This window comes from Paenibacillus sp. FSL M7-1046 (assembly GCF_038007405.1).
Classification (GTDB): Bacteria; Bacillota; Bacilli; order Paenibacillales; family Paenibacillaceae; genus Paenibacillus_AQ.
On record NZ_JBBOXB010000001.1, the window covers coordinates 2,652,054 to 2,709,724 of the forward strand.

Here is a 57,671-nt window from a genome sequence, read left to right on the forward strand (position 1 = left end):
TAAGCATCGGGATTGCATTTACAGAGCACAGCGATATCACCTTTGAGGATTTATACCGTGAGGCTGACGAGGCGTTGTATTTATCGAAGGCTGCCGGCAAGAATAGAGTGACGCTGGGCCGCAAGCCTATAATCAGAGAGGCAATTAAGGGATAAGGTCTCTTAAGGAATATACAGAAGACCACGCTTTCTGCAAAGGCAGTCAGCGTGGTCTTCTGTATAAATCATCTTTGTGTCGCTCTGCCCAATTATTCCTGGACTGTCTCTACAACGACCTTCAGGGCTGTGCCGATCGGCGGCAGGCTTTTGGTCATTAAGGGGCTATAGAATCCGATAACCTTGGCACCTTGAACCAGTGTGCTTGCCTCTACAGCCTCGCCGCTTTCATTAACAAGCGCGGTATTTTCAGCCAGACGAAGCACAACCTCGCTTGGCGATTGCTCGCTAAGGGGAGTGCCTTTAATCCGGATGCTGAGCGAGCCGTCTTCGGCTTTGATCACTTCTTCCACAGTGCCTTGCGTCGCCAGCGTAGTGCCTTGCTTTTTCGAGTCCTGTACAGTGATCTTGTATGCAGGGGTTTGCGGCGGCAGACTCAGGGTGGCGAACATGGCATGCTCTGCTTCCACAGTCATGCCGAGCTGAAGATCGGTAAATGCAAGCTTTGTGCCGTCAGCCATTTGGATAACGGTATCCTTACCCACATTGAGCACAATACCTGCGGTGCCCGTACCTTTGATTTGTACAGACTGGAACTTACCGTCATTGCGAAGGGCGGTGATGACGCCGCTCTCATTCTGATGTTCTACGGCTGGAGTAATCACGATTTGTTTTCCCTCCACGGAGATGGTTTGGTGCAGCACCTGGCTTACAAAGGAAGCCGGTACATACAGCTGGTTCCCTTTCGTCTGTGGTGCTGTTCCGAGTGTTGTATACATTTTATTGATGGCATAGCGGTCTTCACCGTTCTTCACGGTTGTAAAGATGTTGCCCTTATTCAGATCAACGGCTCTGGTATCTGTATTCCATGTGACGGTAAACCCAAGCGCCGCAGCAACGGTGCGAAGGGGAATCAAGGGTTCTTTGGCACTGGAAGGCTGAAATCCGGTATCAGAAAGGGTTGAACCGTTGATTTTAATAGTGAAATTTTTAGTCGCCGTGCTGGCGGATGCCTGTGGCATTTTGTTGTTTTTGATGGAGGTTGTGGCTGGTGCGGCCGATACGACTCCTGCAGTAAGGGCCAATGACAATGTTAAGAGGGCAACGCTTGTTTTCAGTGACTTGTTCATGTGTGTAGTCTCCTTTAGTTGAGTAATGTGTCAGGTGTGCGTCATCTTCTTAACGGTGATCATTTTGCTTTTGTTGCAATTTTTATGAATTGAATCTAAAAGTACTCTATATAGATTGAATTCTCTGTAGACACGACCAATCCCAAATAGAAGAATAGAAGAATTCTTGGTTCAATTTGTATAGTTATAGTAAACTGAAAATATGAATTCTATCCGGCATTCTAACTGCGGTGGGCCGGACACAAACGAAATAAGGGGGCATTTTTATGTATCAAACCTATATTTTTGATCTGTACGGTACGCTGATTGATATTGAAACCGATGAAGAATGTCCCGAGGTATGGGAACGGCTGGCGCTCCACTTTAGTTATCACGGTATGAACATCACGGGAACAGAGCTGCAGGAAAGGTTCCTGACGGAGCGGGACATCCAGCTTGCCGCTGCTGCACAGAGCTGTGAGTTTCCCGATTTCATTATGGAGGAAGTCTTCCGGGTGGTGGCACGGGATTTGGGCGGAAGTCCGAACGAGGATTGGCTGCATGAAACGGTGAGATGGGTGCGGACGTTATCCATGATTCATATCTCCCTGTACGACGGAGTGGCAGAAATTCTCCAGAGCTTAAGAGCCGGCGGCAAAAAAGTGTTCCTGCTGTCCAACGGACAGAAAACCTTCGTCGAGGCTGAACTGACTATGCTTGGCATTCTGCATTTGTTTGATGGGGTGGCTATCTCCTCGGAGGCGGGGGTGAGTAAGCCGGATCCGTTGTTTTACCGCTATTTGACGGACACCTACGGTGCGGACTTAAGCTCAGCAATTATGATTGGCAACGATCCGCGTACAGATATTGCCGGGGCTGCAGAAGTAGGGATTGACTCCTGTTATATTCAGACGGCATCTTCTCCCCGGGATGTTCCGGTGAAGAGCACCGTGCAGATCTGGGATGGAGATTTGCGCAAAATCCCCGGTTGGAGCCTGTAGCCGAAACGAAGCGCCGGCAGGTTGACTTGTGCTACAATAATGGAGCATAAATGCCTGAGGAGCTGACTAACGATTATGAGCGATAAAGTAAATGAGCAGGAATTGTTGGAGGTGCTGTCCGCCCAAACGAAGGTTGATCCGAAGCTGATCAAACTGGTGCTGCAGCATGAGCAGAACTTTATCAACAATGCCAAAGCCAACAGCAAAGGCGAAGTTGATATAGACAACGATGACCTGGTTGATTATGTCACTGCCCAGCGTGATGTGAAGCTGGACGAACTGACAGTCGAGAATATTCTCGATGCAGAAATGGACTATCTGATGGACAAGGGGCTTGCAGGGTATATTGATTAGAAACCTTGCGGCTGGAAGCGGCTCATGGTTCACTCCGGTTGAATCGTGGGCAGCTGCCCCAAAAATAGTTTGCCGTTTTCTTTGCTTTCGATAAATTAATGTGCTACAATGAAGTCAATCATAAATTTAACCCTTAATTCACATATTGTAAAAGGTTATCATTTGTGCGTATGAATCCTTTTCCAATGTGTGAATTTTTATTTGTTCGTACAATACGTAGGAATAAAAGGACATGTGTTAAATAAAATATTGGAGGTAATATTATGCAAACAGGTACAGTGAAATGGTTTAACGCAGACAAAGGTTTCGGTTTTATCGAGGTTGAAGGTGGAAGCGACGTATTCGTACACTTCTCCGCAATCACTGGTGAAGGTTTCAAATCTTTGGATGAAGGCCAACGCGTAGAGTTCAACGTAACTCAAGGCGCTCGTGGACCACAAGCCGAAAACGTTGTAAAACTGTAATTTCTAAATCAAAGCTGTCCTTAACACAAGTTGAGGGCAGCTTTTTTTATTACGCATACCTGTCCTAACGTTCCTGAAAAGGTAATGAATCGTATGGATACGAACTAAGGAGGGGTACTTATGTATTTTCGTAAAAAAGCGCTGGAGGATCTTCCGCAGGAAGACACAGCCATTTGGTCCTGCACCAAAGAAGGCTGCACCGGTTGGATGCGCGATAATTTCGCTTTTCAATATGTGCCTACCTGCTGGCAATGCAATTCACCAATGACCCGAAGCATGAAGATCCTGCCTATGCTTGTCAACACGAATCATGAGATGAAGGAAATAAAGAAGGGAATTACAATTAGGTAGTTTTCTCTTCCTGGTTGATTTGACCGGTTTTCTTCTAACGTCGATACCCTTAAGCTCCCTTGAATCCGGGACTTGCTTAAGGGTTTTTTGTTGTTTTGGAGTGCCCCCAATGACAATAGGTCTTGACCAAGCGGCAGCACTTCTGGAGAATAGATCTGGAAGCGCTGTCAGGAAGGAGGGGCCAAAGTGTACGGAAGATTCAAAGAGCTGAATACGCTGCGCAATCAAATCTTTATCGGATTTCTGCTTGTGATGCTGATCATTATTGTCGTTTCGGGAGCATTTGTGTATGACCGGGTCTCTTCGCTGCTGAAAAATAATTCCGAGCGGCATATCCAGCAGACTGCGGTTCAGGCCAACGGAAGACTGGACGCACTGATCGGCCAGATAGACAGTCTCACAGAGCAGGTGGCCAATCATCCGACGGTCCAGCAGCTGCTGCTTGAAGAGCTGAACGGCCAGAAAGTGTCCTTTAACCAGCGGCAGTCGCTGCTGAAAATTGTATCCAGCTATCAGGCTTACATGCCGAGCGTCGGCTCCCTTGAGCTGTATACGGCCGATTACCGGCTGTTGTTCCCGATTAAAGACGGCAGCTTGAGTACAAGGATTAACGGCAGCTATATTAGCGAAGCCAATGTGCAAAAGGGCAGACTGGTCTGGATCGGCGTCGATCCGAATGATGACCAGAGTCTGCTGGCGATCCGCCAGGTCAGCCTGATGGACCGCTGGTTCTCAAGGGGCGGCTATCTCATGGCGCGGATCCAGCGGAGCTACTTTCAGCTGAATGATCCGCTCTCGGGCAGCGACGGCGGTGAGTCGATTCTGCTTGTCAGTGATGACGGCCAGCTGCTGGGCAGCAGCGAAGCGCCGGTGGGTAATCTGCTGCCGCTGCTCCACAGCAAGGACCAGACCGTCAGTTTCCAGGACAAAGAATATGTGCAGGTCAAGCTACGCTCGGACAAGACCAATTGGACGCTGCTGGTGCTTACGCCTGTGAGTTATGTGACGAAGGGGATCTCTGTGCTGCGGACGGTGCTGCTGGTTTCCGGGGCGCTCGGAACGGTGCTGTTTTTGATTATGTCGTTTGTGCTGTCTACCATGATTACGCGGCCGATCATGCATCTGATCCGGGCGATGCGCAAATCGCGGCTCGGGGTGCTGACCCCTAATTTCCAGTCTGTATCTACGATGGAGCTTCGTGAGCTGAACAACACATACAATGGTATGATCGCCAATATGAACGACTTAATCCGGGTAGTTTATGAAAAAGAAGTGCTGCAAAGCCGCACAGAGCTCAAAGCGCTGCAGGCGCAAATCAATCCCCATTTTCTGTTCAACACCTTGGAGGCGTTCAACTGGTCGCTGGAGGAGAAGGGGGAAGAGGAGCTGGCCGGTCTGGTGGTAGTGATGTCGCGGCTGTTCCGTTATATCATCGGCAATCCGAACATGGATGAATGGGTAACACTTGGAGAAGAGATGGAACAGGTCCGGCGGTATTTGCAGATTATGGAGATGCGGATGGGCGAACGTCTGACCTGGAATGTCGAGCTGGCTCCGCAGGCGGCGGCTGTTCCGGTGCCGAAGCTGCTGATCCAGCCGATTGCCGAAAATGCGATTCTGCACGGAGTCGAGAGCCGTGTCGGCAGCGGGTTGGTCAGCGTTGTTGTCCAGCCTTCACCCCGGCAGGGCTGGACAACAATAACCGTAAGCGATAATGGTCCCGGAATGGATGCAGACACGTTGCAGGCGCTCTACAATTCGCTGGATGGCGGTCCTTCCATCTCTTCCAAGGGAAACGGTGTGGGCCTCGTAAATGTTCAGCGGCGGCTTAAGCTCTACTATGGCCGGGAAAGTGCGGACCTCCAAGGAATGATGATCGACAGCAAACCGTCCCAAGGGACGGCCATTACCTTTGAAATACCGAACAATGGGGGATATACCTATGAGCCTGGGCAACAAAATGATTCTGGTCGTGGACGATGAGCCGCGGACCCGGCAGGGCATTAAGCAGACGCTGGAAGTATGGGCAGCAGGGAGATATACCGTGGAAACCGCAGATAATGGGATTGAAGCCCGTGAACGGCTGCTGCGCGGGCGGGTGCATCTGCTGATAACCGATGTTCGGATGCCGGAGGTCAGCGGGCTGGATCTGATCCGCTCGCTGGAGGGGCAGACGCGTAAGCCGGTGGTGATCGTCATTTCCGGCTATGCTGAATTTGAATATGTGCAGCAGGCGCTGCAGCTGGGGGCAGTCAATTATCTGCTCAAGCCGCTGGACAAGGGTGAACTGCTGCAGGTGGTTGAAGCTGCCCTGAAGCGTGAGGAGGAAGAGCAGCGGCGCGAGAAGCTGGAGAAGCTGGTTGATCACAAACTGCTGGAGATGGATCCGGAGCGCAGCGGCATGGGAGAACCGGTGAAAGAAGCGCTTGTCTACGTGGAGCAGCATCTGCAAGAGCAGCTAGGTATGGCAGAGGTGGCCGGGCTGATCCACCTGAACGCGAGCTACTTCAGTGTGCTGTTCAAGGAACAGACGGGGGTTCCCTTCAGCGAATATGTGTCGCGGCTGAGGGTTCAGCGGGCCAAGGAAATGCTGCTGCAGACGCGAATGTCCATCGGCGAAATCGGCGAGCGTGTAGGCTACCGCACGGACAAATATTTTATCAAGGTATTCAAATCACTTGAAGGCATAAGCCCAAGCCGCTACCGCCAGCAGATGGGGGATAAGCAGACGGAAATCCAATAAAAGTGGAAGTTTTGCCAATGAGTGTGATCTTATAAACCTCCGGTTGCAATGTTAGAATTTGTTTGAGAGCGGTTACAGAATCCGCACAACTGAAAAAATGGAGGTTATAGCAATGCCAAGGAACAAGTTGACTAGAGGCCTGCTTTTGACTTTTACGCTGGCGCTGATTCTCTCAGGCTGCGGCGGGACGAAGAATAATAACGCCGCAAGTGGCAGTGAGGCGGGAGCGGGGAACACAGAAGCGGCTACCGATGCTCCTGCACAGAAAGTCACGATTAATATGATGCATTTATGGCCAGCGGGCAGCTCAGCGCAGCAGAATAAACTGGTCGGACAGATTATAGACGAATACCAGAAGGAGCATCCGAACGTTACTATCAAGCAGGAGGTGCTTGAGAACGAGCAGTATAAGAATAAGCTCAAGGTGCTGTCCGCTTCCAACGAGCTTCCCGATGTCGGAATTACATGGGCGGCAGGCTTCATGGAGCCATATGTAAAAGGCGGCTTGTTCGCTCCGCTGGATGATATCCTGGGCGGGGCACAGCTGAAGGATAAATTCGTCGCAGGGACTACGGAGGCTTATGCAGTGGACGGCAAAACCTACGCGCTGCCGATTGAGCTGAACATTTCACCGATTTACTACAACAAAGACATCTTCGCCAAACATAATCTGCAAGTACCGGCCACCTATGAGGAATTCAAGCAAGTTGTGAAAACGCTATCCGATAATGGAGTGGCACCGATTGCCCTCGGCAACAAAGACCGCTGGACCGGCTCACTGTGGTATATGTATCTGGCCGACCGGATTGCCGGCAGTGACACGCTGAAGAAAGCTACGAACGGTACAGGCTCCTTCGATGATCCGGGCCTCATTCAGGCGGCGGCCGAAGTGCAGACTCTGGTTGACATGAATGCCTTTAACAAGGGCTTCAACGGCTTGTCCAACGATGAAGGCAAGTCCGAATTCATGAATGAAAAAGCGGCTATGTACCTGATGGGCACCTGGGAGCTTCCGAACTTTACGACAAACCCTGATATTCCGCAGGAATTCAAGGACAAGGTAGGCTTCTTCAAATTCCCGACCGTTGATGGCGGCAAGGGCAACATCAACAGCTGGGTGGGCGGTCCCGGTGTCGGCCTGTTCGTAGCCGAGTCCTCCAAGGTGAAGGAAGAGGCCAAAGCGTTTGTGGAGTACTTTGTCTCCAAGTGGGGCGAGGAATCCGTAACCACTGCCGGTGTAATCCCGGCTACCAAGGTTGATACAGCAAACAGCAATTTGCCTCAGCTGTATGTTGACCTGCTGAATGAGCTGAACAATGCCAGCAGCATCACGCTGTTTGCCGATGTGCAAATGAAACCGGGTGCTGCACAAGTCCACCTGGATATGATTCAGGCGCTGTTCGGCAAGGCGGTAACCCCCGAACAATTCGCCGCCAAACATAAAGAGGCTGTAGAGAAAGGCAATTAACAATAGAGCGTGGAGCGGAAGCCTCAGGTTGGCTGCGGGGACTTCCGCCACTTTTAATACGAGTATTTCAGTGAGAAAAGGAGGGATTGTGCCATGGCGAAAGTGATGTCCAACAAGCTGGTGATCGCACTGTATGTGCTGCCTTCCCTGCTGCTCATCATGGGCATTATTTATATTCCGATTGTCCTGACCGGTTATTATGGACTGAACCAGTGGGACGGCATCGGCAAGATGGTATTCATCGGACTGGACAATTATAAGGAGCTGGTGCGGGACAACGCCTTCTGGCAAAGCGCACTGCATTCCCTGCTGCTCGCTTTATTCTCGGGCATCAGCCTCATCGGTTATCTAGGGATTGCTCTGGTCTTATCCGGCAAAATCAAGGGCGCAAACCTGCTGCGCAAAATCTACCTGATCCCCATGCTGCTGTCTTCCGTAGCCATCGCGCAGTTGTGGATGAAGATCTATCATCCCACCAATGGTGTGCTGAACAGCCTGCTGACTTCTCTCGGGGTCGACAATCCGCCGTCCTGGCTGGCTGAGCCCTCCATTGTGCTGATTGCTTTGTTTATCCCGATTATTTGGCAATATGCCGGTTTTTATATTCTGATTTATTATGCTGCCTTAAAGAACATTCCCGAATCGCTGATGGAAGCTGCGCGGATAGACGGGGCTAATCCTTGGCAGATCGCCACCCGGATCAAGCTGCCGCTGATCAGTGAGGTGATTAAGGTGACGGTGGTACTGTCGGTAGTGGGGTCGCTGAAATATTTTGATCTCATTTATGTCATGACTGACGGGGGTCCGAACGGGGCAAGTGAAGTTATGGCATCTTATATGTATCACAAGGCCTTCCGCAGCTTTGACTTCGGATATGGCAGCGCGGTAGGGTTCTTCCTGCTGCTCATCTGTCTGGTGGCCACTTATCTGATCCGTAAGGCGACTGCTTCGAAAGATACGATCCAGTATTCGTGATTAAATATTGCCCGCCTTGAAAGGAGGAGCCTATCATGAGAACTCAAGCTGCTGCGGGCTACCCGCCGATTCGGCAGCGCAGCGGGGTACCGCTCTTGCACAGAACCGGTTATGGCGTCATGTACCTCGCCCTTACCGCCGTAGCTGTGATCCAGGTGCTGCCGCTAGTCTGGCTGCTCATCTTCTCGCTGAAGAACAATCAGGAAGTATTCAACATGGCTCCATTCGCCATTCCGGCGCATCCGCACTGGAGCAATTATGAAAATGTATGGGTCAACGGAAATATAGGACAGTATTTTCTGAACAGCGTCTGGATCACGGCGGTTGCACTGGTGCTTACGGTGTTGCTGGCCAGCTTCGTCACCTTTGCCGTGACCCGCATGATCTGGAAGGGCAGATCACTGGTGCTGGGCCTGTTTATGGTCGGGCTGATGATCCCTGTCCATTCCACATTGATTCCGCTGTTCAGTATGTTTCTGAAGCTGCATTTAACGGATAATCCGCTGTCGATCATTCTGTCGTATGTGGCGTTCAACCTGCCCACAACGATTATGATTCTGCTTGGCTTCTACTATGCACTGCCGAAGGAAGTGGAGGAGGCGGCAATTATTGACGGCTGCTCGGTGAACAGAATGTTCTTCAAGATTGTGCTGCCAATGACTTCGTCCGTGCTGGCGACAACAGCCATTATCAATATGATCTACAACTGGAACGAGTTCATCTTCGTCAACACATTCATCAGCTCCGACAAATACAAGACGCTAACTGTCGGGGTCCAGAATTTTATCGGCCAGTATACTACAGACTGGGGGGCGATCGGTGCTACGCTGATGATCAGCATTCTGCCGATTCTGCTGGTGTTCCTGATTATGAGTGAACGGATTGTCGAGGGCATTGCCGCCGGTTCTGTTAAAGGCTGACGCGTGTGCAGGAGAAGCAGTATAATTCTTCATCCTCAATCGTAATCCTGTCAAAACCATGCTGGACAGCCAGCTCTATCAGAGCCTGATCCGGAGGAATCGGTTCACGCGTGCTGCTGTAGCCAATCCGCGCATGATGCTCTTTAAGTCCCTGCCTGGTCCTGGAATGGGCAATCATAAATGTGCCGCCGGGATTCAGACTGCGCTCCGCATTGACGAACAGCATCTCCAGATTTACGAAATGGGGAATGCTGTTATAGATCAGCACATAATCAAAGCCGGATTCGCAAATGAAGGGATTTTCGAAATCAACACACTGCGTCTCTGCTTCAGGATAGCCTTCCCGCAGCGCTTCCAGCATCGCGCCGGAGATGTCGAGGGCGAGGTAGCGGCCTGGGCGGATGCTGAGCTTGTGCAGCGCAGCGGGTATGACACCGGTGCCGGAAGCTACGTCCAGCAGGCTCTGCCCTGCTTTTATGCCCAGAGCTTGGACAACTTTCTGGGCCAGTGCAACGGATTCCTCGCTGTTGTTCCATCCGGCGGCCAGGGCATTGAAATGTTCAATTTCACTTTCTTTCGGTGAATGTGTGGTCATATGCGGCCTCGTCTCCTGTTATGTATTTTTATGGAATCCATTATAAATGAAAAAAGGCGGTTCGTCAGGTCGAAAAGACCTTGGCGAACCGCCTTCTTCAAGATATAAGCTGTTTCATCTTGCGGAATACTTAATGTGCTGCAGAAGGAGAGGGGCTAACCGGTGTCTCTGCATCATGCTGGATCAGCCCGTGTTTCTCCCAGGCTCTGCTCTTCCAGCGGAAATACATAATCACGGCTCTTACCCATTCGTCAAAAGCGGTGGCCAGCCATACCCCGGCCAGGCCGAGATCAAGCGTGAACACCAGGAAATAGCCAAGCGGCAGACTCATGCAGACCATGGAGATCAGCCCCATATAAACAGGGAACTTAGCGTCGCCCGAGGCCCGCAGAGAGTTAATGATCACCAGGTTGCAGGTGCGTCCCGTCTCCAGGAAGAAGCTGAGCAGGATGACCTGGGCACCCATCCGGACAATGCTCTCATTGTCGGTGAACAGTCCGAACAGCGGCACACGGAAGGCGATAACAATGACATCCATAATTACGGTGACAAGCAGAGCCCACTTCACACTGGAGAATACCCGCGAATAGGCCTCCTCGGGACGTTTTGCACCGACCAAATGTCCAACAATGATCGAGGTACCCATGGATACTGCGACGCTGAACAAGAAAATATAACTCGAGATATTCAGCGCGTATTGGCGCGTGGCCATCGCTTCAGCGCCCAAGTACGTAATATACAGCGTAAATACCAGCTGGCAGGATTGATAGGTAATGGATTCAAAAGCAGACGGAATGCCGATTTTGAGAATCTGCAGCACGTACTTTTTGGAGAGGTGGATGTAGTAGGTCCATTTGACCCGTACCTCCACGATCCGGTACAGCAGCAGGAAGAACAGTACCAGCGTGATCAGCCGGCTCAGCACTGTGGAAATGGCCGCACCCTGCACTCCCATTGCAGGCAAGCCAAAATGTCCGAAGATCAGAATGTAGTTGCCGGCCACATGAATGATATTCATGAGCAGGGAGACCATCATCGTCTGCTTCGTGAAGCCGTGCGTGCGGATCGTAGTCGCCAGGGCGTTAAGCAGTGCCTGCAGAAAAATACCGCCTCCGACAATGTTCATATACATTCTGGCATAGACGAGGATATCGCCCTGCACATTCAACGCAGTCAGCAGGCTTCCGCCGAACAGCAGCAGAACCGCGCTTAGAATGAGGCCTACGGCCAGATTGAGCGTAATTGCATTTCCGGTTACATTAGCCGCTTCCTGCGGTTTCTTCGAACCGAGATATTGGGAGACGACGATGGCTGCGCCGTTTCCGATTACACTGAGTACTAGAATAGCTATAGCTATAATCTGATTCGCTGCACCCACACCGGATACGGCATCGTCCGATACCGAACTGATCATAAACGTATCGACGCTGCCCATAAGCATGAACAGGAACAGCTCCAGGAAAATTGGCCAGGTCAGCTTAATCAGGTTGAACTCTTGATGTTTTGCTTGCTCCATAATACACCTTCTTATTATTATTGCCCGTACTAATGTAAATGCTTTAGTCCCAAACAAAATGTATGTTAGCACAGCTTTTATGAAAATGCAGTATTTTTACGAAAATAATGAAAAATTGGATGATTTTCTTTCAAGATTGGCATCATTTAAGCCTCTGCGCAGCACAATAGTATCCTCCAGGTAACTACATCACAATAAAGTGCCTACTTCCCTTTTGAACTGCATGAACTTACACTTAGTGCAACACTTACAAAAATACACTAAAGAGGAGATTTATCATATGAAGCTGCAATTAGCACTAGATCTTGTGGATATCGCCGGAGCCAAGGAAATCGTCTCGGAGGTGGCCGAATTTATTGATGTTGTGGAAATCGGCACACCGATTGTTATTAATGAAGGACTGCACGCGGTGAAGGCCATTAAAGAAGCTTTCCCGGCGCTGACCGTACTGGCTGATCTGAAAATTATGGATGCAGGCGGTTATGAAGTGATGAAGGCCGTGGAGGCGGGTGCGGATATCGTTACCGTGCTGGGTGTTTCCGATGATTCGACGATTAGAGGCGCCGTTGAGGAAGCCAAGAAGACGAATAAAGAGATTCTGGTCGACCTGATCAACGTCAAGGATATCAAGGCAAGAGCCGCTGAAGTGGACGCACTGGGTGTGGATTATGTGTGTGTACACTCCGGTTATGATCATCAGGCCGAAGGCAAAAATTCTTTCGCCGATCTCCATGCGATCAAGAGCGTAGTAAAGCGGGCCAAAACTGCGATTGCCGGGGGGATTAAGCTGAGCACACTGCCGGAAGTCATTGCAGCCGGACCTGACCTCGTTATCGTTGGCGGCGGCATCACCGGTGAAAGTGACCAGAAGGCAGCGGCGGCAGAAATGAAACGCCTTGTGAGCCAGGCCTAAGGCTCGTATGGATACCGTTAGCTACGCACAGGAAATAGTGAAGGAGCTGCAGCGCTCGGCAGCGCAGCTTGATGCAGCAGAAGCTGAGGAATTTGCAGCGCTGCTGCTGCGCTCCGGCAAGGTGTTCGTCGCCGGGGCGGGCCGGTCGGGGCTGATGGGCCGGGCCTTTGCTATGCGGCTGATGCATGCCGGCAAAGAGGCCTATGTAGTCGGCGAGACTGTGACGCCGGGAATCGAAGCGGGTGATGTTCTGGTGCTTGGTTCGGGATCAGGTGAAACGAAGAGTCTGCTCGTGATGGCGGAGAAAGCCAAGGCGCTTGGCGCAGCGGTTGCCGCTGTGACCATTGCGCCGGAGTCGACGATCGGTAAGCTGGCTGATTATACAGTGAAGCTGCCGGGCTCTCCGAAGGAACAGAACGGCGGAGAGCGTGCCACCATCCAGCCTATGGCCTCCTTGTTTGAACAGACCCTGCTCGTCTTCTATGATGCTGTGATTTTGCGGATGATGGAGCAGACCGGTCAGACCACTACGCAGATGTTCGGCAAGCATGCCAACTTGGAATAAAACAAACCACGCCTGTCCGGTTACCCAGACAGGCGTGGTTTGTTTAGGTGTAATTTGCCGCTGAACCAATGGAAGCAGCCTAGCGCTTAAGCAGATCTTCACGGATAGGAGTGAAGACATCGAGCAGCGCTGAATCTGCCTCCAGTGCAGTCACGCCATGCTTGGCATTTCCCGGTATAGCAATGCTCTGGCCTGCTCCTATGCAGTACTCCTTGCCATCAATGCGGAACACAAAGCTTCCACGCAGACAGTAACTCATCTGCTCATGCGGATGGCTGTGCTCATAGCCCTCGGCTCCCTCTTCGAAATGAACCTCCATCATCATCAGACTGGCTGCCGCATTCAGGATGCAGCGTTTGACGCCCGGCTCCGCCGGTTCCCATACTCCAAGATTGCTCATGTCTATTTCCTCCTTAGGTTAGTTGAATTTGCAATACAATTGCTGCCTGACAAGGGCAGTAATTGAGGCAGCAACGCCGGATGCTTAGGATGATTGTATTTCATGCAACAGCATAGGTATTTGACTGCGGTAAAACTCAATCTGTTGTATATCATACAGCTGATTTCGGATGTATTGGATGAAATAGTCCTTTTTTTAAGAATCTGTTGCACGAAGTGCAGGAGATTCAGTTTTTAGGCCAAGTTATGGTCTTTCTGCTGTATCAAGTGCAATTGATGGGCCTCGCGGTCTTAACGTGAAGATGAATAGATAGGGGTCAGACCCGTTCAAATCCTTTTAGAACGGCAATCTGAATTGTTCCAGGCTCAAGGTACAGGATGTCAGCTTCCGAGTCCTCGAGAACTGTCAGCCCAGCCTGCGAATGCCGGGCTTCCGCAGCTTGGGCCGCTGTGTAACCAGCCACTGCCCCTCCAGCCAAAGCCGTTTCTGCTGTGCCGAGCAGCCTGAGCGGTACTCCGCCGGGAACGCGGATGCGGCGGGTCATTGTGGAGCCGTTGATGGCGGCGACACACCAAACGCCGTCTGCGCGGGCGATCTTATACAAGCGGACGCCTTCTCCGGCTTCTTCGCACTCCAACGGCTCCAGCCGGAGTGCGGGAGCCGCTGCTTCCCGGGGATGCAGCAGCACCACATAGTCCTCACCAGCGTTGCCGTGCACACGGAAATGCTGCTGCGCGGCCAGCGGGTACGCTCCGCCTACGGCACCCTCTCCGGTCGTAATGACCGGAAGGGCAGGCTCGGCGATATGCGTGCTCAGCCGCATGCCGCCTAAGCCTACAGCGTCAATGGCCTGCTCCGTGACTTCGGCCTCCGTACTCAGCGTATGCAGATTCCAGACACTGTCTGCCCCACCCTCAATCCGGTCCCAGACCAGATAAGCGTCAAAACCCGCTTTGATGAACAAGAAATGCCGCTCATATTCTCCGGCCCGCGCATCGGGAATGAGACTTTTTGCATAATCCAGCTCCTCTGAGAAGCAGACCTCCCGGCAGACGCTTTGCAGCGGACCGTCCAGAATGTCTCCCGTTTCACCGGTGAACTGGACGACGTTATGCGCGGCTCCGGACACATACCAGTGGCGGTCCCCGTTGTAATAGCCGCCGGTTCCGGCATCCAGCGTCAGGGGAACCCCATCTGCCCAGATGGAGAAATGGCCTTCATCATGATGGGCGTGATAGGTCAGCGGTGAAGCCTCGTAAATGGCATAATGCTGCAGGTTCTGCTCTCCGCCGCGGAAGATGACATAGCCGATGCCTGGATAATGTACGGAGCGGAGAGTAGGTTTCTGCTCTGGAAGATCCGGCTGCGGATACAGCAGCGCGACCAGCGGCAGCGGGAAGGCTCCGGTATCCTGGACGGGCGCGCCGCCGTGCTTCCAGGTCCAGATCATTTCCGCTGCCAGCTGCGGATCTTCCTCTGCATAGAATCGGGCTGCGTAGCCGAGCAGGCGGAACCATTGTTCCTGCACATTGGCATCGCCGACAGCCGGAGTAAGCAGAACGGGCGCACCGGAAGGGCCGCCTTGAATAATGTCCTCTGCTGTCACGATGCCTATCAGGAAGCGGTACATCGCCTTTACCTTGGGATGCCGGAAATAATCAATTCCCCTCAGGCGCCTCAGCAGGGCAAAGAAAAGGAAATAACGGTGCAGTACGGCGCCGTGATAGCGTACATTTTCCGGCCATGCGCCCTCCGCATCAACCACTTCCGCGAGCTGCCAGTCGATCACGGAGCGGGCATGCTCCAGGTATGCTCCGCTTTCGGCCTCCTGCGGGAAGAGGAGCGCATAGACCCCGAGCCCGGTTGCCCGGTCGGCATTCCAGTTGCTGCGCTTGCCGCCCTTCTCGTCCGGGAAGGTCGTAAGGTCGAACCGGTAGTAGACGGTATCCATCATCATCGCCGCGATATAGCGGAAATCGGCGAGCAGTGCCGCCGTTTCCCCGGCAGCGAGCGCTCCGCTGCCTGCAATCTGGTCATAGATGACCGAGGCGGCGGCCAGCCCCCGGCCGATATGCACAGCGCCGTAGGTATCGTCGTCATGCCAGCCGTCCCGGCGGAAAATATCCATGCCAAGCCGCATATCGGCAAGCATGTATTGCAGCTTGCGCTTGGCCAACCCGGCATACTGCTCTTCACCCGAGACCATATAAAGGTTGGCATCCGCACCGGCAGCCTCCAGCAGATACGCCCAGTTGGTCAGCGTGGGCCGGTTGAAAAGCGGGGACAGCCGCTCCAGTCCAAGCGGTTGTCCTGCGGAATCGAGAAAAGTAACCCCGGTGTATATGCCGCCGTTAACAAGAGGGGCTTCCAGACTAAGCTCTGTCTGGATACCGTAATAATCCCCTGCGCATACAGGCAGGAGCTCCTCATAACGTAGAACCGTCCACTCTGCCTCCGCTGTATTGTTGATTCGTACGCTCCGCACATGGTCCTCCGGCACGCCGCCAGCCGGAGTCACCCCGGAAGGCTGCAGGCCGCTTCCGCTGCCGGACAGTTGCTCCAGCACAATGGTACTGCCGCTTCCCGGCATTTGGGTCCAGCCGTTCAGCGCCTCCCCGAAGCTGCCGTTTATCAGTGCCACCGGCAGTCCAAGCTGGGAATGTGTCAGGCGCACGCCGCAGGTACGGGCAACGCCCTGTCCCCGGACATGAACAGCCAGCTTCAGGAAGGCGGTCCCGGCGGGAACTTTGAAGACGAAGGGTTCTACCCGGAATACACCGAGGCCGCTAAGCGGAACGGCCGCCTCGCGGGCGGCAAATTGTCCGGACAGTTGCTGATGTCTTGCGTATTCCTGCGCAATTGCGGGAATCTGTTCAATTCTGCTGCGGATTTCCCCCAGTTGTTCCCGGTCATAGCAGCCGAAGGGGCGGGCTTCGGCTGCGCCGTTATATGCTGAATTCATTGGTAGAATCAAACCTCCCTGTGAAGTTGTAATCCTGTTCTGTTATTTACTTTCTTCTTTAATTATAGCTGTCCCGGGAGCGAATCAGGGATGGATAAAAACAGGAAGCAGAGGGGACAAAGCGACTGAAAACTGCCTGGCAAAGTGACGTCTTGACCTCGGGGCTTATTTTAAATGAAAAAGTGAAATTCTCCCCCTTAGCGCAGTCGGTTTCTCCCTAACTGTGTATGCACAGAGGGACGTATGATTAGGACAGAAGCGCAAGTCCAATGACAGGAGGAACAATCAATGAATGAAACGAAACGTCAAATAAACGCCTGGACCTTTGTAGCGCCCAGCTTGATTCTGACGCTGATTTTTGGGGTGTACCCTATCTTTTGGGCTTTAAAGTACATGTTCTACGATTATCAGGGCTTCGGCACACCGCTTTTCATCGGCCTGGATAATTTCGAGCGGCTGTTCCGTGATAAGGATTTCTGGCAGTCCGTGGTCAACACCTTCATCTATGCAGGCGGCAAACTTGTGATTACCATCCCGCTGTCATTTGTACTGGCGGTAATTCTCAACCGCGCCTTGAAGGGGCGCCAGCTGCTGCGGGCGATTTATTTCATGCCTACCGTGATCAGTGCTTCGGTGATGGCGATTGTGTTCTACGTTATTTTCAACTCTTACAACGGAATGGTGAATCAGCTGCTCATGGGCGCCGGAATTGTATCCGCTCCCATAGACTGGCTGGGCGCCAAGCACGCCTTAATCACGGCGATTATTATCGCAATCTGGGGTGCGGTCGGCAACTATATGCTGCTCTTTATTGCCGGGCTGCAGAATATTCCGGAGGATCTTTATGAAGCCGCTTCCCTGGACGGCGCGGGGCCGCTGCGGAAGATGTGGAGCATTACCGTTCCGATGCTGGGACCTGTGCTGCAAATGATCATCATGCTGGCGATTACCGTCTCTCTGAAAGGCTACGAGAGCATTATGGTGCTGACCGAGGGCGGGCCGTACGGCAAGACGGAAGTTATGTATCTGTACCTCTATAAACTGTTTTTCCCTGTATCGAGCGGAGGATCGAGCATCCAGCAGTTTGGTTACGGGAGCGCGGTCGGGTTCACCACTGCGGTTATCGTCGGTCTGATCACTCTGGTTTACTTTTATGTATCCAAGAAGCTGAATGATATCTATTAAAAGAGAGGAGAATGTACAGTGAGCACATTGCATGCGGAAACGAAAATGACTCCGGCACAAGCTGAGCGTTCGGTTAAGACCAAAGCGCTGCTGTCCAAGGTACTGCTGTGGATTTTCCTGCTTCTGGTGGCGGCTTTTGCGGTGTTCCCGATTGTTCTGGCCTTTTTCGGGTCGCTTAAGTCCAATCTGGAGCTGACTACAGGAACAACCCTGCTGCCGAAGGAATGGAAATTCGATAACTATTCGCAGGCCTGGACTTCAGCGAATTTCGCACGCTTCACCTGGAACAGCGTATTTATCAGCACATTTACTACTATAGGCACTCTATTGATAGGAACAATGGCCGCTTATGCGGTAGCGAGGGTTGATTTCTACGGGAAACGGCTGTATGTGATCATTCAGTCCTGCACTCTGTTTATCTCTATCGGTGCTGTCGTGCTGCGTCCCCAGTTTGATCTTATGGTATCGCTTCATCTGCAAAAATCGCTCTGGGGCGTCATCATCATTCTGATCAGTGCCCATGCGACCGCATTCTTTATGTTGATCGGTTTTGTGCGGGCGATCCCGAAGGAACTTGACGAGGCGGCGTTTATTGACGGCTGCAACTTCTATAGCGTATACTTTCGTGTTATCTTGCCGCTCCTGACGCCCGCGCTGGGGGTGACTGCGCTCTGGACCTTCCGCGGCGCATGGAATGAATATATTCTGCCGCTGGTATTTACTATGACGCAGCCTGCCTTGCAGACACTGACCGTAGGTTTGGCCGGGCTGAAATACGGTATCGGGGATGCGGCGCAGCCCCAGTTAATGCTTGCCGGCGCATGTTTGTCCATGCTGCCGATGATTATTGTCTATATTTTTGCTAACAAATCATTCATGCAGATGACGGCTGGCTCTGTAAAGGGCTGAGGCTAACGCAGCGATTCTCCGGGCGGCCGGTCAACAAAGGATGTGGAACCATGCTGAAGGCCTGGCTTTACCGGACCTCGCTGAAGAAAAGAATATGGCTGTCGTTTACCGCACTGACAGTCTTTTGCATCTCTATTACCGGCCTGTGGGCCTACTCGATTGCTTCGCGGGCTATGGAGCGCAACTCCATCGACCTGAACCGCAATGTGCTGAACCAGTCGGTCAACGTGCTGGACCAGAAGCTGAAGCAGATTATTGTGGCTTCCTCCACCATGATGCTGAGTGAAGCGTACAAGCAGACCATAAGGGACATACAAGCGCATAACACAGACCGGTTTTTCGCCAATTTCTCCTTGCTGCAAGGCCCCTTTACACAGGCGGAGCTGACGGAGAACTCCATTGAATCTATACTGATCAGTACGCCGGACGGGGATTTCTATTCCGCCGGCAATCTGCGCAGAACAGCGACTCCATTTATGGAGTCTTTGCTGTATAAGCGGATCAAGGACAATCCGGAATCGAACTGGGTGGAGAGCCACCAGGACGAGCTGTTCGCCGGAAAGCATCAGGTCATTTCCCTGCTGCTGCAGCCGCTTACGGAGAATTATGTGCCGGATGTCTTTTTGACCGTCAATGTAAAGGAGGACATCCTGGAAGATACGGTCAGCGGAGGTGCGAGCCTTGGCAGCGCAAAGTTTCTGCTGATCAACAAGACGCGGGCAAGTGTCTTCGGAGACAAGGAGCGGCCGGAATGGTCACGCTCGGCGGCATTTATGGACAAGCTGCTTGAAGCAAAAAGCGGCAATTTCGAGTATTCCGCCGGCGGCGGGCCGATGCTGGTCAGCTATGCCGAATCACGGTATGCGGACGACTGGCTGCTGGTCAGCTACCAGTCGAAGAAGGAGCTGCTCCAGCCTGTGCGCAGCATTCAGTGGCTGGTGCTGATGATCATGGCTGTCTGTATTGTGATCGCGCTGCTGCTGGCGAGATATTTGTCTGCACTGCTGCTTGGGCCGCTGCTGAAGCTGCAGAAGACGATGTCGCGGGTGGAGCAGGAGGATCTGGGCGCCCGTTTCCAGAGTCCTTTTCAGGATGAGATCGGGGAAGCGGGCCGTAAATTCAACCAGATGCTGGACCGGATCGGAGAGCTGATTCTTGAAGTCAAGGATACGGAAAAAGAAAAGCGGAAAGCGGAGATCAAAGCGCTGCAGGCGCAGATTGAGCCCCATTTTTTATATAACACACTGAATACAATCTTCTGGAAATGCGAAATGGATGAATATGAAGATGTGAAGCAGATGGTGATTTCTCTGTCCGCCCTGTTCCGGCTGGGCCTGAACAACGGGCAGGAAATTACGACTCTGGGCAGGGAGCTGGAGCATGTCCGCCAGTACCTGAACCTCCAGCAGCAATGCTACGAGGGATTGTTCGAATATACGATAACCGCAGGGCCGGAGCTGCTGGAGCTTCCCGTGCTGAAGATTATCATTCAGCCTCTCGTGGAGAATTCCATTCTGCATGGGCTGAAGGAGCTGCGGAACGGGGGGAGGATTCGGATCTCCGTGGCAGCGGAGGCGCACAATCTTGTAATCCGGGTAACCGACAACGGGGCGGGCATGGATGCGGAGAAGCTGAATGCCCGGCTGAAGGAGCCTGTCGGCAGCGGAGGGTACGCCCTGTCCAATATTTGCAGCCGGTTGCAGCTGTATTACGGCAAGGAGGCCGGATTATCCTTCTGCAGCCGTCCACTTATCGAAACCGAAGCGGTTCTCTCATTTCCAATGGAAGGTGGAGTTTATCCTGAATCACGCTGAACCTATTAAAATATGCATTGTTGACGATATCCCGGCCGTTGTCCGGGGCTTGTCACAGCGAATTCCCTGGGAGGAGCACGGCATTATAGTTGCAGCAACAGCGGCCGACGGAGAAGAAGGGCTAATGCAGATCCGCAAGCACCGGCCTGATATTGTGTTGACCGACATCCGCATGCCGTTCACCGACGGACTTGAGATGATGCGGATCATTCAGGCGGAGCAGCCGGACATCAAGCTGATTTTCCTGACGGGCTACTCCGATTTCACATATGCCCAGGAAGCGGTGAAGCTTGGGGCCTTTGACCTGATCGTCAAGCCTTTTACCAAGCCTCAGGTGCTTGAATCGGTTCTGAAAGCCAAAGAGATGCTGGAGCGGGAACGCTCCCAGGCCGAACAGATGCGGGGGATGGAGCAGAAGCTGCGGGAGAGCATGCCTTATTTGCGCCAGGAGTATATGCGTCTGCTCATCCGCTATGGCAGCAGGCAGCAGCACCTCAGCCAGCAGTGGGATTTCTATGCCATTACAATGAACAGCCGCGACTTTTGTGTGCTGGTGGCGGAAATAGACTTTTTTGCAGAGCGCACGGCCGCCCTGCCAGTATCCGAGGTCGAGCTGATCCGTTTTGCGGTGCAGAATATTCTGGAAGAGACGGTTGCTGCCTATACGCAAGGTCTTGTCTTCCGCGAGCACGTCAATCAATTCGTCATCGTCATGAATCCCCCGGCGGAGCTGGATGCGGAGCAGCTCGCGGAGAAATGCCGGGAAAACGTATGCCGTCATACGTACCAGACGGTGTCGATCGGACTCGGCGGGGAAATCGAGGAGGCCGGCCAGTTGTCCGTGTCCTATGCCCAGGCGTTGTCTGCGCTGGCGAATACTTTTTTGACCGGCGGGAACAGCGTATACCGTTATGTGGAATCGCTGGAGGGGGATGCCGCCCTGCCCAGGTACTCTTACGACAAAGAGAAGGAACTGCTCTACTGCCTGCGTTCGGCCAATCTGGCCAAAGCGGAGGAGCAACTAGGCGACATCTGGAATGAATGGCTGAGCGCTCCCACCCTGCCGGGCCCGGCAATCGTCAAGACAATGTGTCTTGAACTGGCCCATTCGATCCACCGTGTCTTTTCAGACAAGGCTTCGGACTCGGAGGTCAAGACGCTGGAGAAGAAGCTGGCCGACATGAATGGAGCCGCCTCCTTTGAGGAGCTGCGCAGGCAGATCCGGGAGTTTTGCCGCCAGGGCTGTGCGTACGTGCAAATCCGCCAGTCCAGCGATGCGCGTGTGCTGGTGGAGCGGGCCATCGCCCATATCAATGGAAATCTGCACCGCAACCTTTCCGTAGCAGATTGTGCCAGAGAGGTTCATCTCAGCCCGAGCTATTTCTCCAATCTGTTCAAAAAGGAGATGGGGATGACGCTCGCCCAATACATTATCAGCCGCAGAATGGAGAAGGCCAAGGAACTGGTGCTGGAAGGCATGCAGGTTCAGGATATCGCCGTCTCGCTGGGCTATGAGGACCGCCCCTATTTTACTGAACTCTTCAAAAAATATACCGGCATGACCCCTACCGACTTCCGCTCCAAATACGCTTCGGTCACGCAGCGCGGAAACAGTGATTTCGTCTCCCATGAATAGTTGTTTTCTCCTTCACTTAGAATCGGGCGGACATTCTATAATTTTTATATGAAATGAATGCGATTACAAAAAGAAAAGGGAGGCAATTTAGATGAAAAGAAATAAGTGGATGCTGACTGGAGTTTCGCTGCTGCTGGCCGGTTCGCTGGCTGCGTGCTCCTCGTCCAATACAAATACGGAGGCGGAGGGCAACAATACAGCCGCTGAGAAAACAAAGCTGGTCTACTGGACCATCGACCGACATGATTCTGACTTTATAGAGCAGAAAATCAGTGAGTATGAGGGCCTCAATCCCGATGTCGATATTGAAATGAAGGTGATGGCCGAGAACTACGCCCAGTCGGTGGATATTGCCTTCTCCAGTAAACAAGCACCGGATATTCTGCGTGTGGATACGGGGAACGTGCCAACCTGGGTGAAAAAAGGCTACCTGGAGTCCTTCGACAGTTATATTACACCGGAAATGAAAAGCCGGTTCGAGAAGGTACTCATTAATGAGAAGAACACCGTGGACGGCAAAATCTACACCCTGCCGAATATCGGCCAGTTCTGGCGCCTGATCTATAACGTCGATCTGTTCGAGAAGGCCGGTATTACCGAGCCGCCGACCACGCTGGCGGAAATGGTGGAGGATGCCAAGAAGATTACCGAGGCGGGTAAAGCCAGCGGTGCTTATGGCTTTGCCGGAAATTTCAAAAGTGCAAGCGGCTTTGAACGTATCGCTTATCCGATCACGACCCTCAGCAAAACGGCAGGTACAGAGGGCTTCAACTTCCAGACCGGCCAGTTCGACTTCAGTATGTATAAGGAGGCCCTTGAAGCACTGCGGCAGATCACGATGGACGGAAGCATGATGCCGGGCTCGGAATCGCTGGATATTGACCCGCTGCGCGCGCAGTTCGCCCAGGGTAAAATCGGGATGTATTTCAACCATTCTGTCGAGCCTAGCGTCTACAAAACTCAATTCCCGACCGATATCCGCTGGGCCGCAGCGCTTCCTCCGACAGTAGACGGCCAGCAAAATGGTGCCAGTCAGGTTATCTCCGGCAGCTACCTGGCGATGAGCAAGGATTCGGAGCAGAAGGAAGCGGCTTGGAAATTCATCGAGTGGATGTACAGCGATGAGGTGCAGATTGCCTATCAGGAAGGCGGATACGGGGTTTCAGTTATTCCTTCCGTTGCTGCTGCAGCGAAAGCTCCGGATATTCCGGGAATCGAGAACTTCCTGCCAACGAAATTTGATGCCATCTATCCGGCAACTCCGCTGGTAACTACCGAAGGACGCCTGGAAGGAACGAAGAAAGTCGATGTCTTCAACAAATATATTTTTGACGGCGGAGATTTGGACAAGGAGCTTCAGGATCTGAATACCCGCTATAATGCAGCACTGGAAAAAGCCAAGGCAGCGGGTGACACCACGGTTGAAGCGCAGCCGGACTTCAGCGCAGCCAGCCTGCAGGGAAGCCTGTCCAGCAAATAAAACGCATACGCAGCATACAGACCGCAGGCCGAGCCTGCGGTCTGTATGCGTACATAGGGAATATAGTCCCTATGCGCCTGCCGGGGATGTGCGGCCCCCGGGTGTTTTGTAGTATGATATTAAAGAACGAAAGGGGGCCGCATACCTTGGCGACGGATATTAAAGACCGTATCAATCTGAAGGAAATCAACTGCGAGAAGGAGCTTACGCTTGCCGTTATCGGCGGTAAATGGAAGCTGATCATCTTATGGCACTTGGGCCTTGAAGGAACCAAACGTTTCAGTGAGTTGAAGAAGCTTATTCCTCATATTACGCAAAAAATGCTGACCAATCAGCTTCGTGAGCTGGAGGAAGACCAGCTTGTGCTGAGAAAGGTGTATGCTGAGGTCCCGCCGAGAGTAGAATACTCTTTGACGGAATACGGGCAGAGCCTGCTGCCTGTACTGCGTATGATGTACGATTGGGGCAAAAACTACGGGAATAATGTCATCTGGAAGGATATACCTGAGGGAGATAGATAACGTTCGTTAGCAATAGATTACAGACTGCCGGTCCAAGCTGCAAGCGTGGAGCCAGTAGCACTAAGTATATAATGGAGGGAAATCAAAGATGTCTACAGATTATAGTCCACTGCTGGAATCCTACCGGTTCGAAAACGGGATTTCATTAAAAAATCGTGTCGTTATGGCACCGATGACCAACTTTTCTTCCAATGAGGACGGTACGGTATCCGGTCCCGAATTGCAATATTATGCCCGCCGCTCCAAAGGTGCGGGACTGGTGATTACGGCCTGTGTATATGTGACGCGGGGCGGTAAAGGTTTTGCCGGCGAATTCGGTGCAGACCGTGATGAACTGATTCCAAGCCTGTGCGAGTTGGCTGAAGCAATCAAGGGTGCAGGCGCGAAGGCAGTTCTGCAGATTTTCCACGGCGGCCGCCAGTGTCCTCCTGAGCTGCTTCCGGATGGCCAGACGGTCAGCGCGAGCAATGTTCCGGCTGAGCTGCCGCGCGGAGGTCACGGTCCTGTTCCTCGTGCGCTGAGCGAAGAAGAAATTACCGGCATTATTGCCGACTTCGGCGCGGCTACACGCCGGGCCATCGAGGCCGGCTTCGACGGCGTGGAGATTCATGGGGCGAACGGCTATTTGCTGCAGCAATTCTTCTCCCCGCATTCCAACACACGCGAAGACCGCTGGGGCGGCAGCCTGGAGAACCGGCTGACTTTCCCGCTCGCCGTGCTGCGTGAGGTCAAACATGCGGTGAAGGAGCATACTTCGTCGCCGTTTCTGGTCGGCTACCGCTTCTCACCCGAGGAGCCGGAAACGCCGGGGATTACGATGGCCGAGACCTTTGCGCTGATTGATGCGCTGAAGGAGGAGGGGCTGGACTATCTGCATGTTTCGCAGCAGGATCTGTGGTCCAAGCCTCACCGCGGCACGGACGACAGCCGTCCACGGATTGAGCAGATTGTGGACCGTGCAGGAGATGGTGTTCCGGTTATTGGTGTCGGCTCCCTGTATAAGGCCGATGATGCGCTGAAGAGCCTGGAGACCGGGATCAGCCTGGTAGCCCTGGGTCGCCCGCTGCTGATTGATCCGGACTGGGTGCAGAAGGTTGCCGAAGGGCGAGCTGCTGACATTAAGACGGAGCTTGATCCTTCAGCCCAGGCGGAGCTTGTAATACCGGACCCGCTATGGGGTGCATTAATCCATACGCCGGGCTGGATGCCGATCAAAGCCTAAATCTGAACCAGTGGAGCGTTGGCGTGGTGAAACTGCCGCTTGCGGATTATGGGTGCATTAATCCATACGCCGGGCTGGATGCCGATCAAAGCCTAAACCCGATCCAGCAAAGCGTTGGAGAGGTAAAACTGCCGCCTGCGGATTAATTGGGGCCGCTGCCGCTCCGTTTGGTTTGGTTCATCTCAGACGGAGCCGTTACAGCTAAGTTAGAGGTGTTGCCACGGCCGCGGACCGGGGAGACCTTATTTTCTCTGTAGAGTGCATTTTACGGGACTAACGGACCGTAGTGCGCTTATTACCGTTTCGGCAGCCAAATTTCAGGCCAATTTTCGTGCATAAGTGCATTGGGGTCCGATAGCTTGCCGGAATGATCCTCCAGTCGAAAATAAGAGCTGCTGGGTCCCCGTTGCAAGCCCGGGGTCTATTCTGGCAGTGGAGGAACGATTTCCAGAAAATCCGCGTCCCATACTGATTGCTGTCCGGCTGCCGCCGGATGCTCTCACCAAGCAAAAACCCTCTGACTCCCGCATTGCGGCGGTCAGAGGGTTTTATTTTTGCACAGTTTGCGCAGGTAATAAAAGCGGATAAGCCGCAGGAGCTTCACTACCTGCGCAAAGAGGCCTGCCCGGTCAGAGCAATTGCTTTTGACCGGGCAGGCCGAATTGTTGCAGCGGGTTGTGCAGCCGCAAGGGGAAACCTTAGGCTATGCCTTTTGCTCAAACAGCTTGGCAATCTCAACGATAACCTGTACGGATTTCAGCATAACATCTACAGAAGCGTACTCGAATTTGCCGTGGAAATTTTCGCCCCCGGTAAAAATGTTCGGAGTCGGGAGTCCCATGTAGGAGAGCTGTGAACCGTCTGTCCCGCCGCGGATCGGGCGAATCACCGGTGTTATGCCGAGGTTCTCCATCGCTTCGTGGGCAATATCGACGATATGGCGGACCGGCTCGATTTTTTCACGCATATTATAATATTGGTCATTCAATTCCAGCACAATGTTCTCATCGCCATAAGTGGATTTGAATTCATCTACAATAGCAGAAATATTCGCTTTGCGGTTCTCGAACTGGGTACGGTCAAAGTCACGGATAATGTAATGCAGCTTGCTGTGCTCCGCCGATCCCTGCATGGAGATCAAATGGTAGAACCCTTCATAGCCGTCCGTAAATTCAGGAGCCTCGCCGGATGGCAGCCGGAGGTGGAAGGCCATGGCGATTTTGGACGAATGGATCATTTTTCCTTTGGCGGTGCCGGGATGCACGTTGACGCCTTTGAAGCTGATTTTGGCGGCAGCAGCATTAAAGCTCTCATATTCCAGTTCTCCCAGAGGCCCTCCATCAACGGTGTAGGCGTAGGAAGCGCCGAAGGCGGCGACATCGAATTTATGCGGCCCGCGTCCGATTTCCTCATCGGGGGTGAAGGCGACTCTAATCTTGCCATGCTTAATTTCCGGGTGCTCCAGAAGATACGCCATCGCGGTCATAATCTCGGCGATTCCGGCCTTGTTGTCTGCTCCCAGCAGCGTTGTGCCGTCTGTCGTAATCAGGGTATGTCCCTTATACCCGGGCAGCTCAGGGAAACTCTCCGTGGAGAGGACCACATTCAGCGCCTTGTTCAGCACAATGTCGTTCCCGTCATAATTCTCGACAATTTGCGGTTTCACACCAGTGCCGGTGAAATCTGTCGCGGTATCCAAATGCGCCAGGAAGCCGATCGTCGGAACTTCCTTGTCGCTGTTGGCGGGAAGGGTAGCCATGACATAACCATGCTCGTCCACCGTAACCTCCGCAAGTCCTAGTTCGCTAAGTTCGTCAACGAGCTTACGGGCCAGCACCATCTGCCCCGGAGTGGAAGGACAGGTGTCACTGTCTTCATCCGATTGGGTATCCATCTCAGCATAAGACACAAAACGTTTGATCAGCTCTTCTTTCAAAATGGTTCAGCTCCTCTTTTTCTTCCGGTCGTATGTCTATATTATCACTTTCTATAGAAGGTCTCATCCTTAGCGTTGTGGCGTGCATATGTTATTCCGCTTCGCGGGACAGCGGCTCCTGCCGGAGCAATGACGCCGAGAGCAGGTAACGGTCAGGCGCAGAGCCGACGTAGGAGAAAGGATAGCAGGTGATCAAGGTAAGCACCGGTGTATCACTCTGCTTAATCGCCCCCCGTTCATCGCCGTCTACAATGAGACTGCCGGTAACTTCATAAATGAATTTTCCTTCGGCGGTCTCCAGCTCGATCAGATCATGGACTTCCAGATTGCCAAGGCCGCGAAACACTGTATCGCGATGGCCGGCCAGCACGCTGTTGCCGATGGCGCCAATCGCTGCGCTCCCTTCATAATGCCCTGCGCCTTTTTTCAATTGGGGGCGCTCCGTTCCTTCCAGAATCGCCACCCGTTTATCCAGCCTCGGAAAATAAATCTCTCCAATAACTTCGCCCCCTGTATAATCGGTTCTGGAAATGTTTTTCTCTCCAGAGAGGTTGACCATCCCTGCGGGCAGCGGAGTTTCTTCTTCTGGCACCTGGAGACTGACGGCTTCCTCCCTCTTTTTGTCCCAATCATTTAGGGCATGGCGGGCTTCAACGGGTGCTTTTAAGATCTGCACTACGGAATAGATCAGCACACACAAAGAGAGTATGAAGATCAGCTTCACGGCAATGGATAGCCCGGAACGCTTCTTCATACTCTCACCTCCAACCTTTGGCTAATTCAGCTTATTTTTTCGAATTCAGTCTGCGAAGGACGAGAATACTGAGTATGGCAACGGCCAAACTGATCAGAATCAGGTTATACCAAGGTTCTGCTGTATCGGGCAATTTGTCGCCGTCTTCCGGTCCGGAGAGCGGAATCTCATCATCATCTATAATAACGTCGTCGCTTGGTGCCGGAGACGGTGTCGGTGTCGGCGTGGCCGAACCTTCCGGGGTTCCATGGTTTGTGCCGCCCATTGGCACAGGTTCATCCGTTACAGTCACTACAGCGGTTCCCGGTGAAGCTGTCACGGCTGGTGATCCGGTTGGAGCCGCCGATGTTCCCGGTGTGGCAGTAATGCCAGGGGATGCTGTCGGCCCGCTGCTAGGCGTGCTTGTTGGATTACCTGACGGCTCCGTTGAAGCGGAGGCGGCCGGTGTCGCGCCAGGATCAACGGATGGACCCGGTGTCACGGTAGCACTTGCTGTCGGACTAGGTTCACTGGTTGGACCTGGTGTCGCGGTAGCGGCCGGTGTTGCGCTAGGTTCAGCTGTTGGATCCGGTGAGGCTGAAGCGGAGAAGATGAAGTCGACGCTTGTTGTCTTCCCCTGATATTCATTTCCGGCTTCCAGCGGAAAGGACACATCCATCTGGAGCACTTCCTGTGAGCCTCCGGTAAGTGTACCTATGGCTACCCTGCCTTCTGCCTCGCTCATCACTCCTGAATAGAGGATTACTCCCTCTTTTTGCAGGGTCATTTGCAGTATATTGTACAATTCCTCGTCTCCGGAGGTGAATTTGAAATCAACAAAATAATTAAACCGTTCATGACCCTCATTGATCACCGTATAATCTGAGGTCGTTGCGTCGCCCGGCTGCATATTGCTCATAATCTCAGTGCTCGTCGTATGGGAATTGACCCGGAGCTTAATCGTCTCTTCTGCGCTTACACCCCCGGCATGCCAGATGACACCTGCCAGAATGATCAGAATGTAGGCACCTATAAAGCCGGCCTGAACTCTCTTCTTCACTTTCCACGCTCCTTTCTACCGGAAAGTAATCCTGCCCTCAGCGTACTCTCGACAAATCCTTACTTTAACCCTGATGTTTCTTCAACTTTTGTCATAAAGAGTAGTTTTATGGAGGACTACTACATAATGAGGCGATAGCGTCCTGAAAACAGCGGTCAGAGTTTTATAGCCATATGTATGTTCGTTATAACGAATATATACAGTATAATCAAAATTGTAAATAAAGAAAAACGGGATAAAACATATTAATTGGCTGAAATCACTCGTTTTGAAGGTGTAATAACCGATTATCGTTTAATTACTTCAATTTACTCATTATTTATCCATATTATTATTAATGATAGCGTTTTATAAAGAACGACTCGGGATGAGCATACAAAAAAACAAGGCGGTTACAAGGAAGGGAAGCTGATGCTTTCCAACCTAATAATCGCCTTGCTTAGCTATGTGCCGGATGGCGGAATCTAGTTCTCCTTAAAAAGCTGGGCTATGAGCTCATAGGAATGCAACTGGGCCGAATGGTCGAAAATTTGCGATGCGATGATGAACTCATCAGCATCGGTCTCTTCCACAATCTGTAGAAGCCGCTCTTGCAGAGCGGAGGGATCACCCGCTATAGAGTAATTCTGCTTGTTCTGCAGAATGGCTTTTTCCTGGATGGACCATAGGCCATCCATGCTGTCTACCGGAGGCTGGAGCATGCCGGTGCGTCCACGGATAATGTTCAGAAATTGCTGCTGCTGAGAGGTAGCAAGTCTTCGGGCTTCCTCTACGGTGTCAGCGGCAGTAGCTCCAAGCCCGACCATGACATGAGGCTTGGATAGGGCAGCCGATGGCTTGAAGCTGCTGCGGTACAGTTGCAGGGCAGGCAGCAGATAATCCGGTGCAAAATGGCTGGCAAAGGCAAACGGCAGGCCTAGCTGCCCCGCCAGTTGGGCGCTGAAGCCGCTCGAACCCAGCAGCCAGATCGGAATGTTCAGGCCTTCGCCGGGAACAGCGCGCACTCCGAGCGGCCGCGAGCCTGCGCCGTTTGGATCAAAGTAAGCCCGGAGCTCGCTCAGCTGCTCGGGGAATTCACTGCCGTCGCTGCCCAGGCCGCGCCGCAGCGCTCTGGAGGCTGCCTGGTCAGAGCCCGGTGCTCTTCCCAGCCCCAGATCTATGCGTCCAGGATACAGGGACTCCAGTGTGCCGAATTGCTCCGCAATCATGAGCGGCGCATGGTTGGAGAGCATGATGCCTCCGGAGCCTACGCGGATACTGCGTGTACCAGCGGCCACATGACTGATGACAAGCGAAGTGGCGGAGCTGGCGATGCCAGTCATATTATGATGTTCCGCCAGCCAGTAGCGTTTATAGCCCCACTCTTCGGCATGACGGGCCAAATCCAGTGTGTTATGAAATGAATCCGCTGCTGTACTGCCCTCTTTAATCGGAGCGAGATCCAGCACGGAGATGGGAATGTCCCGAAGTTGCTTCACTTTAATCCCTCCAGTTATGATGCTTTAAGCATCTTATAGCAGTATTTACAGCTATGAAATGAACTACCCTATAATTATAACATGAAATAATATTATTTACACACTTTAAGTAAGCGTTGACGCAAGCAAACCGCAGCGACAATGGATGTTCTAGGCTCTGATGGAACTGCAAAAACAGCTGTAGCCTATGGGCACAGCCCGTTTCTGCAGTGTTGTACTGATTCGGGGTTGAGCTTAATGAGCCTGCGCCGCTGCTGCGGCCAGTTTATCAATGTCTGCAGCAGGGACTTCCATGAATGAAGAGACAATGGTCCGCTGATCCTCAAGCGCCGGTACGCCAGTGAATCCCACTTTGTAGATTATGCCTTCATCCTGCCAGAAATAACTGAGGAAATCCGGCTCGGTAGGCTTGCTTAGCTCTCCGTCGATTTTGTAAGGTTCCGTAACCAGCACCTCTTGTCCATTTACATGAGCAACGGTAAGGGGAACGGCAAACTTTTCTCCGTCAATCCGGTAAAAAAAGACTTGTCCTTCCTCTTTGAAGGTTTCATATAAGCCTTGATTCTGCATTTGCAAAAAGGTGACATCAGGATTGGAGTATGCTGTCCAAAACACTGTTCGGGACATTCCCAGTCCGTCTAGAGGATAACTGAATTCAATGCTTGAGGTGAGCGTGGCCCTATTCATGGCAAAGCCAGACTCTTCTATAGGGAACTTAGGCACAAAGCCCATAATATCGGCAGCCATCCGTAAATCCTTCACATCGATGACATCTACATTAAAAAACTTTTCATTCACGAAGCTGCGTTTCATTTGTTCATCCGGATATTTGATAGAGGCCATGAGTGAAGCGATTTCTTGCTGTGATAGGGTACCACTGCCTATATATAGTTTATATACAATCCCATCCCGCTCCCAAATATAGAATAATTTCTGTACATACTGATTGACATGTACATTGACATGGATTGCGTTTATACCGCCAATGGTAGTGGGTTTCCGGTCAACCGGAAGAGGGGGCCCGCCGTCGCCACTCGAGGATTCTTCAAGTTCAACAGCCGTATAAATCTGCTCAACGCTGCTATCCTTGTAAGCTTCCAGCGAAAATTGCCCGGTATGGATATCCCCGTCGTACCGTTCATAATAGAGAGTAACTTGTTCAATCCCGTTATCCTCCGACTTCGCAGTAGCAGTTGCAGCTTGAGGCGGAGTGACTGCAAGGTAAGCCTTCTCCAGAATGAAATCCGGGGGCAGCACGGACGGGGCCTGGAAGGCAAAACCCGCTTCCTCCACGGCTCTGTCCAGGCGGTTATAATTTCTATTCTTGTACAGATTGATTAAATCATCGTTAACAGCTGTGTTGTCAGTTTTTGAATCGCCGGAGGCATTCGTTAGTGTCACCACGCTCAGCAGAATCAAGAGCAGCACGGCTGCTGCTGATATCCGGTACGAGCCTTTTTTAAATGAGCGAATCATAGAGACCCTCCTTGTAATCTGCTGACGGTGCTGCGATCCGAAGAAATAAAGCACTTCGCGGTCGGTCCGTCCTTTTGAAAACTGCTTGAGAAATTCAACGAGCGTTAATCCGTACGCCGCAGCTTCTTCTTCTCCCAGCACATCCAATACGTATGCGTCACAGGCCAGCTCCCGGTCGGTTTTCATTTTGTGCAGTCCGAGCCAAGATAAAGGATTGGGCCAGTGAATAGCCGCGGCCGCACTGCCCAGCAGATTCCACAGGGTATCCCGGCGTTTATAGTGAGCAAGCTCATGGGCCAGAATGTGCAGCAGCTGCGGTGATGTTAACTCCTGAAGCGCCAGTTCCGGGACGTATATCCAAGGACGGAACACGCCGCTCAGGAAAGGGCTTTTGACCCGGGAGCCGGTGTAGAGCGGGATCTTTCTTTTCACTCCGAACCGGTTCAGAGCGTCCTCAAGAACCGTAATTGTCCGGGGATCAGTAACCCGTCTCAGCCGCTTCCGCCCGCGGAGCTGCCTGCTCATGATGCCAAGTCCGTTCAGGAAAAGAAAGACTGCGCCGCCGAACCAGATTGTAGCAGCGGCCTTCAGCCAGGGAGAGTAGATACCAGCCGCACTGGAATGTCGGCCACCCGGCGCCTGCCCGTCCGCCTGTTGTAGGTGTCCCGCATTAATGCTGTCTCCGGTTCCGGGAGTGCCTGATTGCGGATCAGAATCAGAGTCCAGCCCCTGATTGCTTGGAGCAGCAGCTTGCAGATTCGGCAATGGGGCTGTATCAGCGGCCTGTCCCGTGAGCGCGCTCTTTATTCCTTCTCCAAACTGAAGCACATGGAACATGCTGAGCGGACTGTCCGGGATCACCGGAAGCAGCATTCGGATAATGACCAGCAGCCACAGCAGGTAACGGACTCTGGCGCTGATGACCTTTTGCAGGATGGCATGAATTGCGATTACAACCAGAATCACCAGGCTCGCGGCTAGTGTATCATCCAGGAAATCGATAAACAGGCTGTAGATCACATTCATTCCTGTGTACCTGGATCTTTGTGTGCTCCTTGTGCTTTCTTCTCCTGGAGCAACCGTTCCAACTGCTCAATTTCCTGGGCGGATAACGTAACCTCTTCCAAAAAGTTGGTGACCATCAGGTTGGCGGCTCCCCCGAAGACCCGCTTCAAAAAAGACTGGCTTTCTGCTTGTACACATTCCCGCTCGGAGAGCAGCGGATAATAAAGATAACTTCGCCCGGATTTCTCGAAGCCAATGGCTTTCTTCTTAAGCAGCCGTGTGATAAAGGTGCGTACCGTCTGATCGCTCCATTCAATAGACCCCGGCAGGTGCTGGACAATTTGTTCAGCTGTAATCGGATGGTTGCCCCAGATGACTTTCATGATCTCCCATTCAGCCTCTGAAATTTTGGGGATGCTCTTCATATAATCGACTCCTCGCAGTTTCATGAACATTAAATCTACAAGTGTAGTTTTAATCTCCTGGTTGATATTACACTTGTAGATCTAAATTGTCAAACGCAGAAAACCCCCGTTCTGCTTGCTTACAGCAGAGCGGGGGTTAGCGTTTGGCAGGTGCAGTAAATGACATTGCATCCTGATCGGGGAAGATTTTCCTCGGGGTAGTTGCAATTTGTACAACTAAAAATTCATGCTTTGGATTTTACGCATACTCAAGTTGTAGCGCCTTCCTCCAGCTCAACCGGCAATATGTATTCTGCGTGGACGGCACCGCCGTGGACCTGCTGAATGATCAAATCAACAGCAAGTTTGCCCATATCTTCAATGGGCTGGCGGATGGTGCTGAGCGGCAGAGCCAGCAGGCTGCGCAGGGCAATGCCGTCATATCCTACAATCCGCACATCCTCAGGCACCTGCAATCCCCGCTCCCGGCAAGCCTTAAGCGCATAAGCTGCAATCAAATCGCTGCCTGCAAAGATGCCGTCCACATCGGGCTGTTCGTTGAACAGCTGCGCAAGCAGCCGCTCATAAGCTCCGACATCAAAGCTGTTATTATCCGTATGCAGCAAGGTATGCGGGAGGTTATGCTGCCGGGCGGTATCCGCAAAGGCTTCGGATCTTAGCACAGACAGGATGTTCAGCTCGGGATGCCCACCGATATGGGCGAGCCTGCGGCAGCCTTTATTAATCAATAAGGTAGTAGCCAGCACCCCGCCCCGATAGTTATCGGAGCAGACATAAGGAATTTCCGGCGATATTCTGCGGTCAAAGGTGACGAGCGGCAGATTCATTTGCCGGTAGGCCTCAACTTCCAGGGTGTGACTGCCCATAATAATGCCGTCGACCCGGCTTGCGCGAAGCATATCGATATATTCGAGTTCTTTATGTTTGTCCTGTTGCGAGTTGCAGAGCAGCAGCTTATAGCCGTTCCGGTAGGCATGCTCCTCGATATGGCTGGTCAATTCCCCGAAGAACGGATGAGAGACATGGGGGATAATCAGCCCGATAATATTTGATTTGGAGCGGCTGAGCGAGCGGGCGAGTTCGTTTGGCCGGTAATTGAGGTCATCCATCGCGCTGTAGACCTTTTTCTTCAGATCCTCGCTTAAGTACCCCCTGTTGTTCAGCACCCGGGAGACGGTTGTCACCGAAACGCCTGCCTTCAGCGCAACGTCTTTAATTGTAGGCATGTGGAACCTCCTGTCTTGGCGGGTCTTTGCACACTCATTCTAACTTGGATGCAAGGGACTGTCCATGAAGGGATGTACCTTCTATTTATGTTTCAAAAATTAGACTTTCCCCATATAATAAGAAGAAAAACGTCATAAATTGTAATTAATTTTATTTACTATATGAGTTGAACTTTAGACTTACCGATCCGGCATAGAACGCAACTGCGGTGAATGTTTGGACTTCCGGCCGCTGTTGTCTACAGATTTCTTGATTTATACCGCTATTTGCGGTTGAAATCCGTAGACAAAGGCGGTCGCTATCGCTCCTACAGTTCCAAACTTCCCCTCCGCTGCTTTTGCCTCTGGGTAGTTCTTTAGTTCAACTGATATTACTCTATTAATCTTATAGATAAATAGCAAAGCCCAATCATAATGGATCCATACGCTTTTAATAGAAATTATCGAATTTCCCCGTTTCTGATTTTGGGATGTTTGGGATAGATGAATGGGAGTGTGCTAATGGGCAAGGGGAAAATTCAGCGCAGGTTACGGTATGGCTTGTTTTTGCTTTTATTTATTATGCTCAGCACGGCATTGTATCAGCCGGTGTCCGCCAGCAGCGAAGAACGGCGCGCTCAGAATGTGCTTGTCCTGCATTCCTATCAGAAGGGCTTTGCCTGGACAGATGACCAGGGTGCGGGCATTGAAGAGCAGCTTAAAGGAGCAGCTAATCCGCCGGTTATCTACACGGAGTATATGGACTGGAAACGATTCCCCAGCAATGACAACCTCGAGCACTTCTACCAGATGATCAAGTTCAAATATCAAGCTCTTCATATCGATGCGATTATCGTTACGGACGATGCTGCCATGAACTTCGCTATTAAGTACCGCAAGGAAATCCTGAACGATGCACCCATCGTGTTCAGCGGGATTAATCAGCTCGGTGTGGACAGTATAGCGGACAAGCGCAACATCACCGGAGTCATCGAAAAGATCGATCCTACAGAAACGATACGAATGGCGCTGAAGATCAATCCATCGATCCGTAAGGTGTACATCGTATTCGACAATTCCGAAAGCGGGCTCTCCACGGGTAAAATGGTCAGTGAACAGATCCTGTCTCTGGAGCGGGGGCTCCAGGTCTTCCCGATGAACAGCCTCTCCAATGAACAAATCATAGATCAAGTATCCACCCTTTCATCAGACAGCATGGTTCTTATGACTACATACTACAGTGATACAACGGGAAGAATTACTGAATTTGACCGGTTCTCAAGCGAGCTTAGCGAGAGCAGCAGTGTGCCGGTATATCATATTTATGATTTTAGCCTGAATCACGGGGCCTTCGGCGGAAATCTGATTAGCGGCAAAATTCAGGGGCAAACTGCAGCCAGCCTGGCTCTGCAAATTCTGGAAGGAGAAAATGCGGGAGAAATCCCTATTGTCTCGGACAGCGCTGTGAGAAAGGTTTTTGACTATAAGGAATTGCAGCATTTCAACGTTTCCCTGAAGCAGCTGCCGGAAGGCAGCGAAGTCATTAACAAGCCCTTTTCCTTCTATCAATCCTATAAAAAGCTTGTACTGAGCATTGTCGCGGCATTCGCCGTTCTGCTGGCCTTTATTCTCATCCTCCTATTCTACGTGCAATTGGTCAAGCGAATCCGAAGCAACCTGGAAAAAAGCAATGAACGCTTCAGTTTGGCTGCCTATGGTGCGGATGCGGTAATCTGGGATGTGGACATGACCACGATGATCTACTACTTCTCGGACAGCTGGTATGAGCTGCTCGGCTATGAGCGGGATGAAGCGGACGAGAGCCATGGAGGTTGGAGAACTCTTATCCATCCAGAGGACGCAGAACATGAGAACCGCCTGCGCACTGAGCATCTGCAGGGCAAAAGCTCCTACTATTACTGCGAATACCGGATGCAGAGCAAATCAGGCGAATATAAATGGTTTCAGGCCCGGGGCAAGGTGCTGCGCAATGCGGACGGCGGTTTTGTCCGTTTTTCCGGCTCTATGGTTGATGTTACGGACCGCAAAGGTTATGAGAGCAAGCTCCAAATGAGCTATCAGGAACTGGAGTCGACCTATGAGGAGCTTACGGCACTGCAGGATGAGCTGCTGGAGCAATATAACAAAGTGGTCGAGAATCAGGCACTGCTGCAGACCAGCGAAGAGAAATACCGGCTGCTGGCCTATAACGATGTCTTAAGCGGTCTGCCGAACCGGCTGTCCCTTTCCGAGGAGCTGCAGAAGTTTATCAAGGAACACGCAGGAGGGCATGCAGCCTTGTTCTTTCTGGATATTGATAATTTCAAATATATAAATGATACGATGGGTCACACGTTTGGCGACGAGCTGCTGGTCAAGGTCGGTGAACGGCTGCTGGGCTTGTCGGACGGACGCAGCAAGTATTTCCGTTTCGGGGGCGACGAGTTTGTGATACTGTTCGAGAATATCAAGGGATCGGATGAGGTCATCTCCTATGCACAAGCGCTTGTGCAGGGTTTTAAGGAGCCCTTCCAGCTGAATGCCAGCGTCGTTCACATCTCGACCAGTATTGGTATTGCCCAGTATCCGGAGAATGGGATCAATGCTGAAGAGCTTTTGAAAAATGCCGATATTGCCATGTATAAAGCGAAGGAAGCCGGCAAAGGGACGTATGTATTATACGGACAGGCGATGCAGCAGCATTTTGACGAACGGATGATCATTGAGAAGCACTTGAGAAATGCCATTTCGAATAATGAGCTTTCGCTTCATTATCAGCCGCTGGTGGATACCGCCTCAGGCGGAATCTGGGGCTTCGAGGCTCTGATCCGCTGGAACAGTCCGGTGCTTGGTTTTGTATCGCCGCTTTCGTTCATCAAAATCGCTGAAGACTGCCGGTTGATTGTCCCGATCGGTGAATGGGTGCTCCGGGCGGCCTGCCGGTTCATTAAAGAGCTGCATACAGAAGGTTATGAGGGCTACCATATCTCGGTGAATATATCGGTGATCCAGCTGATGCTGGATGATTTCACCGATATGGTGCTGGGGATTCTGAAGGAGACCGGATTGCCGCCGGAATATTTGGAGCTGGAGATTACCGAGTCGATCTTCATGGAATCCTTCGAGGCGATCAGTTCGAAGCTGGAATCGCTGAAAGAACGGGGAATCGGCATTGCCCTGGATGACTTCGGAACAGGATATTCCTCGCTTAGCTATTTGAAGCAGCTGCCGATCACTACGCTGAAGATTGATAAGTCGTTTATTGACAGCATTGATACACCGAACAATATGTCACTGGCCCGATCCATCGTAACCATCGGTCATGATATGGGGCTGAAGGTGACCGCAGAAGGGGTGGAAACCCGGGAGCAGCTGGCTTTTCTGGAGCGTACAAGCTGTGACAAGATCCAGGGCTACTTCATCAGCAGACCCATACCGGAAAAAGACGTAGCCAGTTGGGTGGAGGGCAGAAGAGCGGGGTAATGGAGCGAAGGATACCGGTCCCCGAACAGGGCGGTATCCTTTTCTGCTGTCTTTTGCCAATCGCTGCACTCTATTTCAGCAATCTCCGCGCCAGCTTGACCTTATTGCCGTATGGCGGATAGACAACCCCGAGGTCAAGCTTTGTCCCTCTTTTTACAATGCTCTTGCGGTGGGAAAAGAGATCAAAGCTATGCTTGCCGTGATATCCGCCGATGCCGGAGCCTCCCACTCCTCCAAATGGCAGATGTGTGCTGGCTACATGGGTAATCGTATCATTGATGCAGCCTCCGCCGAATGAAACTCTGGCCAGCACCTCCTGTTCAGCCTGTTTGTCTTCGGTGAACAGATAGAGGGCGAGCGGCTTGGGACGCTCATTGATGCTGCGGATGGCTTCGTCCAGCAGGGTATATTCCATAATGGGAAGTATAGGCCCGAAAATCTCGTCCTCCATGGCCGCATCCTTCCAATCCGCAGGATAGAGCAGTGTAGGTTCTATGTACAGATCCTCCGGCACAACGGTGCCGCCCATAATGACCTTCGATTGGTCCCGCTGAATCATTCCGGCAATTCTGCGCAGCTGGCGGTCATTCACAATCCGCCCGTAATCCGGATTCTGCTGAGCATCCTGGCCATAAAACTCCTGAATATAACGTTTCATTAAGGTGATCAGCTGGGATGCCACATCGTTGTGGACGAGCAGATAATCCGGGGCAATACAGGTCTGGCCCACATTGATAAGCTTACCCCAGACAATTCGTTTGGCTGCTATCTCCAGATTGGCGCTTTTATCGACAATGACCGGACTTTTACCGCCCAGCTCCAGTGTTACCGGCACCAGATTTTTGGCTGCGGCTTCCATGACTATTTTGCCGACAGGGACACTTCCGGTGAAGAAAATATAATCGAATTTGGCATGAATCAGCAGATTGGTGGCTTCTTTCTCGCCTTGAATCACACGGATATAGGCGGGTTCAAAGGTTTCCCTGATCATTTCCTCAATAACGGCGGTAATGGCCGGGGTACTCTCCGAGGGCTTCAGTACGGCGCAGTTGCCGGCGGCAATGGCCCCGATGAGCGGCTCGATCAGCAGCTGAAACGGATAATTGAAGGGGCCGATAATGAGCACGGTTCCGTAGGGCTCGCTGAGGATCCGGCTTTTGGCCGGAAATATATGCAGCGGGGATTTAACCTTGACCGGCTTCATCCAACGTTTCAGATGCTTCATCATATATCCAATGCTGTCCAGCGTGAAGCCGATTTCCGTCGCATAGGCTTCAAATTCGCTCTTGCGCAGATCCTGATGCAGGGCCGCGATAATTTTCGTTTCATTGCGGCGGATGGCATCTTTCAGCTTCTGCAGCTGGCGAATCCGGAAGGCAAGCTCCTTCGTAGCCCCGCTGTGAAACCACTCACTGTGCCCGGCCAGCATCTGTTCAACGCTTTGGGCTGTTAACTCCGACATAAGTGAACCCTCCAATACATGATGTGTAGATATAGATGTGTTCGTGTATCCCCGAGAATAGCTTCCGGCAGGAATTACTTATCCTGGCCGGGAGCCGAAGGGACGGTGCGGATGTAGTCGTTCATAGCCATCATATTCAGCAGCGTAATGCTGCTGCCTTTGAAATGAATCCAGCCGGTATCGCGCAGATAGCCCATTTCACGGGATAGTGACGGGCGGGCCGTATTCAAATGCTCCGCCCATTCTTTTCTGCTGAAGGGCAGCCGGATGACCTCGGAGGCTTGCTGAGCTGCTTGCTCCAACAAAAAGCTGATCACCCGCCGCCGCAGAGGGCCGGCTGACAATATTTCGATCTTCCGGTTGACCAGCACCAGGCGCTCCGACAGATTCTCAATGAAACGTGTGAGCATGTCCGTGTCTGTGGTGAACAACCGGAGCAGCTCCTGCTTGCCGATAAACATGACGGAGCAGGGGCCTGTGGCTGTAACAGTAGCCGGAACTATATTTTCTCTGCGGAACAACACCGCTTCGCCAATGGTCTGTCCCTGATTTAGATGGGCAATGGTTACACTGCTGCCGGTAGGATGGGTTTTCTGAACCTCAATCCGTCCTTCAAGCACAATGCCGAGTTTGTCCGCAGTATCACCTTCCGCCAAGATCAGTGAATTCTTATGAAAGCTGCTTACGGTATAGGTTATTTTTTGCAGCACCGCTTCGATTTCCTTCACGGTTTTCCCGCGGAACAGCAGGCAGGATTGCAGTACGGCGGGCTCCGGTTTCATAGCATTTCCTCCAAATTTATAGCATCTGGTAACATCCGTTACCGATTGTATGGCGAAAGTCTACTACAATTAGCCTTAACTGTAAAGGCGGGGCGAACGGAGTCCTGTTGGTAGCCTATACCTATTAAAGGAGTGAACGTGCAATGAGCAATATGTTTTGTTTTCAATGTCAGGAAGCGGCTAAAGGATCGGGCTGTACAATTCAGGGAGTCTGCGGGAAAACTAGCGATGTGGCAAATCTTCAGGATCTGCTGATCTACACATTGAAGGGGATTTCTATCTTTGCACGCCGGGGCCGGGAGCTTGGAATGACTGACTCTACCACGGAGAAATTTATTATAGAGAGTATGTTCGCTACAATAACCAATGCTAATTTCATGCCTGAAGCTTTCATTGCCAGAATCGAAGAGGGGTTGATCCTTCGCGGCCAGTGGAGCGGTAAATTGCAGGCAGCCGGAGTAGAGGTTCCTTATGCCGGGCATGATGCAGCTCTTTGGACAGCAGATACCGATGAGGCACTGCAGGTGAAGGCGGAGACGGTAGGAGTTCTGTCCACGGAGAATGAGGATATCCGTTCCCTGCGTGAACTGCTGACCTACGGGCTGAAGGGAATGGCGGCGTATATGGAGCATGCCGCAGTGCTGGGCTATTACGACGAAGGCGCACATGCTTTTATGGAAAAAGGTCTGGTGGCGACTCTGGATGATACACTCACGGCGGATGAACTGACTGCACTTGTGATGGAGTGCGGCAAGCTGGGTGTCGATGTGATGGCTTTGCTTGACCGGGCTAATACAACGACCTATGGCAACCCGGAAATCACCAAGGTGAATATCGGTGTAGGCCGGAATCCGGGGATTCTGATCAGCGGGCATGACTTGAAGGATATGGAAGCGCTGCTGAAGCAGACCGATGGCACCGGAGTGGATGTGTATACACACAGCGAGATGCTGCCGGCACATTATTATCCTGCTTTTAAGAAATACAGCCATTTCGTGGGCAACTACGGCAATGCCTGGTGGAAACAGGCGGAGGAATTTGAAAGCTTCAACGGACCGATTCTCATGACGACGAACTGCATTGTGCCGCCGAAGGAGAGTTATATCGGCCGTTTGTATACTACGGGCAATACCGGTTTCCCGGGAGTGCAGCATATTTCGGCGGATGCCAATGGAGCGAAGGACTTCTCCGCTATCATTGAGCAGGCCAAAGGCTGTGCGGTTCCGGAAGAGATCGAAACCGGCGAGATTGTCGGCGGATTTGCCCACGCGGCCGTAATGAATGTAGCCGATCAGGTGGTTGAGGCCGTTCAGACCGGTGCCATCAAGCAGTTCTTCGTAATGGCCGGCTGTGACGGCCGGATGAAGAGCCGCAATTATTATACCGATTTCGCTGCCGAACTGCCGGGAGACACCGTGATTCTTACGGCAGGCTGTGCGAAGTACAAGTATAATAAGCTTGCGCTTGGCGACATCGGAGGGATTCCGCGTGTACTGGATGCCGGCCAATGCAATGATTCCTACTCGCTTGTCGTGATTGCCCTGAAGCTCAAGGAAGTATTCGGACTTGAGGATATTAACGATCTGCCTATCTCCTACAATATTGCCTGGTATGAGCAGAAGGCGGTAATTGTACTCTTGGCACTGCTGTATCTGGGTGTGAAGGATATTCACCTCGGACCTACACTTCCGGCCTTCCTGTCACCGAATGTAGCCAAGGTGCTAGTCGATACTTTTGGTATCAGCGGCATTACAACTGTACAAGAAGATATGGAGAAATTTATCGCAGCTGTATAACTGGATGGCCATTTGTGCCATATGAAAATAGGGGTACTTCTCATTGCTATGAGAAGTACCCCCATTCTGTTTATTTACGGATAACTGCTATGGCAGGCGGTACACCGCGAACGGCTCGCCGCTGCGGAAGGTGCCGCTGGCCTGATCCAGCTTGTCCATGAGCTCAGCATCCGGCTGGAGGGCAACGCTTTGCAGATTCTGCTGCACCTGCTCCACACGGGTGGCTCCGACAATCACCGTGGATACAGCCGGTTTGCTCATCAGCCAGGCCAGGGACAGTGCAGCCATAGAGGCGCCGGTTTCTTCGGCAATCCGGCCGACCCGGTTCCCCAGCTCAATCCGGCCGGGGGTAAGGAAGCGGCCGAAGTTTGGATCGGTTTCGGCTCTGGAGCCTTCCGGCGGTGCGCCTTCACCGGCATATTTGCCGGTAAGAATGCCCCCGGCAAGCGGGAAGTAGGGGATAATCCCGAGTCCTTGATCCAGGCAGAGTGGAACCAGTTCGGCCTCCGGCGTCCGGTCAGCCAGGGAGTAGCTGCACTGAATCGAGGTATATTTGACCAGATTCCGCGCCTCGCTGATGCCCAGCGCCTTCATTAACTCCCAGGCTGCATAATTGGAGGCCCCGATATAGCGGACTTTGCCCGCGGATACCATATCATCAAGGGTCCGCAGCGTTTCCTCCAGCGGTGTATAGGGATCAAAGGTATGGATCTGATATAAGTCTACATAATCGGTCTTCAGGCGGCGCAGGCTGCCTTCCAGCTCCAGCATCAGGTGATGGCGGGAAGAGCCGCTGCCGTTAGGACCTTCGTGTCTCGGAAGGCCTGCTTTGGTAGCGAGAACAGCGCTTTGACGTCTGCCCTCCAGCGCCAGTCCGATGATCCGCTCCGATTCGGTGCCGGCATAAATATTGGCGGTATCGATAAAGTTAATGCCTTGATCGAGCGCGGCATGGACGATATCTATGGAGGTCTCCTGATCGGCTCTTTTGCCAAAGGAATTGGTCCCCAGACCCAGTGCGGAGACCTGCAGCCCGCTGTTACCCAAACGGTGATATTTCAAGTGGTTCACTCCTCTTGTTCAGCATAGTGGTGTACTTCGTCAAAGCACAGACAGTTCTGCCCCGGAGAACAGCTGCAGTGCAGTGTCCATAAATAAGCGGACGGCAATCGAGGTCTCCTCCAGTGTATGGACGGCGAGATGGATATCCCGGTAAGCATCGGGGGCCAGCTCCTTTATGATCACATTCGGCGGCGGAGACAGCAGGGACAGCTGCGACATGACACCAACAGCCAGCCCCTCCTTAACCATATTGAGTGCGGTCATGTAGCTGTTCACTTCGTATTTCACATTCAGCTTACTACCTCCCCGCTGGAATAAATCAACGACCGGAGGCTCATAACCTGCCCGGCAGATCAGCATCGGCTCGTCTTCCAGATCCTTGACACAGATGACATGCTTCTCACGGAGCGGATGATCGCCAGGAAGCACTGCGTACAGTTTCTCCCGGTAGAGCGGAATTGTGGCAAACTCTTCTTGCGGGGGAATAATGAAGCCGACATCAATAAACCGGGTCTCCAGCCATTCCTTGACCTCGGCAACCGAACCTTCATAGAGAACAATCTCAATCTCGGGATATTTCTCGGTAATGGAACGGATGATTTTGGGGACAAAATAAGCAGACGCCACCGGAAAGGCCCCAATGCGGATGAGCCCCTTCTCCAGGCCCTTCTCAGCGGAGATTTCCTGCTCAACCTTGTCAAACCCATTTAGAATTTCCCGAAAAATAATCAGAACGCGCTTGCCGATATCAGTGAGCATCAGCCCACTGCGCCGGTCGCGCAGCAGCAGCTTCACTGCAAGCTCAGACTCTAGCGCGGAGATGGCCCGGCTGACCGCAGGCTGGGTCATGTTCAGTGCCAGCCCGGCTTTGGTGAAGCTGCCGCTCTCAGCGATTTTGACGAATAGACGAATTTGATTGTTGTTCATATCGAATCTGGTATGCCCCTCATGAATATAATTCATTTCAATTATGACTGTGCTTATTGTATCATTTGGAATGAAAATAGAACAAGGGGTGATGAGATGCAGCAGCGGAAGAAAAACATTGCTTTGCTTATATTTCTGGTTATTGTCTGGGGGATCAATTGGCCGCTGTCCAAGATTGCTCTAGCCTACGCTCCGCCCTTGTTGTTTGCCGGAATCCGTACGGTTATTGCCGGGGTGATCCTCATTGTTGCTGCGCTTCCTAAAAGGAAGGCCCTTCATTTCAGCAAGCTTTGGCCGGTCTATCTGACTTCGGCCTTTCTCAGCATCGTTTTCTATTACGGGTTCCAGACGATCGGCCTGCAGTATATGCCCTCAGGGCTGTTCTCGGCCATCGTCTTTCTGCAGCCTGTGCTGCTCGGTATCTTTGCCTGGATCTGGCTGGGTGAGCGTATGTATGGAATGAAGATGTTCGGCTTGCTGCTTGGTTTTCTCGGGGTAGCTGCGCTCAGCATTGGCGGCTTTACCGGAAGCATCTCCGCCTTGGGCGTAGGGCTTGCCCTGGCCAGCGCGCTAAGCTGGGCCTTGGCGACGGTGTATACGAAACGAAATGCGGTGCGGGTAGATATGCTGTGGATGACGGCAATGCAGATCATGATTGGGGGTGTCATTTTGCTGGCTGCCGGTTCGGCTGTGGAGAGCTGGTCCGATATTACGTGGAACAGCGCCTTTATCGTGAACACATTGTTCATTTCGGTGTTCGTCATTGCGCTGGGTTGGATGGTTTATTTCAAGCTGATCAATGAAGGAGAGGCCAGCAAGGTCGGTTCATTCACCTTCCTGATTCCGCTGATCTCAATCGGGTCAAGTGTAGTATTATTAAATGAGCGCATTACGCTGAATCTGGTAGTGGGTATGCTGCTGATCGTAAGCAGCATTATTCTGGTGAATGTTAAGATAGGCCGGGCCGCACGGCGGCTGACAAGTTAAGACAGGGGGATAATCATGTATATTCAGACGGATGGACAAACAGCACATGATAATTATAAGCTGCTGATCGGCAGCATTGTGCCCAGGCCGATTGCCTTTGTAACCTCGGTGGATGAAGCGGGGATCGTGAATGCCGCCCCGTTCAGCTTTTTTAATATTGTAAATGATGATCCGCCTATGGTCATGTTCTCCTGTGTCCGCAAAGCAGACGGAGAAATGAAGCATACGCCGCGCAATATAGCCGCGAATAAGGAATTTGTGGTCCATATCGTCGATGAGGATAATATCGCTGCAGTCAACCATACCTCAATCAATGCACCCGGCGGAATCAGCGAACTTGAGCTGGCCGGGCTGACGGCGGTACCCGGACAAGCTGTCAAGGTCCCGCGCGTACAGGAATGCAAGATTGCGATGGAATGCCGGCTGGTGCAGCTTGTGGAGCTCGGGCATTGCGATATGGTTATCGGCGAAGTTCTAGGTTTTCATGTAGAGGATGAGCTGATTCATAACGGCCGAATTGATGTCGGCAAGCTGAAGCCGGTCAGCCGTCTGGCCGGCGCGTCTTATGCAGCAATTGGCCGGACGTTCGAGCTGGACAGACCTCAGTATGAACCTTGATTAGGCTGGGTATTAGCAGCTAGATCAGATATTTTGGGGTAGAGGAAGGCTAATGCGCCTGATTTCTTAACCGCAGGCTTTGGGCAGTGAAGACAAGTTCTTCATCTGTCCCGTCGATCTTGGCGGTGTATTCTCCAATCGTCACTTCGCTGTTGCAGATTTTGCGGACTGTAATATTATTGCCGGCGGTAAGCACCGATTTCTCGGAGGACTGCTTCCCTACAGTCTGTGCGCTGATGGAGCCTGCCGCCTCGACTGAGGAGTCCGTGCACTCCGCTTCGTTCATTACGAAACGGACATCGCCGGAAGAGAACAGCTGGCTGTGCAGAATCCCCTCCTTATGAACATGGAGATCTCCGCCGGATTTAATAATGCTATGCTGTGACGAGGCAATGTCGATCCGTGTATTCTCCTCCTGCATCCCGGATATGGCGTCATGCAAATCCTGCAACAGCCTCAGAAAGGTGCTTAGAACAGCATCCGTGAAGAAATCGGTGAACTGCCCCGGGTGCAGGAATACCTCCAGCATATGTCTTAATTGCCCGGTGTCGATAGGATAATCGGGATTCATCCCGGCAATAACATTCTGAAGATCAGTGATCAGGCCGGGGAGATGGTCATATTTGCTTTCCAGCAGCAGCATAACCACCAGACCGTATTTTACGGTTTGCTGGCGTGATTGGACGGTATTCGCCAACTGCTGCGACGCTTTTCTCAGACTGGTCATTTCCTTCATCAAGAGAGCGGAGTACATGCAGAGGCGGTTATGTCTCGCTCCATAATGACCGGAGTACAATTGGCTGCTGACAACCTTGCCCTGGACAAAAATGCTTCCTGTAGCAGTGATTGTCGCATGTGTAACGTCGCCGTATATGTATACATTTCCCAACGCCTCAAGGATGGTCTGGTTTCCGATATCATTGGTGGCGACCACATCACCCGGGAACATCATTTTGGCGGCGTCGGGGTTCGTGTCCCCGGGAACAAGATATGTCTGGGGGAAATCAAAAACCTTGCGGTTCAGACCGCATCCCGTTAAGCGGGGCCTTCCCTGGCGGAGGGAGACGATCCCGCCGTCCGCCAGCAGGGTTGTACATTCTTTAGTGACCAGCTGAATGTCTTGCGGTGGCGGGGAGGGAATAATTCCGCCATACACGTCGATGCCGGGCACTCCCTCTTCCGCAGGCAGCTTACGGGCAATGACCTCTCCCTTCTGGACAAAGGGAACCCTTGGATGGTTCAGGAAATCTGCAGGATCGGCAGTCCGAATGAATTCATATTCCCTGTCCTCAGCAAATAACAGCTCCAGCCGGGCATTCTTGCCGGGAATAGGGGCTTTACCCTCTGCGATGCAGACCGGGAGATAGGTAGGGTTGTTCAGCTCTGCATAAAGAGCCGGAATGTTGAGATCGCGCATAATGGAGCTTTTCTTGAAGCCGGCGATAATCTGGTCCACCGTAAGGGTGGACAGCAGCAGGCCGCAATTCGGTTCCGCCCGGACTGTGACATCTGCTGCAGCCGGGGAGCTAGCGAGCTTCCAGGCGTACTTTTCTGCACGGTAGAGCGTGAAGTAGACCTTCAGTTTATCTTCGGATACGGTGATCTGATACTGCGGCTTCTCGCAAATTTCCCAGGTGATACGGTCTGTGGGGGTTACTTCCGTAGGATCTGTCACCGTCTTCCGGTTAATATTCAACACCACAGGGTGAACGGAAGAAATGACAGCGGGTTTGCCGCCTGGCAGAGGAGGAGTAATGAATATTTGGTTGTTCTGTACGATAATACGTCCGTTCTTTTCCTCATCTCCCCCACGGAGCGGCTTAGCCTGCACAGCGGGCAGAGCCGGAAGATCGGGGTTCCCGATTGGCGTTGTGGTATGAAATACATGCCTGAATTTCTCGATGATATGCTGTGGCATTACTCTAACCTCGCTTCTTCGTATAATCAATGGTATCTGTACAGAAAAGAGCATCATGGACTATGATAGATTGTTTTAATCTACCAGTACCCAAGTCACATCTCAATTGGCAGCCTGGCGACCATGAATGGATAGTCTCACATTCTTAGGCCCATCGCTTTGCGTCCTGCCCTTTCGGGAAGTTTGCCTTTAAAAAAATAGATCAATGATATACATTCAGCATGAGGTCATTTAATCGACTCAAATCGACAGGGAATGTTCAATACTGGAGTGGTTGCCAAAATAAATCTACAAACAAGCTTAATTCTAGTACTTTAGTATTAATTTTTCAACTTATTAATAATAAATCTCTCTGGTATCCCTTTAAAAGGGACGGCTTTGAGTTCAAGCGATATTACAAGCAAAAACGACCCTGCCTTTTTCTCAAAGGACAGGGTCGTTTCTGCGAAAAAAGGACGCTCCCAAGCTTAAAGCTTGTGGGAGAGCCCTCTTTTGACAAGGTGCACGGCGCGTGCGCTTCCGGCCCGGACGGAGACTGGTGCCGGTATAATAATCGTGGCTGCATAATCGGCCCGTTCAATTTCCTCCAGCACCCGGTTAAGATGGGAGAAGACGGCTCCGAGATCACGGACTGCTGTCAATGAGCATTGACCCTGCAGCTCGGAGAACCAGGCGAACTGCAGATCCCGGGCGCGGCGCAGCGCTTCGGGGAGCGAACGGGTGCATTCGGCATCGGACAAAGTCTTGGTTCCATACAGGGCGATGCAGTCTGCGGTTGCCGTTACGACCTCTGTCATCCAGTCAGCTGCGGCATAATGTGCAGGCAGGAGGGAAATCTCCTCGGCGATCTCCTTGACGTAGCGGTGAACCTTTTGCAGATGAGAGGTTGCCTGTGTCAATGACCGCAACCCGCTGCGGCATTGATAATGGGATAACGTATAGTGCAGCTCTTTCTGCTGCTTGTCGCTCTTCGCCAGCAGTTGTCCGGAACGCACCAGCCTCTCCGGAGCCTGCTTAGAACTGCTGCTCTCTGCGGCGAGTCCGGTCAAGGCATCGGCCAGCAGCAGGGTTCCTTCCAGTGCCAGGCGTTTAACCTTGACGAACCCCCCCGGGGGAACGATAATCATATTTATTATTAAGGCAATCAGCACGCCGATTAAGGTCTCCGCGACTCTCCACACGATATAAGGGTCCTGATAAAAGGTCAATGCCAGCACGGAGGTCACACCGACCTGGGAAACGGCTTGAATGTTAATCCGGCAGGCGGTGGCCACACCGATGCCGATCAGCAGCATCAGCAGAATAGACAGTGCCCCCACGTCGAAGAAATGGCCCACGAGCAGGCTGACAATTCCACCGAGCACAACGCCCATCAGACGGTAAATCCCTTTTTCCAGCGAAGCCTTGACGCTTCCTTGGGTGATAAGAATTGCGGCAAGCGGTGCAAAGTATAAATAACTGTCGCCGTGCAGGCTGTGAACCGCAAGCCAGGAGAGTGAAGCAGCAATCGTAACGCGTATCATATATAGAGATAATCCGAATTTTTCAAGGCGGTCCTGTAACCCCTCGTTCATGTTAGTCATCTTCTTTCACATCAATAAGAGAACATTTTTAGGTTTTCAGCAATTTTCATTATAGCACTCAAAAACAACAATAACGGGGTACAGTTTTTACGAACTTGTTAAGTTTCTGCGCTGCATTTAACATTGTAAGCTATCGCATATATTGCATTAATCCTATATGCTATATATATTGAAGTGTGTCGAAGGAAGGGAGGAATTGTCGCTTATCAGCGCTGAGCATGCCACTTTAGATTGTTCCCTGCGAGAAGCGGGTAAAATAGGTTGTACTACATAAGGTAAGGGAGGTCGTTAGCCATAACTACCCTGGAAGGCACTATTATTTCTTTTGACCAGGTTACCAAACAATACGACGATGAAGAAGCCGTGTTAAAAGGAGTCAGCTTCGAGATCGAACGCGGCAAATTCTATACACTGCTGGGACCCTCGGGCTGCGGAAAGACGACAATCCTCCGTCTGATCGCCGGGTTCGCTGAACCAACGGGTGGTTCCATTTATTTGAACGGCAAAATCATCAACCACATTCCCGCCAACGAACGGCAGGTCAATACGGTATTTCAGGACTATGCCTTGTTTCCGCACCTGAACGTATTTGAGAATGTGGCCTTTGGACTGCGGATCAAGAAGCTTAAGAAAGAGGTCATCACGCAAAAGGTGCAGGAAGCGCTGCGCTTCGTCAACCTTGTAGGCTACGATCAGCGGGCCATTAATGAAATGTCCGGCGGACAGAGGCAGCGTGTAGCGATTGCCCGGGCCATCGTCAATGAACCGCAGGTGCTGCTGCTCGACGAGCCTCTTTCGGCACTTGATCTTAAGCTGCGCACGGAAATGCAGTACATTCTGCGGGAAATGCAGCAGCGGCTGGGCATCACCTTTATCTTCGTTACCCATGACCAGGAGGAAGCGCTGGCCATGTCCGACTGGATTTTTGTCATGAACGGCGGACGCATTGAGCAGAGCGGAACGCCTAACGATATTTATGATGAGCCGATCAACCGCTTCGTGGCTGATTTCATCGGCGAGTCGAACATTGTGCCCGGTGTGATGATTGAGGATTATATCGTTGAATTTAACGGCCACCGCTTTGAATGTGTGGATGCGGGGCTGAAGCCGAATGAAGCGGTGGAGATCGTGATCCGTCCGGAGGATCTGGAGATTGCTGCCGTTGAACAAGGCAAACTGCGCGTCCGCGTGGATTCCCAGCTGTTCCGCGGCGTACATTACGAGATCAGCTGCTACGACGGGTCCGGCCACGAATGGCTGGTTCATTCCACGCGCAAGGCGGAGGTCGGCAGCGAGATCGGGCTGTATTTCGATCCGGAAGCGATTCATGTTATGCGTTTCGGGGAAACGGAGGAAGAATTCGACAGACGTCTGGAAGCTTACGCCGAGGTGGAGAACCATGAAGAGTAAGGGCCGCTCGTATTTCCTCATCCCTTATTACTTATGGATCGCCCTGTTCGTCATAGCGCCGGTGCTGCTGGTTGTCTACTACTCCCTGTTTGATCTGGACGGGCATCTTACACTGGACAACTACGTGAACTTCTTTACACCGGTATATATGAAAATGATGCTCAACTCCTTCTGGTACGCGATCCTGATTACGCTGTTCTCGCTGCTGGTGGCTTATCCGGCGGCGTATCTGCTGACCCGGACGAAGCATAAGCAGCTGTGGCTGCTGCTGATTATCCTGCCGACATGGATTAATCTGCTGCTGAAGACGTATGCCTTTATCGGTATCTTTGGGACCTTCGGGCCGGTCAACAATGTCTTTGACGTGCTGGGCATTGGAGAGCAGCAAATCCTCTTTACGGGTTTCAGCTTTGTCTTTGTCTCGGTATATATCTTTATCCCGTTCATGATCCTGCCGATCTTCAGCGCTCTGGACGAGCTGAACCTGTCCCTTGTAGATGCGGCCCGCGATCTGGGTGCCTCCGGGTGGACGACGTTCCGGCGGGTCATTTTCCCGCTGACCATCTCCGGCGTGCGCTCCGGCTGCATGGCGGTATTTATTCCGGCGCTGTCGCTGTTTATGATTACCCGCCTTATCGCCGGCAACCGGGTCATTACGCTGGGCACCGCCATTGAGCAGCATTTTCTGGTCACTCAGGACTGGGGAATGGGCTCTACAGTTGCCGTCTTCCTGATTGTTATCATGGCGCTGTTCATGATTCTGTCGGGCAGCTCGCGGAAAGGGGTGCGGCATGAGAAGTAATAAGAATGGGATTTCAAATCTGTACCTGGTGCTGGTCTTTGCCGTGCTGTACGCACCTATCTTCTACCTGATGTACTATTCCTTCAACAGCGGCGGGACGATGCATGGCTTCGAAGGCTTTACGCTGGATTATTACCGTGAGGTTGTGCAGGATACGCGGCTGATGATTATTATGATTAACACGTTGGTGATCGCCTTGCTGTCTTCGGCGATTGCTACGCTGATTGCGATCATCGGGGCGCTGGCCATTCAGCGCATCCGCAGCCGGAGGGCTAAGAATACACTGCTCTCACTGAACAATGTGCTGATTGTCAGCCCCGATGTCATTATCGGTGCGTCTTTCCTGATCCTGTTCACGATTGCCGGGATCAAGCTCGGCTTCGTGTCGGTCCTGCTCTCGCATGTCGCATTCAGCGTGCCGATTGCCGTGCTGATGATCCTGCCGCATTTGCAGGACATGAGCCCGACGCTGACCGATGCTGCGCGTGATCTCGGGGCCAGCCGCCGCGATGTGCTGACCAAGGTGATTCTGCCGATTATTAAACCCGGGATCTTCAGCGGCTTCTTTATGGCCCTTACCTATTCACTGGATGATTTCGCGGTGACATTCTTCGTGACAGGCAACGGGTATTCGACGCTTTCGGTGGAAATCTATTCCCGCGCGCGGCAAGGTGTATCCCTGTCGATTAACGCGTTGTCCACGCTGATCTTCCTCTTCACCATCTTGCTTGTCGTCGGTTATTATTTCCTGAACCGCCGGAAGCAACGCCCGGCGGTTCATATTGCAGAGCCGGCCGCTGAAGTGGGGGTGCCTAGATGAAACAGCTGGTGAATGCTTTTCTGGCGATTCTCATCGTCGCATTTGGGCTAATGTTCCTGGCTTCCAGGCTGAATTCGGCTGAGGGCTATACGGGCGGCAATACGCTGACCATCTATAACTGGGGCGATTATATCGAACCTGAACTGCTGAAGCAGTTCGAGGAAGAGACCGGGATTACGGTCATTTACCAGACCTTTGATTCCAATGAGGCGATGCTGACCAAGGTCGAGCAAGGCGGGACAACCTTTGATGTTGTTGTGCCTTCAGACTATGCTATCGCCAAGATGCGGGAAGAGAAGCTGCTGCTTCCGTTGGATCACAGCAAGATTCCGAATCTGGCCAATATTGACCCGCAGTTCATGGATCTTTCCTTCGATCCGGGGAATTTGTATTCGGTGCCGTATTTCTGGGGAACAGTAGGCATTATCTACAATCCGGAAATGACGGAGGGGATCGATTTCAGCAGCTGGGATTCCCTGTGGGACAGCAGGCTGAACAATAATATCTTCCTGGTTGACGGGGCCCGTGAGGTCATGGGGATGGCGCTGAACAGCCTGCATTATTCCGTCAACGACCGGAATGAGGATCACCTGCAGGAAGCGCTGGCCAAGCTGAACAAGCTGTCTCCCAATGTGAAGGCTATTGTCGGTGACGAGGTCAAAATGCTGCTGGCGAACGAAGAAGCAGCCGTCGGGATCGTATGGTCCGGCGACGCCTCGGAAATTATGGATGAGAACGACAAGCTCGATTATGTGGTGCCGGAGGAAGGTTCGAACAAATGGTTCGATAACATGGTCATTCCGCGTACGGCAGCCAATGTGGAAGGGGCGCATAAGTTCATCGACTTCATGCTCCGCCCCGATGTGGCGGCGAAGAATGCAGAGTATGTCGGTTATTCTACACCTAACGTTCCAGGGCTTGCGCTGCTGCCGGAGGATATTTCCGGAGATACCCGCTTCTATCCGCCGGCTGAAATTACCGACCGGCTGGAGGTTTACGACAACCTCGGCAAGCGGATGCTCGCCCATTACAACGAGCTGTTCCTGAAGTTCAAGATGAACAAGAAATAAGCTGGTGCATAACATGCCAGTTAGTCATAGCCAGTAGAAAGCGCCCAAATGCGGAGTTTCCATATTTGGGCGCTTTTTTCGGTCATATGAGAAAGTGTGGAGAAGTCTCTAAATAGATGCGCTCCAAATCGCCTGCATTGGCGTGATTATATTGGATCCGGTGATTGCGGAGGATGACTACCTGTTCAGCGATGGCTTCCGCGAGCCCCAGAATATGGGTGGAGACCACTATCAGCTTGTTTTTTTGCGCCATCTGCACAATAAAGCTTTTAAACACGGCGATCTGCTCCGGGTCCAGCCCGTTCGTTGGTTCATCCAGTAAAAGGATCTCCGGATCGTGCAGAATACTGCTCAGCAGGTTTACTCTTTTGCGGGTCCCTTGGGATAATACATCCATTCTCTCGGACAAATACGGCTGTAAACTAAAAAAGCGGACCCAATGGTCGATCGCCGGTTGAACCTCGCCGGGCTTAAGCCCCCGCAGCTTGGCCGTGAGCTGAAAGGTCTCTGCGACTGTCAAGAAAGGGTAATAATAGGGATACTCCGTTAAATATCCGACCTTCTCCCGGTAATGGGCATGGCGAAGATCAGTAAACACCTTCCCTTTGTAGCAGAGCTGCCCTGCAGTGGGGATCTGTGCTCCGGCCACAATATTCAGCAGGGTTGTTTTTCCTGCTCCGTTAGGACCGAGTAGCACGCTGACCTGTCCCCGGTGCAATGCCCAGTCCACAGAGTCCAGAATGATAGCCTTGCCGAAATGCTGTGTAATTCCCTTTAATTCCAAATGCGGATCAGTCATAGAGTGCACCTCTTAATGTATTGGCGTCTTTAAAGGTCCGGAGAAAGAAATAAGAAATGCATAAAGCTGTCAGCAGCAAGGCAAACGAAGATGAAAGGGCAATGTAGAACAATACACCTGTACTTGGAGCAAAGATCAGGATGCCGGATAAGCTGATGCGGTAATATCCCCTTTTCTGAAAATCAGAGAAATAGAGGCCAACGAGTGAACAGATCATACTTAACGCGAGATTGAAAAAGGTGATCTTGATCAGATAGCTGAGCAGGAGCGCGGCAGAAGGCCGGATAAACAAACCCCAAACTGCATAATTAGCGATACTGATAATCCAGGAAAGAATTAAACCGGTTGCCCACTTCTTGATAAGAAGCTGCTGCACATCCAGCTGATTGAACAGATACATCTTGATCGCCTCCTCCTCCAAGCCCAGCAGATTAACCGTCCACGCATCGTGCATGAAGATTATCGTCAGCATTACAGTGACCAGCAAAGCGAGAGGATAATCCTTCAGGAGAAATATGGCAAGCTGGCAAACGGTTAGCACCAAGATCAGGGGCACCGCCCGCTGCAAGGAGAACATGAATTTCAGCTCTTTTTTGAGTGCAGGGTATGAGCTTAAGAGGGAAGCTGACGGGTTGCTCCACTGTGCGGGGCGGCCCGTTATTCGTTGGCTTAAGCGTTGAACTATGAAAAATAGTAATAATCCGCTTAGAAATCCGCCATTCAGCTTCAGATAAAGAACGGCGGAGAATGGCTTTAATCCGCCCCAGAGCAGCGTCGCCAACAGCAGCAGATGTAAACTAAGCAACGGCGTCAGCACTCTGTACAGCATCAGAAGGACTGGAATAGATCCCCGTACACTGGTGAGCTTGAGATACTGCATTTCTTGTCTGTTGCAGGCGCCGGCGGTGGCCAAAACCCCCAGGAATACACAGGTGAACAGCAAAAGCAGACCCGTCAGAAGCCCGTAATTCCCCGATAGCCCTCTGAGGAGAAGCATGTTCATAAAATACGAAAGGGCGGCAAATCCTGCGGCAATCAGGATGTAGTCACTGATCCGAATATATTGAAACTTCCGTTTCAGCAGCAGCCGGTAAATGGAAAAAGAAGCGATCAGGTCATTCCTCATAAAATAGTTTACCCCGCCTTTACATGTAATGGACGATGCTGCAACTCTATGATAGCTCAGGTTTTCTGCCAATTTCCAGCTATATCACAATTATGTAAACCTTCAACCTATACTATTTGAACTGCATACATAAAAAAACTGACTCTGATAAACTCAGAAATCAGTTTTTTGGGTTCTATATATAACAGATAGCCGTTTCAAGCATTATTTGATCCCGACTCTCATCCGGTAGCTGATGTGTACTGGCAGGGTGCGGCCCTGAAAATACTGCTCCACCGCTACGGAGAAATCGGAAATAAGCTGCTCCAGTGCGGAAGAGCCGAGCTTCAGAACGGTTTGAATGCCGCCTTGACTGAGTGCAAGCCCGACATAACGTTCGGCATCACATTCTTCTGTATTATGAAAAACAATTTCCCGCGCAAAGGAGAAGCATCCGCTGGCCTCTATCCGGCCCAGATGTCCTTCTTTATCCCATTTATGCGCCTGTTCGGCAGATGGCTGGAGTACATCAAGCAGTTTATCGGCGGCGGATATCAGCTGTTTGTAGCGGGTTTCAATATCCGCCTGTAGTACGAGCGGCCAATCGCAGTCATAAGCGGCGAACACCCCGCCTTGGCGCAGGCAGCGGTATATTTCCTGCAGCGTGCTTACCGGCTCCATCCAGTGGAACGACTGGGAGCAGGTGATGATATCAACACTGCCAGAGTCAAAGGGCAACTGGTTGGAGTATCCTTGGATAAAGGATAGGGATTGTTGCTGTCCTTGCCGGGCAAGCTTGTCAAGCGCTTTGGCCAGCATGTCGGGGTTAGGTTCTATGCCGACTACAGAGCCGGCACTCTCTCTCCACAGAAAGGTGGACAGTCCTGTTCCGCAGCCTATGTCGGCCACGAGGGCTGGGCGGCTGCCCAAGTAATTCGTCAACAATTCAGTAACCAATTGCGGGGCTTCCGGGCGGTAACGGTCGTATTCGTCCTGAAATCCCAAGAAGCGGTCGATGTTTTGCTTGCTGTTGCCTGCAGGAATCATTGAATCCTCTCCCCTCACTGATCTTTAGCTTCATTGTAAATTTAAAAGCTTCCGAAGTCATCTGTTGCATGCTCTAACGAAGCAGCTCAGGAGCAACGGCGGGCACGAGACCCTCGGCCGCGGCGCGGTTCAGCAGAGCAGAGATTGCTGCGTAGCCGTCCTCCCCGAGATTCATCGAGAACTCGTTCACGTAAAGATCAATATGTGATTTGGCAACTTCCGGAGACAGCTCCTGGGCGTGGTCCAGGACATAATCTCTGCTTGCTGTAGGATGATCCCAGGCGTATTGCAGCGAACTGCGTATCCAGCCGGAGATGGCTTCGCTGTCCAGATCGCGGCGGGCGATAATTGCCCCAAGCGGTATAGGCAGTCCGGTATCGCTTTCCCACCAGTTGCCAAGATCGGTCAGCATGTGCAGGCCGTAGGAAGGATAAGTGAACCGGGCTTCGTGAATCACCAGTCCGGCATCAATCTGCCCGTCACGCACGGCAGGCATAATCTCATCGAAAGGCATGACGACGATTTCGGATGGACCGCCCGGCACCTGCTGCGCAGCCCACAGCCGGAACAGCAGATAGGCGGTGGAGCGCTCGCTGGGTACGGCGATTCTGCGGCCCGACAGCTCCTTGGGATGCTTGATCGCGCCCGGCCCTTTGCGGGTCAGCACCAGCGGGCCGCAGCCCCGGCCAAGTGCGCCGCCGCAAGACAGCAGCTTGTACCGCTCCAGCACCCAGGGAAGGGCAGCATAGGAAATTTTGAGCACCTCAGGCCCGGCGCCATCAGCAGCCAGACCGTTCGTAATATCAATATCTGCAAAGGTAACATTCAGCTTGGGTGCATCCTCTACTAGCCCGTGCGCCCAGGCATGGAACACAAAGGTGTCATTGGGGCAAGGGGAAAAGGCAATATTCAGTTCGGTTGTCATTACAGCACCTCCAGTAGTATCGCAGCCGCGGTCGCCAGGGCATCCAGGGCTTCATTGATCTTCCACGCCGCCCGGTCGCGCGGGCCGACCGGGTTCGAGATCGCACGCAGCTCCAGCGCCGCGATCCCGAAGTGCCGGGCGGCCACGGCAACCCCGTGGCCTTCCATCGCCTCCGCGACGGCACCGGGATGCCGCGCGGCTAGAGCGGCGGCCGTCCCGGCGGTGCCGGTCGCCGTTGACACGGTAAGCACAGGGCCTGTGCTTACCGTAAGCCCGGCCGCTGCGAGCGCGGCCGCAACTGCCTGCACCGTGCCGGAGTGGGCCGGCACGGACACGCGGCCGAAGCCGAGCTCGGCCGCGCTGCGGAAGCCCTCCGGCGTCTCCGCCCCGAGGTCGGCGGCAATCATCTCGCTGGCGAGGGCCAGCGAGCCTACGGGCGCCCGCCCGGGGAACCCGCCGCCGATCCCGGCGCTGATAACGCAGCCGTAGCTTCCGGCTG

The 57,671-nt window shown here is 52.3% G+C and carries 51 protein-coding genes and 1 riboswitch (2 of these 52 cut by a window edge); of the genes, 28 read left to right on the forward strand and 23 right to left on the reverse strand.

The features are described 5' to 3' along the window. Positions 1-155: the 3' portion of a sensor domain-containing diguanylate cyclase gene (locus NYE29_RS11620; RefSeq protein ID WP_340896065.1), read on the forward strand. Its footprint begins 1,420 nt before the window's first position; only the last 155 of its 1,575 coding nucleotides appear in the window; its start codon lies off the left edge, out of view; it ends in the stop codon at positions 153-155. A gap of 92 nt (positions 156-247) precedes the next feature. Here NYE29_RS11620 and NYE29_RS11625 read toward each other — a convergent pair whose 3' ends face one another. Then, on the reverse strand, positions 248-1,285 hold the full coding sequence (locus tag NYE29_RS11625) for a copper amine oxidase N-terminal domain-containing protein (protein WP_340896066.1): 1,038 nt from the start codon (positions 1,283-1,285) through the stop codon (positions 248-250). 266 nt (positions 1,286-1,551) lie between these two features. On the opposite strand from NYE29_RS11625, the gene NYE29_RS11630 reads away from it, so the two are divergent. The 9 genes from NYE29_RS11630 to NYE29_RS11670 all read left to right on the forward strand — a co-directional run bounded on the left by NYE29_RS11630 (position 1,552) and on the right by NYE29_RS11670 (position 9,540). Then, positions 1,552-2,265, forward strand: coding sequence for an HAD family hydrolase (locus NYE29_RS11630; RefSeq protein WP_340896067.1), 714 nt, complete (start codon positions 1,552-1,554; stop codon positions 2,263-2,265). A gap of 75 nt (positions 2,266-2,340) precedes the next feature. Continuing rightward, positions 2,341-2,619 (forward strand): hypothetical protein, encoded by a 279-nt coding sequence (locus NYE29_RS11635; protein WP_038597807.1) that lies wholly within the window; start codon positions 2,341-2,343, stop codon positions 2,617-2,619. Positions 2,620-2,882: 263 nt separating this feature from the next. After that, positions 2,883-3,083, forward strand: a complete 201-nt coding sequence (locus NYE29_RS11640; protein ID WP_036722718.1) for a cold-shock protein — start codon at positions 2,883-2,885, stop codon at positions 3,081-3,083. A 120-nt stretch (positions 3,084-3,203) separates the two neighbouring features. After that, a complete protein-coding gene (locus tag NYE29_RS11645) occupies positions 3,204-3,434 on the forward strand; it encodes a cold-shock protein (RefSeq protein WP_076110972.1) in 231 nt (76 codons plus the stop codon). Positions 3,435-3,686: 252 nt separating this feature from the next. Then, the gene (locus NYE29_RS11650; RefSeq protein ID WP_445322204.1) at positions 3,687-5,417 is read left to right on the forward strand and encodes a sensor histidine kinase; all 1,731 of its coding nucleotides are present in this window, start codon (positions 3,687-3,689) and stop codon (positions 5,415-5,417) included. Then, the gene (locus NYE29_RS11655; RefSeq protein WP_340896070.1) at positions 5,377-6,177 is read left to right on the forward strand and encodes a response regulator transcription factor; all 801 of its coding nucleotides are present in this window, start codon (positions 5,377-5,379) and stop codon (positions 6,175-6,177) included. Before NYE29_RS11650 ends, NYE29_RS11655 begins: the two co-directional genes overlap by 41 nt. Before the next feature lie 112 nt (positions 6,178-6,289). Continuing rightward, complete coding sequence (locus tag NYE29_RS11660; protein ID WP_340896072.1) at positions 6,290-7,645, forward strand: extracellular solute-binding protein; 1,356 nt, start codon at positions 6,290-6,292, stop codon at positions 7,643-7,645. 93 nt (positions 7,646-7,738) lie between these two features. After that, a complete protein-coding gene (locus NYE29_RS11665; protein ID WP_038597799.1) occupies positions 7,739-8,620 on the forward strand; it encodes a carbohydrate ABC transporter permease in 882 nt (293 codons plus the stop codon). Positions 8,621-8,655: 35 nt separating this feature from the next. After that, on the forward strand, positions 8,656-9,540 hold the full coding sequence (locus tag NYE29_RS11670; protein ID WP_076110978.1) for a carbohydrate ABC transporter permease: 885 nt from the start codon (positions 8,656-8,658) through the stop codon (positions 9,538-9,540). Here NYE29_RS11670 and NYE29_RS11675 read toward each other — a convergent pair. Together NYE29_RS11675 and NYE29_RS11680 are read right to left on the reverse strand one after the other, a co-directional pair. Next, on the reverse strand, positions 9,530-10,135 hold the full coding sequence (locus NYE29_RS11675; RefSeq protein WP_076110979.1) for a class I SAM-dependent methyltransferase: 606 nt from the start codon (positions 10,133-10,135) through the stop codon (positions 9,530-9,532). The genes NYE29_RS11670 and NYE29_RS11675 overlap by 11 nt on opposite strands. A gap of 130 nt (positions 10,136-10,265) precedes the next feature. Beyond that, positions 10,266-11,651: an MATE family efflux transporter gene (locus NYE29_RS11680; protein WP_076110980.1), complete on the reverse strand. Its 1,386-nt coding sequence runs from the start codon at positions 11,649-11,651 to the stop codon at positions 10,266-10,268. Positions 11,652-11,931: 280 nt separating this feature from the next. Here NYE29_RS11680 and hxlA point away from each other — a divergent pair, with 280 nt between their 5' ends. Both hxlA and hxlB read left to right on the forward strand, forming a co-directional pair. Beyond that, positions 11,932-12,564 (forward strand): 3-hexulose-6-phosphate synthase, encoded by a 633-nt coding sequence (hxlA, locus tag NYE29_RS11685; protein ID WP_038597793.1) that lies wholly within the window; start codon positions 11,932-11,934, stop codon positions 12,562-12,564. Between the two features lie 7 nt (positions 12,565-12,571). Continuing rightward, a complete protein-coding gene (hxlB, locus tag NYE29_RS11690) occupies positions 12,572-13,129 on the forward strand; it encodes a 6-phospho-3-hexuloisomerase (protein WP_340896074.1) in 558 nt (185 codons plus the stop codon). A 79-nt stretch (positions 13,130-13,208) separates the two neighbouring features. Here the strand turns inward: hxlB and NYE29_RS11695 are convergent, their stop codons facing one another. After that, positions 13,209-13,529, reverse strand: a complete 321-nt coding sequence (locus NYE29_RS11695) for a cupin domain-containing protein (RefSeq protein ID WP_038597789.1) — start codon at positions 13,527-13,529, stop codon at positions 13,209-13,211. Between the two features lie 316 nt (positions 13,530-13,845). Further along, the gene (locus NYE29_RS11700) at positions 13,846-16,491 is read right to left on the reverse strand and encodes a heparinase II/III domain-containing protein (protein ID WP_340896075.1); all 2,646 of its coding nucleotides are present in this window, start codon (positions 16,489-16,491) and stop codon (positions 13,846-13,848) included. A gap of 288 nt (positions 16,492-16,779) precedes the next feature. On the opposite strand from NYE29_RS11700, the gene NYE29_RS11705 reads away from it, so the two are divergent. The 8 genes from NYE29_RS11705 (at position 16,780) to NYE29_RS11740 (ending at position 25,404) form a co-directional block, all read left to right on the forward strand. After that, entirely contained in the window at positions 16,780-17,676 is an 897-nt protein-coding gene (locus NYE29_RS11705; protein WP_038597786.1) for a carbohydrate ABC transporter permease, read from the forward strand. Between the two features lie 45 nt (positions 17,677-17,721). Next, on the forward strand, positions 17,722-18,585 hold the full coding sequence (locus NYE29_RS11710; RefSeq protein ID WP_052092751.1) for a carbohydrate ABC transporter permease: 864 nt from the start codon (positions 17,722-17,724) through the stop codon (positions 18,583-18,585). 50 nt (positions 18,586-18,635) lie between these two features. Next, positions 18,636-20,399: a sensor histidine kinase gene (locus NYE29_RS11715; RefSeq protein WP_340896078.1), complete on the forward strand. Its 1,764-nt coding sequence runs from the start codon at positions 18,636-18,638 to the stop codon at positions 20,397-20,399. Further along, on the forward strand, positions 20,374-22,035 hold the full coding sequence (locus NYE29_RS11720; RefSeq protein ID WP_340896080.1) for a response regulator: 1,662 nt from the start codon (positions 20,374-20,376) through the stop codon (positions 22,033-22,035). The genes NYE29_RS11715 and NYE29_RS11720 overlap by 26 nt, the downstream gene beginning before the upstream one ends. Positions 22,036-22,126: 91 nt before the next feature. Then, positions 22,127-23,515, forward strand: coding sequence for a sugar ABC transporter substrate-binding protein (locus NYE29_RS11725; protein ID WP_340896081.1), 1,389 nt, complete (start codon positions 22,127-22,129; stop codon positions 23,513-23,515). Positions 23,516-23,628: 113 nt separating this feature from the next. Beyond that, the gene (locus NYE29_RS11730; protein WP_445322161.1) at positions 23,629-24,036 is read left to right on the forward strand and encodes a winged helix-turn-helix transcriptional regulator; all 408 of its coding nucleotides are present in this window, start codon (positions 23,629-23,631) and stop codon (positions 24,034-24,036) included. An 88-nt stretch (positions 24,037-24,124) separates the two neighbouring features. Beyond that, positions 24,125-25,258 (forward strand): NADH-dependent flavin oxidoreductase, encoded by a 1,134-nt coding sequence (locus NYE29_RS11735; RefSeq protein ID WP_340896083.1) that lies wholly within the window; start codon positions 24,125-24,127, stop codon positions 25,256-25,258. Further along, positions 25,210-25,404 (forward strand): hypothetical protein, encoded by a 195-nt coding sequence (locus NYE29_RS11740; protein ID WP_340896085.1) that lies wholly within the window; start codon positions 25,210-25,212, stop codon positions 25,402-25,404. The genes NYE29_RS11735 and NYE29_RS11740 overlap by 49 nt, the downstream gene beginning before the upstream one ends. Before the next feature lie 557 nt (positions 25,405-25,961). Here NYE29_RS11740 and pepT read toward each other — a convergent pair. The 7 genes from pepT to NYE29_RS11775 all read right to left on the reverse strand — a co-directional run bounded on the left by pepT (position 25,962) and on the right by NYE29_RS11775 (position 34,597). Further along, complete coding sequence (gene pepT, locus NYE29_RS11745; RefSeq protein ID WP_340896087.1) at positions 25,962-27,194, reverse strand: peptidase T; 1,233 nt, start codon at positions 27,192-27,194, stop codon at positions 25,962-25,964. A 91-nt stretch (positions 27,195-27,285) separates the two neighbouring features. After that, a complete protein-coding gene (locus NYE29_RS11750) occupies positions 27,286-27,948 on the reverse strand; it encodes a class D sortase (protein WP_340896089.1) in 663 nt (220 codons plus the stop codon). Positions 27,949-27,979: 31 nt separating this feature from the next. Next, entirely contained in the window at positions 27,980-28,987 is a 1,008-nt protein-coding gene (locus NYE29_RS11755; RefSeq protein WP_340896091.1) for a hypothetical protein, read from the reverse strand. Positions 28,988-29,451: 464 nt separating this feature from the next. Further along, on the reverse strand, positions 29,452-30,465 hold the full coding sequence (locus NYE29_RS11760; RefSeq protein ID WP_340896092.1) for an LLM class flavin-dependent oxidoreductase: 1,014 nt from the start codon (positions 30,463-30,465) through the stop codon (positions 29,452-29,454). 234 nt (positions 30,466-30,699) lie between these two features. Further along, positions 30,700-32,967, reverse strand: a complete 2,268-nt coding sequence (locus tag NYE29_RS11765; RefSeq protein ID WP_340896093.1) for a M56 family metallopeptidase — start codon at positions 32,965-32,967, stop codon at positions 30,700-30,702. Beyond that, the gene (locus NYE29_RS11770) at positions 32,964-33,371 is read right to left on the reverse strand and encodes a BlaI/MecI/CopY family transcriptional regulator (protein ID WP_038597762.1); all 408 of its coding nucleotides are present in this window, start codon (positions 33,369-33,371) and stop codon (positions 32,964-32,966) included. Before NYE29_RS11770 ends, NYE29_RS11765 begins: the two co-directional genes overlap by 4 nt. 248 nt (positions 33,372-33,619) lie before the next feature. Beyond that, a complete protein-coding gene (locus tag NYE29_RS11775; protein WP_340896094.1) occupies positions 33,620-34,597 on the reverse strand; it encodes a LacI family DNA-binding transcriptional regulator in 978 nt (325 codons plus the stop codon). A gap of 501 nt (positions 34,598-35,098) precedes the next feature. Here NYE29_RS11775 and NYE29_RS11780 point away from each other — a divergent pair. Beyond that, positions 35,099-38,059 (forward strand): ABC transporter substrate binding protein, encoded by a 2,961-nt coding sequence (locus NYE29_RS11780; RefSeq protein WP_340896096.1) that lies wholly within the window; start codon positions 35,099-35,101, stop codon positions 38,057-38,059. Between the two features lie 70 nt (positions 38,060-38,129). Here the strand turns inward: NYE29_RS11780 and NYE29_RS11785 are convergent, their stop codons facing one another. Beyond that, complete coding sequence (locus tag NYE29_RS11785; protein ID WP_076111000.1) at positions 38,130-39,521, reverse strand: aldehyde dehydrogenase; 1,392 nt, start codon at positions 39,519-39,521, stop codon at positions 38,130-38,132. 74 nt (positions 39,522-39,595) lie between these two features. After that, positions 39,596-40,303, reverse strand: a complete 708-nt coding sequence (locus NYE29_RS11790) for a Crp/Fnr family transcriptional regulator (protein ID WP_076111001.1) — start codon at positions 40,301-40,303, stop codon at positions 39,596-39,598. 143 nt (positions 40,304-40,446) lie between these two features. Here NYE29_RS11790 and hcp point away from each other — a divergent pair, with 143 nt between their 5' ends. Beyond that, positions 40,447-42,099 carry a hydroxylamine reductase gene (gene hcp, locus NYE29_RS11795; protein WP_076111002.1) on the forward strand — a complete coding sequence of 551 codons (1,653 nt, stop codon included), beginning with the start codon at positions 40,447-40,449 and terminating at the stop codon, positions 42,097-42,099. Between the two features lie 87 nt (positions 42,100-42,186). On the opposite strand, the gene NYE29_RS11800 is transcribed toward hcp, so the two are convergent. Together NYE29_RS11800 and NYE29_RS11805 are read right to left on the reverse strand one after the other, a co-directional pair. Beyond that, positions 42,187-43,161, reverse strand: a complete 975-nt coding sequence (locus NYE29_RS11800; RefSeq protein ID WP_076111003.1) for an aldo/keto reductase — start codon at positions 43,159-43,161, stop codon at positions 42,187-42,189. A 39-nt stretch (positions 43,162-43,200) separates the two neighbouring features. Further along, positions 43,201-44,088 (reverse strand): LysR family transcriptional regulator, encoded by an 888-nt coding sequence (locus tag NYE29_RS11805; RefSeq protein WP_076111004.1) that lies wholly within the window; start codon positions 44,086-44,088, stop codon positions 43,201-43,203. Positions 44,089-44,184: 96 nt separating this feature from the next. Between NYE29_RS11805 and NYE29_RS11810 the strand changes: the two genes are divergently transcribed. Both NYE29_RS11810 and NYE29_RS11815 read left to right on the forward strand, forming a co-directional pair. Beyond that, a complete protein-coding gene (locus NYE29_RS11810; RefSeq protein WP_076111005.1) occupies positions 44,185-45,075 on the forward strand; it encodes a DMT family transporter in 891 nt (296 codons plus the stop codon). Between the two features lie 15 nt (positions 45,076-45,090). Next, the gene (locus tag NYE29_RS11815) at positions 45,091-45,693 is read left to right on the forward strand and encodes a flavin reductase family protein (RefSeq protein WP_076111007.1); all 603 of its coding nucleotides are present in this window, start codon (positions 45,091-45,093) and stop codon (positions 45,691-45,693) included. 49 nt (positions 45,694-45,742) lie between these two features. Here the strand turns inward: NYE29_RS11815 and NYE29_RS11820 are convergent, their stop codons facing one another. Both NYE29_RS11820 and NYE29_RS11825 read right to left on the reverse strand, forming a co-directional pair. Further along, positions 45,743-47,611 (reverse strand): flagellar assembly protein A, encoded by a 1,869-nt coding sequence (locus tag NYE29_RS11820; RefSeq protein ID WP_076111008.1) that lies wholly within the window; start codon positions 47,609-47,611, stop codon positions 45,743-45,745. A gap of 105 nt (positions 47,612-47,716) precedes the next feature. Next, a riboswitch (cyclic di-GMP riboswitch) is annotated at positions 47,717-47,809 on the reverse strand. Positions 47,810-48,078: 269 nt separating this feature from the next. Then, positions 48,079-49,185: an FUSC family protein gene (locus tag NYE29_RS11825; protein ID WP_076111009.1), complete on the reverse strand. Its 1,107-nt coding sequence runs from the start codon at positions 49,183-49,185 to the stop codon at positions 48,079-48,081. A gap of 312 nt (positions 49,186-49,497) precedes the next feature. On the opposite strand from NYE29_RS11825, the gene NYE29_RS11830 reads away from it, so the two are divergent. From NYE29_RS11830 to NYE29_RS11845, 4 genes are read left to right on the forward strand one after another with little or no spacing between them, the layout of a single operon-like run. Next, positions 49,498-50,604, forward strand: a complete 1,107-nt coding sequence (locus NYE29_RS11830) for an ABC transporter ATP-binding protein (RefSeq protein ID WP_076111010.1) — start codon at positions 49,498-49,500, stop codon at positions 50,602-50,604. Then, positions 50,594-51,406 carry an ABC transporter permease gene (locus NYE29_RS11835; RefSeq protein ID WP_076111011.1) on the forward strand — a complete coding sequence of 271 codons (813 nt, stop codon included), beginning with the start codon at positions 50,594-50,596 and terminating at the stop codon, positions 51,404-51,406. Before NYE29_RS11830 ends, NYE29_RS11835 begins: the two co-directional genes overlap by 11 nt. Continuing rightward, positions 51,396-52,226 (forward strand): ABC transporter permease, encoded by an 831-nt coding sequence (locus NYE29_RS11840; RefSeq protein WP_038597726.1) that lies wholly within the window; start codon positions 51,396-51,398, stop codon positions 52,224-52,226. The genes NYE29_RS11835 and NYE29_RS11840 overlap by 11 nt, the downstream gene beginning before the upstream one ends. Then, entirely contained in the window at positions 52,223-53,296 is a 1,074-nt protein-coding gene (locus tag NYE29_RS11845) for an ABC transporter substrate-binding protein (RefSeq protein WP_038597723.1), read from the forward strand. Before NYE29_RS11840 ends, NYE29_RS11845 begins: the two co-directional genes overlap by 4 nt. Positions 53,297-53,378: 82 nt before the next feature. On the opposite strand, the gene NYE29_RS11850 is transcribed toward NYE29_RS11845, so the two are convergent. The 5 genes from NYE29_RS11850 to NYE29_RS11870 all read right to left on the reverse strand — a co-directional run. Beyond that, on the reverse strand, positions 53,379-54,095 hold the full coding sequence (locus tag NYE29_RS11850) for an ABC transporter ATP-binding protein (RefSeq protein ID WP_340896100.1): 717 nt from the start codon (positions 54,093-54,095) through the stop codon (positions 53,379-53,381). Beyond that, positions 54,088-55,221: a hypothetical protein gene (locus NYE29_RS11855; protein WP_340896101.1), complete on the reverse strand. Its 1,134-nt coding sequence runs from the start codon at positions 55,219-55,221 to the stop codon at positions 54,088-54,090. The genes NYE29_RS11850 and NYE29_RS11855 overlap by 8 nt, the downstream gene beginning before the upstream one ends. A gap of 204 nt (positions 55,222-55,425) precedes the next feature. Further along, a complete protein-coding gene (locus NYE29_RS11860; RefSeq protein WP_340896102.1) occupies positions 55,426-56,247 on the reverse strand; it encodes a class I SAM-dependent methyltransferase in 822 nt (273 codons plus the stop codon). Between the two features lie 73 nt (positions 56,248-56,320). Further along, on the reverse strand, positions 56,321-57,160 hold the full coding sequence (locus tag NYE29_RS11865; RefSeq protein ID WP_340899689.1) for a 1,4-dihydroxy-6-naphthoate synthase: 840 nt from the start codon (positions 57,158-57,160) through the stop codon (positions 56,321-56,323). Positions 57,161-57,171: 11 nt separating this feature from the next. Then, positions 57,172-57,671, reverse strand: the 3' portion of a protein-coding gene (locus NYE29_RS11870; protein WP_340896103.1) for a futalosine hydrolase. It continues 193 nt past the right edge of the window; 500 of the gene's 693 nt are visible here — the last part of the coding sequence; the start codon falls outside the window, past its right edge; its stop codon occupies positions 57,172-57,174.

Coding starts and splice junctions, on each gene's coding strand:
- NYE29_RS11625 (WP_340896066.1), bottom strand. CDS start 1,285: ATGAACAAGTCACTGAAAACAAGCGTTGCCCTCTTAACATTGTCATTG.
- NYE29_RS11630 (WP_340896067.1), top strand. CDS start 1,552: ATGTATCAAACCTATATTTTTGATCTGTACGGTACGCTGATTGATATT.
- NYE29_RS11635 (WP_038597807.1), top strand. CDS start 2,341: ATGAGCGATAAAGTAAATGAGCAGGAATTGTTGGAGGTGCTGTCCGCC.
- NYE29_RS11640 (WP_036722718.1), top strand. CDS start 2,883: ATGCAAACAGGTACAGTGAAATGGTTTAACGCAGACAAAGGTTTCGGT.
- NYE29_RS11645 (WP_076110972.1), top strand. CDS start 3,204: ATGTATTTTCGTAAAAAAGCGCTGGAGGATCTTCCGCAGGAAGACACA.
- NYE29_RS11650 (WP_445322204.1), top strand. CDS start 3,687: ATGCTGATCATTATTGTCGTTTCGGGAGCATTTGTGTATGACCGGGTC.
- NYE29_RS11655 (WP_340896070.1), top strand. CDS start 5,377: ATGAGCCTGGGCAACAAAATGATTCTGGTCGTGGACGATGAGCCGCGG.
- NYE29_RS11660 (WP_340896072.1), top strand. CDS start 6,290: ATGCCAAGGAACAAGTTGACTAGAGGCCTGCTTTTGACTTTTACGCTG.
- NYE29_RS11665 (WP_038597799.1), top strand. CDS start 7,739: ATGGCGAAAGTGATGTCCAACAAGCTGGTGATCGCACTGTATGTGCTG.
- NYE29_RS11670 (WP_076110978.1), top strand. CDS start 8,656: ATGAGAACTCAAGCTGCTGCGGGCTACCCGCCGATTCGGCAGCGCAGC.
- NYE29_RS11675 (WP_076110979.1), bottom strand. CDS start 10,135: ATGACCACACATTCACCGAAAGAAAGTGAAATTGAACATTTCAATGCC.
- NYE29_RS11680 (WP_076110980.1), bottom strand. CDS start 11,651: ATGGAGCAAGCAAAACATCAAGAGTTCAACCTGATTAAGCTGACCTGG.
- hxlA (WP_038597793.1), top strand. CDS start 11,932: ATGAAGCTGCAATTAGCACTAGATCTTGTGGATATCGCCGGAGCCAAG.
- hxlB (WP_340896074.1), top strand. CDS start 12,572: ATGGATACCGTTAGCTACGCACAGGAAATAGTGAAGGAGCTGCAGCGC.
- NYE29_RS11695 (WP_038597789.1), bottom strand. CDS start 13,529: ATGAGCAATCTTGGAGTATGGGAACCGGCGGAGCCGGGCGTCAAACGC.
- NYE29_RS11700 (WP_340896075.1), bottom strand. CDS start 16,491: ATGAATTCAGCATATAACGGCGCAGCCGAAGCCCGCCCCTTCGGCTGC.
- NYE29_RS11705 (WP_038597786.1), top strand. CDS start 16,780: ATGAATGAAACGAAACGTCAAATAAACGCCTGGACCTTTGTAGCGCCC.
- NYE29_RS11710 (WP_052092751.1), top strand. CDS start 17,722: ATGACTCCGGCACAAGCTGAGCGTTCGGTTAAGACCAAAGCGCTGCTG.
- NYE29_RS11715 (WP_340896078.1), top strand. CDS start 18,636: ATGCTGAAGGCCTGGCTTTACCGGACCTCGCTGAAGAAAAGAATATGG.
- NYE29_RS11725 (WP_340896081.1), top strand. CDS start 22,127: ATGAAAAGAAATAAGTGGATGCTGACTGGAGTTTCGCTGCTGCTGGCC.
- NYE29_RS11730 (WP_445322161.1), top strand. CDS start 23,629: ATGATATTAAAGAACGAAAGGGGGCCGCATACCTTGGCGACGGATATT.
- NYE29_RS11735 (WP_340896083.1), top strand. CDS start 24,125: ATGTCTACAGATTATAGTCCACTGCTGGAATCCTACCGGTTCGAAAAC.
- NYE29_RS11740 (WP_340896085.1), top strand. CDS start 25,210: ATGGGGTGCATTAATCCATACGCCGGGCTGGATGCCGATCAAAGCCTA.
- NYE29_RS11750 (WP_340896089.1), bottom strand. CDS start 27,948: ATGAAGAAGCGTTCCGGGCTATCCATTGCCGTGAAGCTGATCTTCATA.
- NYE29_RS11765 (WP_340896093.1), bottom strand. CDS start 32,967: ATGAATGTGATCTACAGCCTGTTTATCGATTTCCTGGATGATACACTA.
- NYE29_RS11770 (WP_038597762.1), bottom strand. CDS start 33,371: ATGAAGAGCATCCCCAAAATTTCAGAGGCTGAATGGGAGATCATGAAA.
- NYE29_RS11775 (WP_340896094.1), bottom strand. CDS start 34,597: ATGCCTACAATTAAAGACGTTGCGCTGAAGGCAGGCGTTTCGGTGACA.
- NYE29_RS11780 (WP_340896096.1), top strand. CDS start 35,099: ATGGGCAAGGGGAAAATTCAGCGCAGGTTACGGTATGGCTTGTTTTTG.
- NYE29_RS11785 (WP_076111000.1), bottom strand. CDS start 39,521: ATGTCGGAGTTAACAGCCCAAAGCGTTGAACAGATGCTGGCCGGGCAC.
- NYE29_RS11790 (WP_076111001.1), bottom strand. CDS start 40,303: ATGAAACCGGAGCCCGCCGTACTGCAATCCTGCCTGCTGTTCCGCGGG.
- hcp (WP_076111002.1), top strand. CDS start 40,447: ATGAGCAATATGTTTTGTTTTCAATGTCAGGAAGCGGCTAAAGGATCG.
- NYE29_RS11805 (WP_076111004.1), bottom strand. CDS start 44,088: ATGAACAACAATCAAATTCGTCTATTCGTCAAAATCGCTGAGAGCGGC.
- NYE29_RS11810 (WP_076111005.1), top strand. CDS start 44,185: ATGCAGCAGCGGAAGAAAAACATTGCTTTGCTTATATTTCTGGTTATT.
- NYE29_RS11815 (WP_076111007.1), top strand. CDS start 45,091: ATGTATATTCAGACGGATGGACAAACAGCACATGATAATTATAAGCTG.
- NYE29_RS11820 (WP_076111008.1), bottom strand. CDS start 47,611: ATGCCACAGCATATCATCGAGAAATTCAGGCATGTATTTCATACCACA.
- NYE29_RS11825 (WP_076111009.1), bottom strand. CDS start 49,185: ATGAACGAGGGGTTACAGGACCGCCTTGAAAAATTCGGATTATCTCTA.
- NYE29_RS11835 (WP_076111011.1), top strand. CDS start 50,594: ATGAAGAGTAAGGGCCGCTCGTATTTCCTCATCCCTTATTACTTATGG.
- NYE29_RS11840 (WP_038597726.1), top strand. CDS start 51,396: ATGAGAAGTAATAAGAATGGGATTTCAAATCTGTACCTGGTGCTGGTC.
- NYE29_RS11845 (WP_038597723.1), top strand. CDS start 52,223: ATGAAACAGCTGGTGAATGCTTTTCTGGCGATTCTCATCGTCGCATTT.
- NYE29_RS11850 (WP_340896100.1), bottom strand. CDS start 54,095: ATGACTGATCCGCATTTGGAATTAAAGGGAATTACACAGCATTTCGGC.
- NYE29_RS11855 (WP_340896101.1), bottom strand. CDS start 55,221: ATGAGGAATGACCTGATCGCTTCTTTTTCCATTTACCGGCTGCTGCTG.
- NYE29_RS11860 (WP_340896102.1), bottom strand. CDS start 56,247: ATGATTCCTGCAGGCAACAGCAAGCAAAACATCGACCGCTTCTTGGGA.